Annotated in this window: 47 protein-coding genes and 1 pseudogene; 20 read left to right on the top strand and 28 right to left on the bottom strand. The window is 42.0% G+C overall.

Annotated elements, in window-relative coordinates; translation table 11 throughout:
- The first annotated feature begins 254 nt into the window (after positions 1-254).
- From GHD25_RS18130 to GHD25_RS18115, 4 genes are read left to right on the top strand one after another with little or no spacing between them, the layout of a single operon-like run.
- Positions 255-1208, top strand: a complete 954-nt coding sequence (locus GHD25_RS18130) for a metal ABC transporter solute-binding protein, Zn/Mn family (RefSeq protein ID WP_164219514.1) — start codon at positions 255-257, stop codon at positions 1206-1208.
- 1 nt (position 1209) lies between these two features.
- Positions 1210-1971 carry a metal ABC transporter ATP-binding protein gene (locus GHD25_RS18125; RefSeq protein ID WP_164219512.1) on the top strand — a complete coding sequence of 254 codons (762 nt, stop codon included), beginning with the start codon at positions 1210-1212 and terminating at the stop codon, positions 1969-1971.
- Entirely contained in the window at positions 1949-2863 is a 915-nt protein-coding gene (locus GHD25_RS18120) for a metal ABC transporter permease (protein ID WP_164219510.1), read from the top strand. The genes GHD25_RS18125 and GHD25_RS18120 overlap by 23 nt, the downstream gene beginning before the upstream one ends.
- Entirely contained in the window at positions 2864-3736 is an 873-nt protein-coding gene (locus tag GHD25_RS18115) for a metal ABC transporter permease (protein ID WP_164219508.1), read from the top strand. It abuts the gene before it with no gap.
- Positions 3737-3876: 140 nt separating this feature from the next.
- Here the strand turns inward: GHD25_RS18115 and GHD25_RS18110 are convergent, their stop codons facing one another.
- A complete protein-coding gene (locus GHD25_RS18110) occupies positions 3877-4320 on the bottom strand; it encodes a GNAT family N-acetyltransferase (RefSeq protein WP_164219507.1) in 444 nt (147 codons plus the stop codon).
- A 7-nt stretch (positions 4321-4327) separates the two neighbouring features.
- Positions 4328-4756, bottom strand: a complete 429-nt coding sequence (locus GHD25_RS18105; RefSeq protein WP_164219505.1) for a DUF1801 domain-containing protein — start codon at positions 4754-4756, stop codon at positions 4328-4330.
- A gap of 120 nt (positions 4757-4876) precedes the next feature.
- Here GHD25_RS18105 and GHD25_RS18100 point away from each other — a divergent pair, with 120 nt between their 5' ends.
- Both GHD25_RS18100 and GHD25_RS18095 read left to right on the top strand, forming a co-directional pair.
- Complete coding sequence (locus tag GHD25_RS18100) at positions 4877-5359, top strand: methylated-DNA--[protein]-cysteine S-methyltransferase (protein ID WP_164219503.1); 483 nt, start codon at positions 4877-4879, stop codon at positions 5357-5359.
- Positions 5337-6059 (top strand): GNAT family N-acetyltransferase, encoded by a 723-nt coding sequence (locus tag GHD25_RS18095; protein WP_164219501.1) that lies wholly within the window; start codon positions 5337-5339, stop codon positions 6057-6059. Before GHD25_RS18100 ends, GHD25_RS18095 begins: the two co-directional genes overlap by 23 nt.
- A gap of 56 nt (positions 6060-6115) precedes the next feature.
- On the opposite strand, the gene GHD25_RS20060 is transcribed toward GHD25_RS18095, so the two are convergent.
- Positions 6116-6283 carry a universal stress protein gene (locus GHD25_RS20060; protein ID WP_240452417.1) on the bottom strand — a complete coding sequence of 56 codons (168 nt, stop codon included), beginning with the start codon at positions 6281-6283 and terminating at the stop codon, positions 6116-6118.
- Positions 6256-6636: a hypothetical protein gene (locus tag GHD25_RS20055; protein WP_240452416.1), complete on the bottom strand. Its 381-nt coding sequence runs from the start codon at positions 6634-6636 to the stop codon at positions 6256-6258. The genes GHD25_RS20060 and GHD25_RS20055 overlap by 28 nt, the downstream gene beginning before the upstream one ends.
- Before the next feature lie 446 nt (positions 6637-7082).
- On the opposite strand from GHD25_RS20055, the gene GHD25_RS18085 reads away from it, so the two are divergent.
- Both GHD25_RS18085 and GHD25_RS18080 read left to right on the top strand, forming a co-directional pair.
- Positions 7083-8627 carry an ABC-F family ATP-binding cassette domain-containing protein gene (locus tag GHD25_RS18085; RefSeq protein WP_164219499.1) on the top strand — a complete coding sequence of 515 codons (1545 nt, stop codon included), beginning with the start codon at positions 7083-7085 and terminating at the stop codon, positions 8625-8627.
- A 252-nt stretch (positions 8628-8879) separates the two neighbouring features.
- Positions 8880-9617, top strand: a complete 738-nt coding sequence (locus GHD25_RS18080) for a DUF899 domain-containing protein (RefSeq protein ID WP_164219497.1) — start codon at positions 8880-8882, stop codon at positions 9615-9617.
- A gap of 195 nt (positions 9618-9812) precedes the next feature.
- Here GHD25_RS18080 and GHD25_RS18075 read toward each other — a convergent pair whose 3' ends face one another.
- Positions 9813-10901, bottom strand: a complete 1089-nt coding sequence (locus tag GHD25_RS18075) for a metallophosphoesterase (RefSeq protein WP_164219495.1) — start codon at positions 10899-10901, stop codon at positions 9813-9815.
- A gap of 16 nt (positions 10902-10917) precedes the next feature.
- The gene (locus GHD25_RS18070) at positions 10918-11772 is read right to left on the bottom strand and encodes a DUF72 domain-containing protein (RefSeq protein WP_164219493.1); all 855 of its coding nucleotides are present in this window, start codon (positions 11770-11772) and stop codon (positions 10918-10920) included.
- Between the two features lie 127 nt (positions 11773-11899).
- Between GHD25_RS18070 and GHD25_RS18065 the strand changes: the two genes are divergently transcribed.
- Positions 11900-12052, top strand: coding sequence for a hypothetical protein (locus GHD25_RS18065; protein WP_164219491.1), 153 nt, complete (start codon positions 11900-11902; stop codon positions 12050-12052).
- An 85-nt stretch (positions 12053-12137) separates the two neighbouring features.
- On the opposite strand, the gene GHD25_RS18060 is transcribed toward GHD25_RS18065, so the two are convergent.
- Entirely contained in the window at positions 12138-12377 is a 240-nt protein-coding gene (locus GHD25_RS18060) for an indolepyruvate ferredoxin oxidoreductase subunit alpha (protein ID WP_164219489.1), read from the bottom strand.
- Between the two features lie 98 nt (positions 12378-12475).
- Positions 12476-12805: a CHY zinc finger protein gene (locus GHD25_RS18055; protein WP_240452415.1), complete on the bottom strand. Its 330-nt coding sequence runs from the start codon at positions 12803-12805 to the stop codon at positions 12476-12478.
- Between the two features lie 101 nt (positions 12806-12906).
- On the opposite strand from GHD25_RS18055, the gene GHD25_RS18050 reads away from it, so the two are divergent.
- Complete coding sequence (locus tag GHD25_RS18050) at positions 12907-13104, top strand: DUF2188 domain-containing protein (protein WP_164219488.1); 198 nt, start codon at positions 12907-12909, stop codon at positions 13102-13104.
- Between the two features lie 269 nt (positions 13105-13373).
- On the opposite strand, the gene GHD25_RS18045 is transcribed toward GHD25_RS18050, so the two are convergent.
- Entirely contained in the window at positions 13374-15539 is a 2166-nt protein-coding gene (locus GHD25_RS18045; RefSeq protein ID WP_164219486.1) for a DNA topoisomerase III, read from the bottom strand.
- Positions 15540-15736: 197 nt separating this feature from the next.
- Here GHD25_RS18045 and GHD25_RS18040 point away from each other — a divergent pair, with 197 nt between their 5' ends.
- Positions 15737-16753, top strand: coding sequence for a DUF3231 family protein (locus GHD25_RS18040; protein WP_164219484.1), 1017 nt, complete (start codon positions 15737-15739; stop codon positions 16751-16753).
- A 351-nt stretch (positions 16754-17104) separates the two neighbouring features.
- Entirely contained in the window at positions 17105-17716 is a 612-nt protein-coding gene (gene ytaF / locus GHD25_RS18035) for a sporulation membrane protein YtaF (protein ID WP_164219482.1), read from the top strand.
- Between the two features lie 119 nt (positions 17717-17835).
- Here ytaF and GHD25_RS18030 read toward each other — a convergent pair whose 3' ends face one another.
- The 9 genes from GHD25_RS18030 to GHD25_RS17990 form a co-directional block, all read right to left on the bottom strand.
- Positions 17836-18627: an SDR family oxidoreductase gene (locus tag GHD25_RS18030; RefSeq protein ID WP_164219480.1), complete on the bottom strand. Its 792-nt coding sequence runs from the start codon at positions 18625-18627 to the stop codon at positions 17836-17838.
- 456 nt (positions 18628-19083) lie between these two features.
- Positions 19084-19980 carry an AEC family transporter gene (locus GHD25_RS18025; RefSeq protein ID WP_164219478.1) on the bottom strand — a complete coding sequence of 299 codons (897 nt, stop codon included), beginning with the start codon at positions 19978-19980 and terminating at the stop codon, positions 19084-19086.
- Positions 19981-20185: 205 nt separating this feature from the next.
- A complete protein-coding gene (locus tag GHD25_RS18020) occupies positions 20186-21139 on the bottom strand; it encodes a 5-oxoprolinase subunit C family protein (protein ID WP_164219476.1) in 954 nt (317 codons plus the stop codon).
- A complete protein-coding gene (locus GHD25_RS18015) occupies positions 21140-21904 on the bottom strand; it encodes a LamB/YcsF family protein (protein ID WP_164219474.1) in 765 nt (254 codons plus the stop codon).
- Position 21905: 1 nt separating this feature from the next.
- Positions 21906-22637: a 5-oxoprolinase subunit PxpB gene (gene pxpB, locus GHD25_RS18010; RefSeq protein WP_164219472.1), complete on the bottom strand. Its 732-nt coding sequence runs from the start codon at positions 22635-22637 to the stop codon at positions 21906-21908.
- 123 nt (positions 22638-22760) lie between these two features.
- The gene (gene lepB, locus GHD25_RS18005) at positions 22761-23321 is read right to left on the bottom strand and encodes a signal peptidase I (RefSeq protein WP_164219470.1); all 561 of its coding nucleotides are present in this window, start codon (positions 23319-23321) and stop codon (positions 22761-22763) included.
- Positions 23314-23856 carry a hypothetical protein gene (locus GHD25_RS18000; protein WP_164219468.1) on the bottom strand — a complete coding sequence of 181 codons (543 nt, stop codon included), beginning with the start codon at positions 23854-23856 and terminating at the stop codon, positions 23314-23316. The genes lepB and GHD25_RS18000 overlap by 8 nt, the downstream gene beginning before the upstream one ends.
- A gap of 74 nt (positions 23857-23930) precedes the next feature.
- Positions 23931-24704 (bottom strand): hypothetical protein, encoded by a 774-nt coding sequence (locus GHD25_RS17995; protein WP_164219466.1) that lies wholly within the window; start codon positions 24702-24704, stop codon positions 23931-23933.
- A 22-nt stretch (positions 24705-24726) separates the two neighbouring features.
- On the bottom strand, positions 24727-25143 hold the full coding sequence (locus GHD25_RS17990) for a hypothetical protein (protein WP_164219464.1): 417 nt from the start codon (positions 25141-25143) through the stop codon (positions 24727-24729).
- A 425-nt stretch (positions 25144-25568) separates the two neighbouring features.
- Here GHD25_RS17990 and GHD25_RS17985 point away from each other — a divergent pair, with 425 nt between their 5' ends.
- On the top strand, positions 25569-26411 hold the full coding sequence (locus GHD25_RS17985) for a CvfB family protein (RefSeq protein ID WP_346426801.1): 843 nt from the start codon (positions 25569-25571) through the stop codon (positions 26409-26411).
- 144 nt (positions 26412-26555) lie between these two features.
- On the opposite strand, the gene GHD25_RS17980 is transcribed toward GHD25_RS17985, so the two are convergent.
- Entirely contained in the window at positions 26556-26840 is a 285-nt protein-coding gene (locus tag GHD25_RS17980) for a hypothetical protein (RefSeq protein WP_164219460.1), read from the bottom strand.
- Positions 26841-27033: 193 nt separating this feature from the next.
- Here GHD25_RS17980 and GHD25_RS17975 point away from each other — a divergent pair, with 193 nt between their 5' ends.
- Positions 27034-28227 (top strand): dicarboxylate/amino acid:cation symporter, encoded by a 1194-nt coding sequence (locus tag GHD25_RS17975; RefSeq protein ID WP_164219458.1) that lies wholly within the window; start codon positions 27034-27036, stop codon positions 28225-28227.
- 119 nt (positions 28228-28346) lie between these two features.
- On the opposite strand, the gene GHD25_RS17970 is transcribed toward GHD25_RS17975, so the two are convergent.
- Positions 28347-28598 carry a hypothetical protein gene (locus GHD25_RS17970; RefSeq protein ID WP_164219456.1) on the bottom strand — a complete coding sequence of 84 codons (252 nt, stop codon included), beginning with the start codon at positions 28596-28598 and terminating at the stop codon, positions 28347-28349.
- A gap of 176 nt (positions 28599-28774) precedes the next feature.
- On the opposite strand from GHD25_RS17970, the gene GHD25_RS17965 reads away from it, so the two are divergent.
- Positions 28775-30166: a TldD/PmbA family protein gene (locus GHD25_RS17965; RefSeq protein WP_164219454.1), complete on the top strand. Its 1392-nt coding sequence runs from the start codon at positions 28775-28777 to the stop codon at positions 30164-30166.
- A 2-nt stretch (positions 30167-30168) separates the two neighbouring features.
- On the top strand, positions 30169-31521 hold the full coding sequence (locus GHD25_RS17960; RefSeq protein ID WP_164219452.1) for a TldD/PmbA family protein: 1353 nt from the start codon (positions 30169-30171) through the stop codon (positions 31519-31521).
- A gap of 154 nt (positions 31522-31675) precedes the next feature.
- Here GHD25_RS17960 and GHD25_RS17955 read toward each other — a convergent pair whose 3' ends face one another.
- On the bottom strand, positions 31676-31903 hold the full coding sequence (locus tag GHD25_RS17955) for a DUF2164 domain-containing protein (RefSeq protein ID WP_164219450.1): 228 nt from the start codon (positions 31901-31903) through the stop codon (positions 31676-31678).
- A gap of 155 nt (positions 31904-32058) precedes the next feature.
- On the opposite strand from GHD25_RS17955, the gene GHD25_RS17950 reads away from it, so the two are divergent.
- The 3 genes from GHD25_RS17950 to GHD25_RS17940 all read left to right on the top strand — a co-directional run bounded on the left by GHD25_RS17950 (position 32059) and on the right by GHD25_RS17940 (position 35245).
- On the top strand, positions 32059-33756 hold the full coding sequence (locus tag GHD25_RS17950; protein ID WP_164219448.1) for a M3 family oligoendopeptidase: 1698 nt from the start codon (positions 32059-32061) through the stop codon (positions 33754-33756).
- Positions 33757-33798: 42 nt separating this feature from the next.
- On the top strand, positions 33799-34308 hold the full coding sequence (locus GHD25_RS17945) for a GNAT family N-acetyltransferase (RefSeq protein WP_205601385.1): 510 nt from the start codon (positions 33799-33801) through the stop codon (positions 34306-34308).
- Between the two features lie 151 nt (positions 34309-34459).
- The gene (locus GHD25_RS17940; RefSeq protein WP_164219446.1) at positions 34460-35245 is read left to right on the top strand and encodes an HAD family hydrolase; all 786 of its coding nucleotides are present in this window, start codon (positions 34460-34462) and stop codon (positions 35243-35245) included.
- A 393-nt stretch (positions 35246-35638) separates the two neighbouring features.
- On the opposite strand, the gene GHD25_RS17935 is transcribed toward GHD25_RS17940, so the two are convergent.
- The 3 genes from GHD25_RS17935 to ggt form a co-directional block, all read right to left on the bottom strand.
- The gene (locus tag GHD25_RS17935; protein WP_164219516.1) at positions 35639-36166 is read right to left on the bottom strand and encodes a chromate transporter; all 528 of its coding nucleotides are present in this window, start codon (positions 36164-36166) and stop codon (positions 35639-35641) included.
- Entirely contained in the window at positions 36166-36732 is a 567-nt protein-coding gene (locus tag GHD25_RS17930) for a chromate transporter (RefSeq protein ID WP_164219443.1), read from the bottom strand. Before GHD25_RS17930 ends, GHD25_RS17935 begins: the two co-directional genes overlap by 1 nt.
- Before the next feature lie 104 nt (positions 36733-36836).
- A complete protein-coding gene (gene ggt / locus GHD25_RS17925) occupies positions 36837-38450 on the bottom strand; it encodes a gamma-glutamyltransferase (RefSeq protein ID WP_164219441.1) in 1614 nt (537 codons plus the stop codon).
- A gap of 180 nt (positions 38451-38630) precedes the next feature.
- On the opposite strand from ggt, the gene GHD25_RS17920 reads away from it, so the two are divergent.
- Positions 38631-39080, top strand: coding sequence for an Lrp/AsnC family transcriptional regulator (locus GHD25_RS17920; RefSeq protein WP_164219439.1), 450 nt, complete (start codon positions 38631-38633; stop codon positions 39078-39080).
- A 375-nt stretch (positions 39081-39455) separates the two neighbouring features.
- Here GHD25_RS17920 and GHD25_RS17915 read toward each other — a convergent pair whose 3' ends face one another.
- From GHD25_RS17915 to GHD25_RS17900, 4 genes and pseudogenes are all read right to left on the bottom strand, one after another.
- On the bottom strand, positions 39456-40400 hold the full coding sequence (locus GHD25_RS17915; RefSeq protein ID WP_164219437.1) for a threonine ammonia-lyase: 945 nt from the start codon (positions 40398-40400) through the stop codon (positions 39456-39458).
- Positions 40401-40495: 95 nt separating this feature from the next.
- Positions 40496-41986, bottom strand: a complete 1491-nt coding sequence (gene glpK, locus GHD25_RS17910) for a glycerol kinase GlpK (protein ID WP_164219435.1) — start codon at positions 41984-41986, stop codon at positions 40496-40498.
- A gap of 37 nt (positions 41987-42023) precedes the next feature.
- The gene (locus GHD25_RS17905; RefSeq protein ID WP_164219433.1) at positions 42024-42290 is read right to left on the bottom strand and encodes a YciI family protein; all 267 of its coding nucleotides are present in this window, start codon (positions 42288-42290) and stop codon (positions 42024-42026) included.
- 310 nt (positions 42291-42600) lie between these two features.
- Positions 42601-43272: pseudogene (locus GHD25_RS17900) on the bottom strand (ABC transporter substrate-binding protein); the annotation flags it as partial.
- Positions 43273-43332 lie beyond the last annotated feature (60 nt).

Here is a 43332-nt window from a genome sequence, read left to right as displayed (position 1 = left end):
GATAGAGTGCCTCTTCTTTTTTGGCTAGGATTTTGTAGAATTATCACCGAGAACTATTTTACACATACTTCCATTTCATTCACAAAAAATAATAGTAACATCCACGCAAAATTTTCATAAGTATATACACATAAAGTTTCCTTAGGGCAAAATATTGTTATATAGAAAAAATACTTGACAAAGGAAAACACAGGCATTAAATTAGTCTTAACAAATAAAGTTTGCCTAGGTAAACAAAGAAGGGTGAGGGTAAAATGAAAGGTTTAGGCAAAAACATGAAAAGGATTGTTATACTTAGTTTCATTCTGTTTCTTGCTGCATGTGGCACGGATGAAGAAACAGGAAGCGAATCAGCAAATGACGCGGACAAAATTAATATTGTAACCACCATTGCACAAATCGGAGAACCGCTCTCTGTCATCGGCGGTGATCGAGTGGAAGTAAACAGTCTCATGGGACCGTCGGTGGATCCCCATTTATACCAGGCAACACAGGGAGATATCTCCACGATCGATGAAGCGGATCTCATTTTTTACAACGGGCTTGATTTGGAGGCAAATATGGTGGATATTTTTAATGAAATTTCCGAATCCAAACCCGTTCTTGCACTTGGTGAAACCATTTCCCCTGATGCACTGTTAGAGGATGAGGAAGGTGCTATAGATCCTCATATATGGTTTGATTTTCATCTGTGGGAAGAAGCATTATTTAAAGCGGTGGAAGAACTGAAAGCGTATGCACCGGATGATGCGGAGTATTTTGAGGAAAACTGGAATGATTATTTATCCGAGCTGGAAGAGGTAAAGCAGCATGCCGAAAAACTGGCTGATATTCCAGCGGAACTGCGTGTGTTAGTAACCGCCCATGATGCCTTTGGCTATTTTGGAAACCTGCATGATATTGAGGTGATTGGCCTCCAAGGATTAAGCACAGAGGGGGAAGTCGGCATTTCAGATATTAATGAAACGATTGAGATCATTAAAGAAAATCAGGTGCCGGCCATCTTTGTGGAAACGAGTATTAATGACAGCACGATTCAGGCCGTATTGGAAGGTGCGCAGGATGAAGATGCAGAAGTGGAGCTTGGCGGAGAATTGTATTCTGATGCCATGGGAGAAGCAGGTACGGAAGAAGGGACGTATATCGGCATGTATAAGCATAACGTGGACATCATTTATGAAGCTTTAACAGGAGAAGAGGCTGATTAATATGGAAAACAAAGTTGTTCAAGTGAGAGATCTTGCTGCAGCTTATCGAAAAAATACAGTACTCCACGATGTCACCTTTGAAGTGGAAAAAGGAACGTTAACAGGGATTGTCGGTCCAAATGGGGCGGGTAAATCCACCCTGCTGAATACGATATTGGATCTTCACCCCCGCCTATCCGGTGATGTAAAGTTTTTCGGAAAGCCTTTTAAAAATGTTAAAAAGAAAATTGGCTATGTACCGCAACGCGGATCGGTGGATTGGGATTTTCCAACAACAGCTATAGATGTCGTAACAATGGGGTTGTATGGGCAAATCGGAAGGCTTAGACGACCCCGCCGGCATCATAGGGAAAAAGCATATGAAGCATTAAGGAAAATGGGAATGGAGTTTTATGCCGACCGGCAAATCAGTCAGCTCTCCGGGGGGCAGAGACAGCGGGTGTTTCTGGCGCGTGCGCTTGTGCAGGATGCTGACCTTTATATCATGGATGAACCCCTGGCCGGTGTAGATGCACAAACGGAGCAGGCGATCATGGCTATATTGAAGGAATTAAAAAAGCGCGGGAAAACCGTAATGGTCGTACATCATGATTTACAGACAGTGGAGGAATATTTCGATTCGGTTCTATTATTAAATAGAAAGGTCATGCATTACGGAAAGACAAAAGAAGTATTTAACAGGGAGAATATTGCCCAAACATACGGGGGCAATATGCGCTGGTTCGGAAAGGAGCATCGTGATGAGTTCACTGTTCATGAGTAGCAACCTGCAATGGGTACTAGTAAGTACATTGGTCTTAGGCATTGCCGCAGGGCTTATCGGCTGTTTATCCTACTGGAAAAAGCAGAGTCTGATGAGTGATGCGCTTGCTCATGCTGCGCTGCCGGGAGTCGTGCTTGCCTTTTTGCTAATTGGTGAAAAACGGCTGATGGTTTTAATATTTGGAGCGGCTGTTAGTGCGCTCATCGGAGCTTTATTTATCCAAACCATCCGTTCCTCCACAAGAATTACCGAAGATACGGCAATGGGAATTATTTTATCCGTGTTTTACGGCTTGGGTATCATGCTGCTGACGATCGCCAACAGGACAGCAGGAGGAAACCAGAGCGGCCTGGAAAATTTCATCTTCGGCCAGGCCGCCTCTATGGTTCGCAGTGATATGTTTACGATGCTCGGCCTCAGTACTGTTGTTATCTTCCTTATTTATCTGTTTTTTAAAGAATGGAAGCTGTACCTGTTTGATCCTTCTTTTGCGCAAGGCTCTGGACTTTCCATTAAAGGGATGAACGCCTTATATATGCTTTTACTGGTAACCGTAATTGTAATCGGCATTCAGGCTGTCGGTGTCATATTGATTGCTGCTTTATTGATCATACCGCCGGTTAGTGCCCGATACTGGACCAAAACTTTACACTGGATGCTGTTGTTGTCGGCGGGATTTGGAGGGATAGCAGGTGCAGGCGGCACTTTAATCAGCTCCATGGGAAGCAGCTGGCCAACCGGCCCTTTTATTGTCCTTGCCGCAGCTTCCATATTCGTTTTTTCCTTGCTTTTCGGAAAGGAAAAAGGAATTTTAATCAAATATGTACAGTTCAAATACTTTCAAAAACAAATGGGATATAAACCCCATCTTCCTTCAAAAGGAGTGAATTAAATGACTTATGCAGGTTGGATTATATTAACCGCCTCCCTGGTGGGACTCACCTGTGGACTGATTGGTGTTTTTTTAATCCTGAGGAAGATGGCCATGATGGCCGATGCGATCAGTCATACGGTATTACTCGGAATTGTGGTCGCTTTTCTTATTACGAGGGAATTGCATGGTTCTCATATGCTTATCGGCGCTGTTTTAGCCGGGATTCTTACAGCGTTTCTCATCCAATGGCTGCATTCACTCGGGGTGGAGCATCATGCTTCCATGGGCATTGTTTTTACGACGCTGTTTGCGATTGGGGTTATTCTGATTGCGACAAGTGTCGGAAATGCCCATTTGGATATCCAGCATGCCTTAATGGGTGAAATCACTTTTATCCCGTGGAATACAATCACACTGCCACTCATTGGGCAAATTCCGGAAGCTACGGCTTTACTTGGATTGGCTTTTGTGATTGTGCTGTTTTTCATCATTGCATTTTATAAAGAATGGAAAATAACCTCTTTCGATCCAAAACTCGCAGCAAGTTTAGGCATCCCCGTGGTCGCCATGCATTATTTATTTATGAGCCTTGTTTCTGTAACTACAGTTGCTTCCTTTGACGCTGTAGGTGCCATTATGGTGGTTGCCATGCTGATTACCCCGGCTGCCGCGGCTTACCTTTGGACAGATAAACTCTCCGGGATGCTTGTGCTAAGTGGATCCTTCGGTGTTATCGCTGCGGTGACCGGCTATTATATTGCAGCTTGGATCGATACGTCCATTTCCGGCTCGATGGCATTTGCGACAGGGCTGATATTTCTGGTGAGTTTTATATGTGCCCCGAAACATGGGATGGTCGGGAGGTTAATTCGGCCTGCAGAAGTTGTGTAAAGGGGATTTATGATAAGTCGGATACCTGAGAAGAGTTTAGGTATATGCAGAACTGAACCATTTGTTTTTTTAAAAAAACCGGTGAAAATAATTACTATCTTCATCGGTTTTTCATTTAAAATGGTTTTTAGGTCAACGACTCAATCATAAAAATATAATTTCATTCTTTCCACAAATCGATCCTCTTCCACCACTTCAAAACCATATCTCTCATATAAAGTCTTAGCCGCACTCCCTTTAAAAATAGCCAAGGATAAATGCTCATCGGTTTTACGATGTTCTTCAACAATAAGCTTTAAGATTTCTGAACCAATGCCACTCCCCTGCCATTCCGGCTTTAAATAAAAATGCCGAAGATGATGTCCTCCTTCACCTGGCACGATCGAAATGCAGCCTATGAACTGATCTTCAGATTTTATAATGTACGTAGTCCCGGGATCGATTTTTTCCATAAAACGCTGATAAAGCTGCTCCGGCTCAATAGCGTGCCGCTTAATATCTGCTTCCATTACTTCCATTCGCAGTGCAGCCAGCCTTTCTTTATCAGCAATGGAAGCTGGATGCAGGCTAAAGACTGCTTGCATTACTGAATCATCCTTCCTGCTGAGGGTACATTTCCCTTGTAAACCGGATTGATTTATGAATCATTTTCTTTAATACATCCACATCAATATCTCCAACCTTATTAATATATATACAAGCCTTACCTGTCGTGTGCTTGCCAAATTCCTTCAGGAGCTCCTCATGTTCCAAGTCCCCTGCAGCAATATACAGACTGATCTTTGCCTTTCTTGGTGAAAATCCCACCAACGGAGCGTCCCCCTCGTGGCCGGATTTATATTTATAATGATAGGAACCGAATCCAATGATGCTCGGCCCCCACATTTTTGCTTCGTATCCGGTTTCCTCTGTAAAAATATCGAGCAGTCTGAATGCATCTTCCCGTTTTCTTTTACTTTCCACCTGATTGATAAATTCAATTACACTGTCATCCGTTTCTTTTGTCTTTAATTCGTACATAATTATTCCTCCAGCAAATCCCTTTTCATCATTATAATCATAATTTAGCAAAGTTTACATCCATTAGCAGCAGAAATCTGATAAAATAATGATAACGATTTATAGGATAGGAGCATAACGATGAAAAAAACATTTTATACATTTGATTATGATTCACCGGTTGGAATTCTGGAAATTTCCGGTACACCCGAAGCAATTTATGAATTAAACTTCACAGAAAAGAAACAATTAGAAAACAAATTAGATGAAACTCATCCGGCAATGTTGCATGAATGCAGCTCACAATTGGATGAATACTTTCAAGGGAAACGCAGAAATTTTTCTATTCCATATAACCTGGAAGGAACAGATTTTCAGAAAAAAGTATGGAATGCACTGACGGAAATACCCTATGGAAAAACTGGCAGCTACCGGGATATCGCCATCGCTGTCAACAGCGAAAAAGCTGTCCGGGCTGTAGGCAGTGCCAATGGAAAAAATAAAATCAGCATCATTATCCCCTGTCACCGGATTATCGGGTCGAATGGCAAATTGACAGGCTATGGCGGCGGATTGTGGAGAAAGGAATGGCTGCTGAAACATGAGCAGGAAAAAGCTGTATAATATTATCAAAAATGAACAGGAATACTGGCTTGTTGATCAGATTAAAAGGGAGATAACGGCGAATAAGGATTACATGGAAGATTTCAATCAAATATTGAGTGAATGGAAAACGGAAAGAGCCGGTTATATTTCTGTACTGATGGATCCGATGCTTGAAGAAAATATGTTTAATCTCGGATTTCATAAAATTTCTACGATAGTAGAGTATACAAGAAGACTGGACGATGAAATCATGGATGAGCCGGATCTGGAGACACATTGTCTGGCTGATGGAACTATAAGCGATCAAAAATTTGCCCAGATTTATGAGAAGTGCCGGTCCGGTTCCGCAAATAAAAATAAGCAGCAGACACTGGATCAAGTAATGCGTTCTTTAAAGCAGGAGCTTGGGGCAAATTGGCGTTCCCACTGCTATATTTTTAAAATCAAACATGCTGTAATCGGATTGGCTATTCCCCATATCGAGATGGGAACCGAAGATGAAGGCCGTTTGTTTTACTTTGGTGTGCTGCCTGCATTCAGGGGACAGGGATTCGGGAAAATGATGCATCTGAAGACACTGGCTCTTTTGAAGGGTATGAAAGCTAATTATTATGTTGGCAGTACCGATGAAGCGAATCTGGCAATGATCCAAATTTTTAAGCAAAATGGGTGTCAGGTGCGTGATCAAAAAGGGATTTATCGGATGGAAAGTGTTTAAATTATACATGTCGTTTATGCAGGCAAGAAAGCAGGAAGCTTTCTTGCCTGCATAAACTATTTCATCACGAAAACTGCACACGGTGCATCATTCGTTACTTTTTGGCTGACACTTCCCATGAAAAATTTTTTGATGCCACTGAGCCCCCGATTTCCAATAACGATGAGATCCACCTTATTCTCATCGGCATATTTAATTAATTCCGCTGCCGGTTTTCCGGACAAAATTTCATAATTGATATCCAGTGTACCTGAAATTCTGCTTTTGGCACTGAATATAACTTCATCCGGCTTGTGATCCTCAACAACCGCTTGTTTATGGTTTGCCTGTCCCGGATGGGGTGTAATGGGTGTTGTCCCAGGACCGATATACGCTTGGAATGATACAAATTCGGATCCCCCTTTGCATCTGAAGCATCGGAATAAACGAAAGTTTCGGAAGAATCGTCATGAGCATAAGCAACGGTCAAATGTGCTGAATTATCTTTTGCCAGGGTTTCCGCTGCCAGCGGATTTTCTTTGTTGATATCTTTTGCCAATTCTTCAAGCGGAAATAACTCTAACATTTGATCCTTCATTTTTATAGAATACGATGACAGGTTTTTCTTCGTCCCCTGTGACCGATGCTCCAAAACCGATGTCGCGATATAATTTAAGCAACTTCCCGATAGATTTCTTCATACACTTGCATTGTTTTCTGAAAAATGGTAACTTAAGTATATAAAATTAATTGTTCGTTAAAGGAGTGAGGGGTATTTATGTTTTTATCTGCTGTGCGTCAACTTGTCGTTTCTTAAAGACGGGAGAAGTGTGCCCTTTTTTACGAAGTCAAACGCAAGCGACAGGCAGCAGATATTTACCTGAACCCTTATAATCATTTTCGATGCTTACCGTTTATGGTTAGCATACTTTATGGGCAGGGCGTATCGCTCTGCCCTTTTTGCATTTTAAGGAATGTGGACTGTTCTCTTCTTGTGCTTGCTTTGTATTTTAGCTTACATTCATGACAAAAGGAGAGAAAATGATGAGTATTATTGATGTAAAAAATTTAACCCACGGGTATGGTGATAAAACGGTCTTGCGGGATGTTTCCTTCCGGATGTTGAAAGACGAACATATAGGTCTTGTTGGACCTAATGGCGCGGGAAAATCAACGCTATTGAATATTTTGACGGGAAAATTGCTGCCTGACGCAGGAAAGATCACTTGGCATCCAAATGTAAAGGCGGGCAATCTTGAACAGCATATCAGTTTATATACCGGTGACAGCATACGCACCTTTTTACAGGGAGCATTCAGCCACTTGTTCGATGCAGAGAAAGAAATGCTTTCATTGACGGAAGAAATGAGTGTTTTGAAAAGCACCGAACTTGATGCAGCTTTGAAAAGATACAGCAAATTACAAACATGGCTGGAACAAAGCAATTTTTATGGCATTGACGCAATAATTGAGGAGGTCGCAGCGGGACTTGGACTGACACAGCTGGGAATGGAAACAGATGTTGGCAGATTAAGCGGAGGCCAGCGTACAAAGCTGTTACTGGCAAAACTTTTGCTGCAAAAACCTGATCTATTGCTGCTGGATGAACCGACAAACTATCTGGATACAGCACATATTGAATGGCTCTCGTCCTATTTAAAGGACTACCCGAACGCTTTTTTGCTGATTACGCATGATACAGAATTTATGAATGAGGTAGTGCAAGTCATTTTTCATCTGGAGCATCAATCATTAACCAGGTATACTGGGAATTACAATCAGTTTGAAGCGGCATACGAATTACGGAGAAGACAGATTTACCAGCAATTTGAGCGCCAGCAGGAAGAAATTAAAAAGCTGGAAATCTATGTTCAAAAGAACAAAGCAAGGGCATCTACAGCAAAACAAGCGAAAAGCCGGGAAAAGAAGCTGCAAAAAATCGAACGGATTGAAAAACCAACATCGAATCCACCGGCACGATTTTCATTTTATGTGTCACACCAGCCTGAAAGTGTGCTGCTGGAAGCAAAGAATTTATCTGTCGGATATGCGTCCGCCTTATTTTCCTCGATTCATTTAAAATTAAATAGAGGAGCGAAAGTAGCGTTGACCGGCCATAATGGGATAGGCAAAACAACCACACTAAAAACATTACTTGGTGAATTACCCGCACTTGAAGGCTCGGTCTCCATTGGAGAACGTGTTCAGCCTGCCTATTTCGAGCAGGAATTTCACACTCAGGCGGAGCATACAGCATTGGAAGAAATTTGGTCGGCATATCCAGACCTCATGCAAAAAGAAGTGCGTAAAAAGCTTGCCGGATGCGGCTTGAAAACGGAACATATTTTTCAGCCATTGAAATCATTGAGCGGCGGAGAACAAACAAAAGTGCGTTTGTGTAAACTCATGCTGACAGACAGCAATCTGCTTGTATTGGATGAACCGACCAATCATCTGGATGTCAATACGAAAGAGGCACTGCAAGAAGCTTTAATTGCGTATGAAGGAACAATTGTACTCGTATCACATGAGCCTGCTTTCTATGAGAGTTGGGTGACTGAGGTATGGAATATGGAGAAATGGAATTAATTCGGGATTGTTCTAATCCAATACTTGCTGGCAGAATACGATAAATCAATGGTAAAGCGGGGTGGGATTATTGCAAATTCCTGCACCCCGGTTTTTCAAAATCATATTTAATCAAAGTTTATAAAACATTCCGCGGTTAAAAATTTGTAGTTTTTAAGTATTCATTTATCTCCCAGCTTAGCAATCGATAAGAAACTTCCATAATCCGCACATGGTACGATAAAAATTAATATATGGAAGGGAGACAAACGAATGAATAATAACCAGAATGAAAGCTGCTGTTCAGCCAATACAAAATCGAATATAACGGTAAGTACCAATGAAATAACAGATCGGAAAATTGTGACAACCGAAGAATGGAATGAAGCCCATCAGGCTTTTCTTGAGGAAGAAAAAGCATTCACCCGCCTTCGCGATAAGTTGAATGCCAAACGGCGCCGCTTGCCAATGGTTGAAATTACAAAGAATTATATTTTTCAAGGAAAAAAAGGAAAAGTCAGCCTGCCTGATTTATTTGCCGGTTATAAACAGCTGATAGTCTATCATTTCATGTTTGATCCCAGCTGGGAGGAAGGCTGCGATGGATGCTCAATGATGGTTGATAATATGGGGCACCCCGCTCATTTGGAAGCACGCAATACCACACTTCTTTTAATATCAAGGGCTCCTATGGAGAAAATTGAACCTTTTAAAAAACGGATGGGCTGGAAAATTCCCTGGTATTCTTCCTGCTCAACTGATTTTAACCAGGATTTTGGTGCCACAACAGAAGCCGGGGAGACACATGGGTACAGTGTTTTTCTAATGGAAAACAATCGAATATACCATACCTATTCCACTTGGGCACGCGGGGTGGAATATTTGGGCAGTAATTGGAGTTACCTGGATATAACTCCTTTGGGCAGGCAGGAGATGTGGGAGGATGCACCACAGGGGACTATTCAGTCGAAAACCTATGAATGGTGGCGTCATCATGATCGCTATGAATAGTGAATGCCCAAAAATCAATCCGATTAAATAGAAATTGAATGGGACAGCAGATGTAAATCCGGCAGTTAAAAAATGATGTGAGTGATGTGCACACTCGCATCTTTTTTAACCAGCTTTCTATGTTTTATACAGATTATAATTTCATTAAGAATTTAGACTTCCGTATAAATTGCAGCGTCCCATCTAATAAGGTCATTATGCAAATACTTCCTTAGGTATCCAACCTATTTCTCCGTTGTCATTCTTAATCAGTGCAAAACCTTCACAAGCATCATCAACGACCCACACGATATCACCTTTTTCAACCGATAAAAATGTCGTACTCAAGTCATTCCTGCACCATGTCATATCATTCTCGGTAATCAAATATTCATTTTTAATCCATTGCTGCAGTCCTAAATTTCTATTTTCGCAAAGGGTGAAATATTTATTTTCTTTGATCCTGCGCATTTCATAATTAGGATACGTAACTGTGCCGACGCTATTGGTAGTATCTATGTAATCCTTTTGGACGGTTCTGGCTTCTGTTAACTCATCCGTATATATATGGTCATACTCTCCATTTTCCCAAATTAACGCATTTAACTGCCCTTCCCTTTTAATTTGATTCCCGCCATCCAATGCAATAATTTTTTTCTCCCTGTCAATCAGCGGATTATGGGAACTAATTTCATTTGTCCGGTAATTTACTGCCGGCCAATGCCCAACAATAACGGTTTTGCCGGACTGATGCCCTTTTTCATAGAATGCCTGCATTTGGAGTGCAGATGTCTCGCTTGTTTGCTTCCAGTCTTTCTTATTTTCTATGCCCGCATGAATAATGATGTGTTCATCTGTTTCAAAAGCAACTGGCAATGATTCCAGCCATTCTATTTTCTTCCGGTAGTTCGTACGATAATGCACAGCAATTTCTGCTGCAATGGAAAAATCATCTATGGATTTCACGTGGTTTTGCAGCATTTCATTCAATATGGAGTGTTTTTGCTTTTTCATATAAGCAAGAATCCCTTCATTACCCTCAAACACATGACGAAAAAGCACATCGCAATTTCCTTTTGTTACAAATACCTTGGCTGATTGTTCCGTTAGTTTTTGCACAAATTCTACTGTTTCTAAACTATTCTTTCCTTTTTCGCAAAGATCACCATTAATAAATAAATATTCCTCGTTTGTGTAATTGACTTTCTCCAACAGGCGCTGAAAAAGCGTTAAGCTTCCATGAATATCTGAAATGACTATGGTTCTCTTTGTCTTATCCAAATTTATGTATTCTGGATGAATCATTTCCAAGTCCCCTTTTTTAAAACAGCCCAAGCTGCTTTGGTGAAAGCCCCTCATAAGTAATGCCAAGCAAATCCTGGAGTTCCTTCGCATTCCCAGCAGCATGTCCGCCTGAGTTATTATTGAACACGATATACAGATCCTTCGTTTCTTTCTTCAGCTCAATAACCCTGTTTTGCCATTCTATTAATTCCTCTTTATTATACTGATACAAATACCGTACTTCCCGCCAGTTGGTTTCCGCACTGTTCGGTTTATTCCATCCGTGTACATTTCTTCCATGCATGCGAATCATCGTTTTTTCAGGATGAGTGACAACAGGCACTGTTGGAATTGTGCCGCTCCCTGCCTGTGGTTCGTCAACAATGGAGTGAATCCAGCCCTCTTCTTTCATAAATTTTAATGTGCTTTCACGATACTTGTCCGAAAACCATGATTGGTGCCTGAATTCAAGTGCAATAGGTATCTCTTCCATATTTTTTCTGCAATAGCGCAAATAATTTACATTTTCCTTTTTACAGGTGAACCAGGGCGGGAACTGAAAAAGGACACAGGCCAATTTACCGGCTTCTCTGTATGGTTCCAATGATTTTTTATAAGCTGTAAACATTTCCTTTACTGAATCAAAAGGCTGCTCCTCCCCGCGCTGATGTCCGGTCATTCCCTGGTATGCCTTCACGATAAAGCGGAAATTATCCGGTGTATCTGACACCCATTTTTTTACATTCTTTGCAGGCTGTATCGCATAAAAGGCTGTATCGACTTCCACCAGCGGGAAATGACTGCTGTATTCTGCTAATTTATCCTTTGGTTTCACATTGCCGGAGTAGATGGAATAGTGATCTCCCCAGCCGGTCAACCCGATATAAATCATTCTGTTCCCTCCTGTACATATATTACCACAGAAAAAAGAGAGTCAAATAGATTAACAAAGCGAACACTTAAATTTTCCGGTGATTTCCTGTATACTTATTGTATTATTTTACAAAGGAGCCAGCAAAATGACTAAAGTAAAAATGAATGTCCAAACCGCATACCACGGAGAATTGCTTCGTGCCGGGAAAATCTATGAAATTGATGAGTCGACTGCAAAGCGCTGGATTGCAAGTAAAATTGCAACAAAAGCAGAGGGAGAATATCCATTTAAAACATAATATTTATGGAATTTTATATCTCAGTTATAACTAAAATAAGACCACCTCACAAGGCAGTCTTATTGCTTCTATCTGTCATGATAGGTCATCTATTTGCAAAAAATTCTTCCGCTTTTTCGAGAAATACTTCCTGTTCAGCGGTCAGATCATATTCTTCTTCGATTGCATCCACCGGGCAGACAGCCTTGCATGCGGCGCAGTCGATACAAACATCCGGATCTATGTAAAACTGATCAGGACCTTCCTCTATACAATCAACTGGACACACGCTTACACATTCAGCGGATTTTTCGGTGCTGCATGGATCCAATATAACAAATGCCATATATATTAACCTCCCTTATATACTTAACAAAAATATATTGCTAGTTACTCTTCCATCATACAAGAGAGAGGCGGGTGAAGTAAACAGTTTGACTTCAGCTATTTTCGCTCGAAATATAAATGATAATGGAAAGTACAGCCCGGATTAAATGATTTTTGACAGCCGGGACAGGTATTTTTGCTGGATAAGTATTCGCTGATCGTTAACTCCTCAGTACAACTCCCGCACAGAATGGCTTTTTCAGCAAATAAATGTCTCGGCCAAACAGATCTTTTGCCGCAGCCATGCTCCTGATGACATTGATAGCACGGAAAATATTGCCCGCAGCAGTAAAATTTAATGGCAATCCGATCATTTTCCTGGTGATAATGCTTGCACCGGGTTTCCTTATCTATTGCACCTTTAACCATCCATCCATGTATTTCCACATGTGCTCCCTCCCTTCCCTATCTGTCTATTATACTGTTTGGGTTTTATTTTTAAAAAGGAAGGGAATGTAAATTCTAAAAGAGAAAAGGAGTTTTGCAGCATGAGAACATACACCGTGACACCAAACGTTGATGCCTCTGCATGGTTTGTTAAGCTGGAAGATGTGGCACCGGAGGAAGTGTACGATGCCAAAGATGATGCGATAGCCGAAGCAGAAAGAATGGCCCAGGAGAACAGTCCGGGTATCGTGGAGATTCTGGATAAAAATCATAATGTAATTGAAGAGAAAAGATACTAGAAAATGAAAATACCGAATGAGCAGTCATCTCATTCGGTATTTTCATTATTTCATTAAGTTTGGCGTATTTTCTTGCCTGCTGCAAAAGAGCTGTTAATTTTTTGTGAACTTCGGCGATTTCTTTATGAACTTTGGCGATTTGACTGTGAACTTTGGCAATTTTTTTGTGAACTTCGGCGAGCTTAGTTTGAACTTTGGCAATTACAAAATTTCACAGCTCACCTTCACCTCAAAAAAGGTCCTCTGTACTACAGAGAACCTTTCGTCACCTATTTCTTCAACTTAGCCAGCTGCTCAGCCAATGCATTATTCTTAAAATTATCATCCTGTTTTTTCAAATATTTATTTACGTCTTTCTTCGATACTTTGTGTTTTTTCTCCTGTTCTTTCCGTTTATTAAACGTGGTGAGCTTTTCCCGATGCCCGCATTGGCACATGAACATTTTTCCCTCGCCCTCTCCGCGCAGCTGCATGCGCTTATGACAGTTCGGGCAGCGTGCATTTGTGTTTTTGGCAATATTTTTCTTATGGCCGCAGGAGCGATCCTGGCAAACAAGCATCCTGCCGTGTTTGTTTTTAAGTTCGAGCATCAATTTCCCGCAATCCGGACATTTGGTGCCGGTCATATTGTCATGTTTAAATTTTTCGTCGCTTTCCTTAATCTCCTGAACAACTTCCTTCGTATAAGCTTTCATTTCAGATATAAATTTATTTTTATCCAGGCGCCCGTCTGCAATCAGCGCAAGCTTTTGCTCCCATTCAGCCGTTAATGCCGGCGACCGCAAGTCTTCCGGTACCAAATCAAGCAGCTGTCTGCCTTTGGAAGTAATAAAAATATGCTTGCCTTTCATTTCCATATACATCGTGTTAAAAAGCTTTTCAATAATATCCGCTCTCGTTGCCACGGTGCCAAGCCCGCCGGTCTGATTCATCATTTTTGTCAAATGCTTATCTTCTGTTTTCATGTAACGGACAGGATTTTCCATCGCCTGCAGCAATGCTCCCTCCGTAAAACGTTCCGGAGGTTTGGTTTCTCCTTCTTTCAAAGAGACACGAAGCTGGGTAAGCGTATCACCCTTGTTCAACACAGGCAATTGCTGGTCTTCCTCATCATCTTCCATCCTGTGGTCATACAGTTCTTTCCAGCCCTGCTTTTTCACCACTTTTCCCTTTGCTGTAAATTGCTCCCCATCTATTTCTGCTGTAATGGTAGTTTGTTCATATTCAAATGGATCTCCCAGCACAGCTAAAAATCGTTTCACAACAAGGTCATAGATTTTTCTTTCCTTATCCGATAAATCCGCCAGCATGACCCGCTGCTCTGTCGGGATGATCGCATGGTGATCTGATACCTTTTTATTGTCCACGACTGTTTTCGGGAGTTTCCATTCCTTCCCAAGCAGTTTATTCGAAAATCGGGAATACTGGTCCGCCCCGCAAGCTTTCACCCGTTCCTTCAAAGTAGGAACAATATCAGTGGATATGACCCGTGAGTCTGTTCTTGGATAGGTCAGTACTTTATGCTGCTCATACAGCCGCTGCATAATGGAGAGTGTTTCCTTACCAGAGAAATTAAAAATCCGGTTTGCATCCCTTTGCAGTTCTGTCAAATCATAGAGCTGCGGCGCATGTTTTTTCTTGTAGGACTTTTGAATATCCATTATTTTCGCTGGCTTGCCCTTGACTTTTAAAAGCAGTGCGTCCGCCTTTTCTTTATTAAACATCCGCCTGTTATTTTTGGCGTCATTCCAGCTTAACGTCAAACCTTTTTGTGTTTTTGCTTCCAGACCATAATATTTTTGCGGCTTGAATTCTTTTATTTCCTGTTCCCTTGCCGCTATCATAGCCAGTGTCGGTGTTTGTACCCTGCCGCTGGAAAGCTGGGCATTAAACTTTGTTGTGAGGGCGCGTGTCGCGTTCAGGCCGACATACCAGTCCGCTTCAGAACGGGCTACTGCCGATGCATAGAGATTTTCATACTGTTTGCCCGGTTTTAAAGACCTGAAACCTTCCCTGATGGCTTTATCCGTAACAGAGGAAATCCAAAGCCGTTTTACCGGTTTTTTCACCCGTGCCTTATCCAATATCCAGCGGGCAACAAGCTCCCCTTCCCTGCCGGCATCTGTAGCTATAACTACTTCCCCGACGTCTTTTCGGGTCAGCTGTGTTTTTACCGCTTGAAATTGTTTGCCTGTTTTTTTAATGACGACCAGCTTCAAATCCTTTGGAAGCATCGGCAGATCATCCATCTTCCATGTTTTGTATTTATCATCATACACTTCAGGGTCCGCCAGGGTCACCAAATGCCCCAGCGCCCAGGTAACAATATATTTATTTCCTTCCAAATAGCCGTTTCCCTTTTTACTGCATTGCAGCACCCTTGCAATATCACGGCCGACGGAGGGCTTCTCAGCCAGTACTACTGTTTTGCTCATCGAAAAATTCCTTTCTTTTTGCATCTGTCTCTACTTTATCACAGGTCGGCTGAAAATTTAATCTCCATGCACCCCTATTCAATTTTAACCCCGCACGGCAGTTTTTTATCAGACTTTATTTTGAACAACCTTCATTACATAATACCTTCAAATATGGACAAATTAATATACAGCAATTATACGGAGGAGGATTAAATATGACGGATAAAAAAATCCATCTGACTTCAAGTGAAATAACTGCACTCTGGACAACTTATATGAATGACAGTATGTCTAAATACATCCTGGATTTTATGCTTAAACATATACAGGACCCGGAGATAAAACCTGTACTGCAATATGCTTATGATATTTCATGCAATCATTTAGACGGGATATACGAAACTTTTAAAAAAGAAAAGTATGCCGTTCCGATTGCCTTTAATGAACAGGACGTAAATATGGACGCCCCCTGGCTCTTTACCGATGTATTTTGCTTATCCTACGTAAATCATATGGCAAAGGTAGGGATGGTTACTTATAGTGGCTTCTTGTCCATGTGTGCAAGAGAAGATATGCGAAGTTTCTTTACAACTGCTTTATCGGAAACAGCTTCCCTTTATAATCATTCTTCTGAAATTGCCCTTTTAAAAGGGGTAAACTACAGGCATCCTTATATGGAAGTTCCCAAGGAAACCGACTATGTGGAAAGTAAAAAATACCTGAGCGGATTAAATCCTTTTAGTGAAAAACGTCCACTAAATGCAGTGGAAATTTCCCATTTATACTTAAATATTATAACAAACAGTATTGGGATTAAATTAAGTCTGGCTTTTGCCCAAACCTCCGCAAATAAGGAAGTAAAGGATTTTATGCTGCGGGCAAAAGAAATTTCAAAGAAACATGTGAAGCTTTTTACAGATGCCCTCCTGCAGGATGAGATTGAAAGTCCGCATATACCTGATGTGTCAGTAAGCAATTCCACCACCCGGACATTTTCCGATAAAATAATGATGTTTCATATGTCACTCATTTCTGCAGCGGGAATAGGAAATTACGCAACAGCCGGAGCCGCCAGTCAGCGCAGCGATTTAATGGTAAACTATGAACGGTTATCCATCGAGGTTGCCCGTCTGGCAAAAACCGGAGCAGATATTATGATTAAACATCATTGGCTTGAACAGCCCCCCGGGATTAAAAATCGAGAAAACCTGACACGGCATGGGAAAGATTAATCGGGATTTTAAGATAAAAGTAATTTTTATGGAAAAAATATTTAATACCTTTGTGCAAAAGTCTTTTATGCCGAAAAAAATCATGGAATTCTTTAATTGTTGCTGTAAAGGACCTAGATGACAGTCTTTTATCCGGGTTTTCTGCTGGTTTAAACTTACTTATTGATAGAGAACCTTGAGATGGAATTTTGCCGGCCGGATGATTGGTATTACCCTCATGAAGGTATCCATAAGTCCGTGACAGAACGGTTCTCCTGCTGATACTGAATAGGCTGTCACCTAATGTCCAAGCACATTCAAATCACCATTTCCATACACTGAACCTAGGAAATAAATAAAGGAAATGGTGCTATGCTTTTATATACAGGATTATTTTTTTTGGTAATTGCTGTAAGTCTGGATGGGTTTGGCGTAGGGGTCACCTATGGAATGCGAAAAATCAGGGTGCCGTTGATCGGACTATTGATTATCATGCTTTGCTCCGGGATTACGGTTCTTTTAGCAATGACCATCGGAAGTTCCTTAAGGTCATTTATCTCCCCCTCTATGGCAGAGACACTGGGTGGCGCAATTTTAATTGCCTTAGGGATTATCTCTTTATACAATATTTTGCTGTCTGAACGGAAGAAACCATCCGAATCTAAAAAACAAAATATATTAACTGCCGTGCTGAATACACCTGATAAAGCAGACCTGGATCAATCGGGAATCATCTCAGCAAATGAAGCCCTTCTGCTCGGTACAGCTCTGGCCCTGGACGCATTTGGGGCAGGAATTGGTGCATCCATGCTTGGCTATTCACCGGTGATCACCGCTTTATTCATTGCCTGTATGAGCGGTTTCTTTGTGTATTGCGGAATTAAAATAGGAATGCTGCTATCACAAAGTAAACATTTGCAAAATATGTCTTATATCCCGCCAATTCTATTAATAGCACTTGGAATTTTCAATATCTTTGCTTGACCGAAACAGCAGCATTCGATTGATGCTCAGAGTGCTGCTTTGTTTTTTAACCAGCTATCCATTACTTCGAAAAAGTCTGCCTGTTTCAGTCAAGTTCTCCTGACTGTTCCAGGTGGTGCTTACAATGCTTTTACCTGTCCGCCATCCACAATAAGGGACTGGCCTGTTATATATGTATTTGCTCCGGAAGCCAAAAATACAACCGCTTTAGCGAATTCTTCAGGTCTGCCTAAACGGCCCATTGGAATGCTATTTTCTGCTTTCCGATTTACCTCTTCCACGGAAACCTTTTCTTTTTCCGCCCTTATTTCATTCAGTTCCTGAACACGACCGGTTTTGATGGTCCCGGGTCCCACTGTATTAACTAAAATATTGTGTTCACTCAGCTCTTGGGCAAGTGTTTTTGCCAGTCCCACAATACCCGGTCTCATCGTATTGGAAAGCACCAGGTTATCAATGCTTTGCTTAATCGATGAGGAGGCAAGATTTACAATATGTCCGCTTTTTTGTTCTTTCATATGAGGGACGACCGCCCTCGTTGTACGTACAAAGCTGAGCAGATTTAATTCGAATGCGTGGTACCAGTCCTCATCACTCATCGTCATAAAACTGCCTGCCGGAGGCCCGCCGGCATTGTTGATCAGCACATCCACCGTGCCATTCCACGCAACCGCCTTATTAATCAGTCCACTTATGTCCGCCTCTTTTTTCATATCGCAAACAGCATAGTCAACATTTTGATTGCCTGTCTCCATTTTTATTTCACTCACTGCTGCTTCTAGTGTCTCTTCATTTCGGCTGGAAAGAAGAACATGCGCTTTTTCTTTAGCAAATGCCATCGCAATCGCTTTTCCAAGTCCCTTGCTGGCAGCAGTGACGACAACAGACTTCCCTTCTAATTCTAAATCCATATGACTGCCCCTTTCCAAATGGTTTCTACCTGTATTTTATCCGATACAGCGAAGTATGCCAAAATTTAAACCTATTTTTAAATAAATCGGGAGAAAATTGGCTTGTTTGTGAAAATAGCACTGTTTATTTGTGAACTTCGGTGAAATAAATTTGAACTTCGGCGATTTCACTGTGAACTTTGGCTTTTCCGTTGTGAACTTTGGCTTTTCCGCCGTGAACTTCGGCATTCCCAGTTAAAATGAAACATAAAAAGGGTTCCCAACTGCCAAGAACCCTTCAGCGCCAATTTTGTCAGCTTCCAACATATTTTTAAAGCATGGAAATAATCCAGCCAATTACTACAATAGCACCGATAATCATTAATATGGTCCGAAGCATCATCCTCATCCTTTCATCGATAACATTGTAGTATCCATAGATACCCTGAAAAAACGGGATGAAAACATGGTCATGATTCAGGTGACGATGTTTAACAAGATCGTTAAGCTCACGATGCTCACTGCTGTGGAAATGAATGTAATGCTTGAAACAAGATCTGGTTCTGTATCAAATTCAATGGCATACATTGTAGTGGTTGCAGCGGTCGGCATAGCTGAAATAACGATTAAAATAACACCAATCAGCGGATCGACATCGAGCAGCCATACAAACAGGAATGCAAATAATGGTGCTGCCGCCATTTTTAAAGTTACCGCAGACGCAATGACCTGCCAATTGATTTTCATGGAAGTAATAGAGGCAAGCTGCATCCCCAGCACAATCATCATAACCGGAATACCGGCATCCCCCACCATAGATAAAGTAGAGAAAATGGCTTCCGGCACTTGTATGTCCAATGGCTGAAATATAATTGCTAAAACAGCCGCATAAGTCGTTGGCATTTTTAGTACATTGAACCAAGCCTGCTTCATGCCGTTCGTACTCCGGGAAGCATAATACACGCCGAAAAAGTTATTTTGCAGCGATTGTATAACCATAATGAACACCGCGATTGGCAAGGCAGCTTCCCCGATGCTGAATAATACAACAGGAAGTCCATAATTTCCCGAATTCATAAAACCGGTGGATAAAATGGATGCACTCTCTGTAGAAGGAGACCATTTAAGCAAACGGGCAAGAATTTTATTCAGAAAAACCATCAGGAAAAACAAAACGAACATATAGATAAGAACAACTGCATAGCTGCTGTCAAAATCTGCATCATATAAACCAACAAACACAAGGGCAGGCATCAGTATGTAAATCGATACAGCAGAAACGGATTTCACATCAAGCAGCCGTATTTTCTGCAAAATATAGCCGGCAGCAAATACGGCAATGATCGGTAATATTACATTCAGGAACAAATACATGGTGACATCTCCAATAAACAATCATACCTATTAGTCTATCATACTTTTTAAACCACCGGGGCGGGGCAGCTGCAGAGGGCAGTATTCAGAATAAACCAGACTGCGCAAAGATCTGCTGACCGGAGGTTTAAAGCTTACATCAAACTATTCCTGTTCATGCACGAATTACTCCGGGCGATACTGCACGATTCCATAGCAGGATCTCTTAAAACTTCCCGGCCGCCATGTTTAATCGCTGCAATAAGAATTCCCTTTTCACGTACTGCTGTTGTGCTTCTCTTACACTCACTGCAGCAAATCTTAATTCATTTCCAGCCCGCTGCTGAGCTACGTATGGGAGATCAACGGAAATAACTGAAGCAATCCTGGCATAACCGCCGGTAGTTTGCCTGTCCGCAAGCAAAACAATCGGCTTCCCGTTAGCAGGTACTTGAATAGTGCCGGGTAAAACAGCATCCGAGATAATGTCTGCCTCCCCGTCAAGGGGCGGCCCATCCAGACGGTATCCCATCCGGTCAGATTGCGGGGTGACCTTGTAAGGAGATGTCAAAAATTGCTGAATCGACTCCTCCGTAAATCCCTGTCTGTCCGGCCCAAGCACAACACGAATATGACGGCGGGACTGGTAATCCATTGCCTTTGTTATTTTAATGCTTCTGCCGGAAAGCTGTTTTAGCTTGCTGGAAGGAAAGCCTGTTTCCAGATAATCGCCTTTTTTTAGAAAACGGCCTTTGTAGCCGCCCATTTCCGTTTTGACATACGTTGATCTGCTCCCCATCACTTCCGGTGTTTTCAAACCTCCTGCCACAGCCAAATATGCATAGCCTCCGTTATTCGGTTTGCCAAAAGATAATCTCTGCCCCTTTTCAACGAAATAGGATTTCCAGCATGAAATGGCTTCTCCATCCAGTTTTGGTGAAAGATCCGCTCCGCAGATAGCAACCACCGTATTTTCAAGCATCATGATTTCCGGTCCTATAAGGGCAATTTCAAGCGCAGCCTCCCCCCTCTTGTTCCCGACAAGCAGATTGGCTGCCTGCAAAGCAAAATCATCCATTGCCCCAGCGACAACGACACCGTACTGCTGATATCCTTTTCTCCCCAAATCCTGTACCGAGGTGGCCAGACCGGGTTTGATTATTTTCATTGCTTCATTCATCTATTCCCCAACTCTTTTAATTGTAATTTCGTTTTTCACCAATTCCTTAAACAGCTTCTCGGCAAATAGGAGTGCCTGCTGTCCGTCTCCGTGAATACATATGGTGTCTGCCTGTATTGCTATATCTGTACCATCCGCAGCTTCCACTTTTCCGTCCTTAACCATACGAATGACACGATACAACATTTCTTCTTCATCATGAATCATAGCATTTTCTTTTGCTCTTGAGGTCAATGTTCCATCGGGCTGGTATGTCCGGTCTGAAAATACTTCCTGAGCTGTTTTCAATCCAGCCTGCTCTCCTTTTTTCACCAGCTCGCTTCCGGCAAGCCCAAACAGCACCAGATCTTTATCACTGGCATATACCGCTTCTGCTATGGCCTGCGCCAGCTCTGCATCTTTTGAGGCCATATTATATAAGGCACCATGTGGTTTTACATGATTCAATTTTTTATGATGCGTGCGGGCAAAAGTTTGGATCGCTCCAATTTGATATAAAATGAGATTATATACTTCTTCCGGATCTATTTCCATAGGACGCCGGCCGAAACCGATCAGATCCTGCAGCCCCGGGTGTGCTCCGATTCCGATATTTTTTTCCGAAGCAGCTTTCACCGTATGTGCGATCACATTATGATCCCCGGCATGGTAGCCGCAGGCAATGTTGGCAGAGGAGATAAAGTCCATGATCAAATCATCCTGCCCGATTTTATACGCGCCAAAACTTTCTCCCAAATCACTGTTCAAATCCACTTGATGCTTCACATCATTCCATCCCTTCCGCCATTGTTTTTGTACGGGGCATATAATTCCCCGCTTTTATTTGCTGTTCTATATCTGCAAATTCTTTCTCTTTAATCGGTACAAACCGGATATAATTGCCTGCCTCCAGCAAAATAGGAGATTTCTTATTTTCATCATATAACTTCACGGGTGTTTTCCCGATGATTTGCCACCCTCCCGGTGAATTCACCGGATAAATCCCTGTCTGTTTTCCGGCGATTCCTACAGATCCTGCAGAAATCTCCGCCCGCGGGTTGGATTTTCTTTCGATGGCAATTTTTTCAGACATTCCGCCTAAATACGTGAAACCGGGAATAAATCCCATCATATAAATCAGGTAATCTTTTGAAGTGTGCAGGTCTATCACTTCCCGCTCAATAAGCTTGTTTTTTTCTGCCACCAGGGAAAGATCCGGCCCGTATTCTCCCCCATAGAGTACAGGTATCTCCGTTATTTTGGCAGGAGGAAGCTCCATTTCTTTCAACACTGAAAGTAACTGCTTCATCCGAATTTTCAAGTCATCATAAAAAAGAATAAGTGGGTCATATATAATGGATACGGCAGTATAGGTCGGTATCCATTCTATTACCCCGGGAATTTTTTTCTCCTCCAGCAGAAGGCAAAAACAGCGTATTGTTTCATTTATTTCTTTGGAAATATCCTCCCCAAACTGGATACGAAGCCCGGAATCCCCATAAGGTTCTATTCGAACCACAGCAATCACCAGCCTTTTACATAATTATAGTAGATTGATTGGAGACTGTCAGCAACAGAGTTTCCCGGACAGCAAAACTGCCGGCTCTGTATAATACAAAGCCGGCAGCAAATCGTAATACTATTATTCTATTTTTCCGGGTGGAAATACCGAAAACACGGCTTTTCCTTTAATCCGGCTCTCTGTGATCACGCCGACATCACTGTTTCTGCTGTCAAGGCTTGCGCCCGGATTTCTGTTGTCACCGATGACAAAATAGCTGCCCTCAGCCACAGTTACTTCAGCCATCTCATTCGCGCTGCCCTCCGTGTAGTTTTCCTCTATGGGAGACCTATCAATAAAAACCGTCCCCTCCCTGATTTCAACCGCTTCGTTTGGCATGCCAATCACCCGTTTAATCACATCGTACCCGCTGATATCCCGATAAATTATCACATCGTACCTGTCCACCTCATAATATAAACTGCTTGTGAATAAAATATCTCTATCTTCCAGCGTGGGATTCATGGAGTTTCCGGAAACCACTGTAAATTGAACTATGTACCTGAAAAATATAATAATGCATAAAAGGAAAATAATGAAAATAACCCAGCTCATCAAGCCGGATTTGCTGGATTTTGTAGTATTCGTACTGTTTTCAGCGTGGTATGTGCCTGCTTTTTTCTTAGGTGTACTACTATTCATCCGTTTGCCCCTTGTGTTCTTCTGTCCCGCTTTTATCTGCTTCTATTTCAGCAATTTGCCCTTCTTCCTCTTTACTCATTTGATCTTTTTTGGTTACCTCTTCATTTGCCCCTTCTTTATCCTCCAGCACCTGATCCATTTTCGTCTTCGCTTCATTTAGTATTTTATCTAATTCCTGCATTTTGGCTTCTTTTATTTCCGATTCATCCACTTCAATTTTTCCCATTAAATCATCGGCATATTGTCTGATTTCTTTCACCCGGCTGTCCTTTTCTGCTTCCACAAACTTCTTCATTTCCTGCTCTGTTTCTTCAATCGCAAGTCTGAGTTCCTCTTTTAGTCTTGCTGTCTGTTTTTCCTGTTCCGCTGAAATTGCATCATCTATTTCTTCTAGCGATGCTTCTGTTTTCCGGTCAAACCATTCCGTCAGCATGCCGCCAATATTCTGATCGGCAAAAGCAATTGTCATGCTGCTGCCTGCAGCCGTTATTACAATAAGCACTCCTATTATTACTTTTCGCCATGTTGGCTTCACGTTAATCAGCTCCTAAAATTGGTTCCCCCCACATTGGAGGGAACCCGCTGTTTCCAGCTGTCCTGACTCGTTAATTAGTCATTGATTCCGCCTGCAGCATCATCCAAAGCCTGGATTGCATCATCTTCAAGGTCTTGTGCAGCAGCAATGATGATGTTTTTCTGTTCTTCCACAAGTCCTTCTAAAAGCGTCTCTACTTCCCCGCGTAAGTCTTCAATGTGAAAATCAACTTGATTTCTTAAATTACGGGTTGTAATTTCTTCCTGACTATCAATTTCTGCTGCCAATTCTTCCTGTGCATTTTGGATTGCTTCCTCCAACTCATCTACTGCTGTATCACGAGCAGTATTTAAGTCATCCGTCATTTGTGCAACCGCAGCATCCCCAGCATCTCCTGTGAACGCGGTCAGATCATTTGCTGCGTAATCAAGACCTTCCTGCTGCAGTGTTTGAATTTGAAAATATCCGTCCAGAAAAACATCATAATATTGGGCTCCAATATTTCCCAGTATCTCCTGCTGCTTATCCTCCAGTGCTTCGATATGATTCATCTTGGCTGCTAGAATCTCTTCTGCGGATTCTCCGGTCTCCAATTCTCGCGTTAAATCAATATCCACTCCTGACTGCTCCTTCAACGCTTCATACTCTTCGTTTAACCCGGGCAATTGGTCTTCAATATATTCCGAAGTATCTCCTTCCATTGTTTCCACCGATTGACCGAACATACCATCATACCATGCCTTTAAATTTTCACCCGCATCCGTATTCGCAAAAGCAAAACTTGAGCTTGATACAACGCCTGCCACTACTATCCCTGCCGCAATTTTTCCCTTTAATCCAAACTTCATATTCATCGACTCCCTCGCATTTTTATTTTTCTGATATTATTTTTTCCAGGTAACTCTCTGCATCTATTTCTATTTCATTCCGCACTTCTTCCGTTTTTTTCTCCTCGTATTCCTTAAAGTCTCTTTGCTTCAACACTTTCACCGTATCTTCCAGCTGCAAAAGATAATCCTGCCGATGCTGTTCCACATTTTTCTTTGCTCCGGACAGCTTGTCCAGGTAAAATTCCATTAATTGTTCTTTAGTTGTATCAGCGGATTCCTGCATTTTAACAGCCCAGGTTTGTTCAGCCTCTTCCTGTTTTTCCATCAGTAACTGATTGACAAATCCCAAATAGTCACTTACCGGAAAGTTGCTTTTATGAGCTTGTACATAAATTGTTGCAGGCAGCATAAGGATTAATATTAATATTACGATTATAGAAGTCCATATTTTTTTCACTACCACCTATCCTTTCGTCTTAAGAATTTGCACCTAGTAAAATTTCGTTCCTGACTCTCATTACCCAGATTATCAAAAAATTTCAAACAGTGAATCGGGATAAATACTCAATTTTATGTTTAGTAGGAAAGTGGTGTTTTTGACATTATTTGATAATAATCGACAAATTACAACGGGTACATTATCCCTGTTTATTCTTTTATTGTAAAAAATGCTTGTGAATTCTCCTTATTTTGTCTGGTACTTTAGAGTTACAACATGACCAGCTTAACCTGTGCAGTTGAAAAATCGTTGAAGCAGTTTAAACAATTACCTTCGCATGAGATTTATTTGACAAGGGCTATTGGGTATGCGATTATAATCACGATTTGGGAGAGAAAATAAAGATAAATTGATCAACATAAAGAGGTGTTACTTTGAATCAAATGCTTGGTACCATCCAAACAATGAGGATAGACAGTAAAAGTGAAAACGGTTATGTCCTGGTGCATGCAGGAAATAAAGCTTTCCTCCATCATGATGAAACAGATGAAGAACTGGGACTCGGTGAAATGATGAAAGTTTTTTTATACGCTGATAAGCGGGGAAAATGGATCGCTACGCTGAAGCTCCCTCCGATCCATAGGAATACTTATGGCTGGGCGGAGGTCATGGAAGTGGTTCCGAATCTTGGTGTCTTTGTAGATATAGGGACCGTCAAGGAAATGCTAATATCCCGGGATAATCTTCCTTTATTTGAAAGTGTATGGCCGGCAAAAAGGGATCAGCTTTATGTAACATTGGGAGAGGACCGAAAAGGACGTCTATTGGCCATCCCCGCAGGTGAAGATGAACTTATCAACGAAATGGAGGCTGCACCGGAAATTTTATATCAGCGGCAGATTTCAGGGAGAGTTTATCATACAAGCAGAGAAGGTTCAGCTATTTTCACAGAGGGAAATCACCGCGGGTTTATTCATCATACGGAAAGAAAGCGGGAACCGCGCTTGGGTGAGCTTGTCAGTGGAAGAGTCATCGAAGTGAAGGATGATGGTTCGGTAAATGTTTCCCTCCGCCCATTGAAACAGCATAGCATGGAAGAAGATGCTGAAGCCATATTAAAGCACCTGCATGAAAATAACGGGGTGATTCCTTTCAGCGATAAAAGTGACCCAGAAGATATCCGGGCGACATTTAAAATCAGTAAAGCTGCTTTCAAACGTGCTCTGGGCAGATTGATGAAGGAAGGGAAAATTGAACAGAAGAATGGGGATACGTATTTAAAATAAGGAAGTAAATCCTGCAATCACTATATTTTCCCTGATCGGTTAAATGCTGAAAAAACCATCCTGATTATTCAGCTTAAAGACTTCAGGATTCTCCAACCATCCGGCTTACTGTATAAAAAAAAGAGCGTGCTGAACGCTCTTTTTTTATGCTTTGGCATTTGTGTATGTGTCAACAAGGGAAGTAACAATAAAACCAATTGCTGCAGCGAACATTGCTGCAATTCCCCAGCCGCCGAGTCCTGCTCCCATGATTTCTACTTTTCCCACGATTGGTGCAGCACAGGCGAGTAAAATACCAGCTATTCCTAATACGGCAATGGGATAATAGCCTGTAAACTTCTCTTTGCCGGTTGCTTTTAATACGCCAATTCCAACAGCAATGCTGATTACCGCCAAAATGATGCCAATGATTAATACTGACTGTATCATGCCTTCACCTCATACAAAAATATATACTTATAGTCTACAACTGAACATCAGGAAAGTCAATTTGAACGTTCGCTTTTCTTTTATTATCCTTTTGAAAATAGTTGTAATTCTCCAACTCCTTTATAAATAAACTAATTATAAGTAGAGAAAGGAGGACCGTGCTTATTTTATTCCAAATATAAGGAGGATATGTATGAAGAAAAGTTTGCTTTGGCAAATCCTGATTGCATTTATCCTGGCAATTATTGCAGGCTTGCTGTTTGGAGAAAATACTAGAGTGGTGCAGCCCCTTGGTGATTTATTCTTACGTCTTATTCAGTTTATTATTGTTCCTTTAATTTTAGCGACCATTATTGTTGGAGTTACAAGTGCCGGGAATGTCAAAAAATTAGGCCGGCTTGGCGGAAAAATGATCACTTATTATTTACTGACAAGCTTTATTGCCATTTCCATTGGACTGCTTGCCGGATTTGTGTTCTCTCCGGGCACTGGCTTGGATATTACCCCGGATGCCGCAGCAGAAGAACCGGCTGAAACAGCCGGCATCGTTGATACACTTTTGAATATTGTTCCGACAAATCCTGTAGAGGCATTATCGACCGCAAACATATTGCAAATCATCTTTTTTGCTGTATTTCTAGGAATTGGGATTACCCTGGCCGGTGAAAGAGCTAACCCGGTGCAGCGTTTTTTCGATGGACTCTCGGAAATTATGTATAAAATTACAAATATCATTATGCTGCTCGTTCCAATAGGTGTATTCGGATTGCTCGCACCAATCGTGGGACAATATGGACTTGATGTGCTTTTGCCGCTTATTAAGCTGATTGCCGCAGTGTTTATCGGCTGTATTTTTCATGCTGCCATTACGTATTCCACTGCAGTAAAATCACTCGGGAAAATGAATCCGTTTACATTTTTTAAAGGGATTTTACCTGCAGCAACTGTTGCTTTTAGTACAGCAAGCAGTTCGGGAACACTTCCCGTAACCATGAAAAACACGGAGGAAAACCTGGGTGTATCCAAACAAACAAGCAGTTTCACCCTCCCGCTGGGAGCAACAATTAATATGGACGGAACCGCCCTTTACCAGGGTGTTGCTGTCATGTTTATTGCTCAATATTACGGAGTTGAATTGACATTCACCCAAATCATTACTGTTGCCCTTGTTGCCACCCTGGCTTCCATCGGTACAGCAGGCGTGCCAGGTGCAGGTCTCATTATGCTCACAATGGTGCTTACTGCCGTAAATCTGCCATTGGCCGGTATTGCCCTAATCGCGAGCGTTGACCGAATTCTTGATATGATGCGAACCGCAATAAACATCACCGGCGACGCATCAGCCGCCGTTGTCATCGAATCAAGCGAAAGAAAACACGGGACATAGGGACAGGTACCTTGTCCCATCCTTTTTAGTTTGGCGGGGCGGGGACAGAGGGACAGGTAAACTGTCCCAGATGATGGGACACGGTGCAAGTATGGGAAGGTACCTCGTCTTATTCATTTTCAGTTTGAAACCATACCCCCATGTCCATCTTGATCGATTTGGAGGTTTTCCGTTCGGATTGATATGCTGCTCGATCGGTTTGGAGGAGTCTCGATCGATTTGATATGCTGCTCGATCGGTTTGGAGGAACCTCGATCGATTTGGGCTTCTTCTCGATCGATTTGGGCTTCTTCTCGATCGATTTGACGTGCTGCTCGATCGATTTGAAGGAGTCCCGATTGATTCGGACTTCCTCTAGATCGATATAACATGCTGCCCGGTGGATTCAGATACGTATATTGTAAAAATTTTGGAATAAAAAGTATTACGGTGATCCAGCAATCTGTTATACTGAAATACAGGGATATTTTGCTTATTTGAAGTTAAAAAACCTCCGAATGAGCAGACTTTTCTTTTAATTTCAAATTTAAAAAACAGGGGGTAAATGATGTTAAATAAGTCACTTGTCGAAGATGTTTTGTCTGCCGCCTTAGTTACCGGCGGTGATTTTTCCGAAGTATTTGTGGAAGACAAGTATACGAACAACATGACATATCAGAGCAGCCGGCTGGAAAAAAGCATTTCGGGTCGGGATTTTGGTGTTGGTATTCGTATATTTAAAGGATTGCAAAGTGTTTATGCCTACACCAATGACTTTTCAAAAGATGGATTGCTGCAAGCAGCAAATACAGCCGCCAAAGCAATCGAGGGAAACCAAACGCAAAGAAATATTTTGCTGCCGGCGGAAAAAAGAATGGTGGACACAAACCATCCTGTTAAATTTGCGCCAACGAAAGTGAAAAAGGCCCGTAAACTAAATGTGCTCCGGAAAGCCAATGAGATCATCACAAACTATGACCCGGCTATTTCACAAGCCATCATCCGATTGCTGGATGAAGAGCAAAACGTATTAATCGCAAATTCAGAAGGAACTTTTGTCGAGGATAAAAGAACAAGAACCCGACTGGTTAATGTGGCCATAGCCAGCAATGGATCGGATATGCAAACCGGTTTTTACGGACCGGGAGCACTGCAGGGTTTTGAATATATTGAAGGACTGGATCTCGATCATTACGCGAAGGAATCTGCCCGAATTGCAGTGACAATGCTTCATGCAGACCCTGCGCCAAGCGGGAAATTCCCGGTAATCATTGACAATGAATTTGGCGGAGTAATTTTTCATGAAGCCTGTGGCCATGGTCTGGAAGCAGCAGCCGTAGCCAAGAATAATTCTGTATTCGCCAATAAGGAAGGGGAAAAAGTAGCCTCAGACCTCGTTACCTACATAGATGACGGCACACTGAAAAATGAATGGGGCTCCATTAATATTGATGATGAAGGGGAGAAGGCAAGAAGAAATGTCCTGATCGAAAATGGAATATTAAAAGGTTATTTAATTGATAAACTGAACGGCAGAAGAATGAATGCAGCATCCACCGGTTCGGGCAGAAGAGAATCATATAAATATGCACCAACCTCCCGGATGACCAACACATATATAGAACCTGGGGAATCCACACCGGAAGAAATTATTGCCAATACCGAAAGTGGGATTTATGCAAAATATATGGGCGGCGGCTCTGTAAACCCTGCAACGGCTGATTATAACTTTGCAGCGCTGGAAGCCTATCTGGTGAAAGACGGCAAAATTGATAAACCATTGCGGGGAGCCACGCTGATTGGAAATGGCGCGGAAACCATTCAAAAAGTAGACATGGTCGGAAATAACCTTGGCCATGGTGCCGGAATGTGCGGGGCTTCAAGCGGAAGTGTTCCCGTCAATGTCGGCCAGCCGATGCTGCGTGTATCTGAAATCACCGTCGGCGGAAGGGAGGCATAATGATGGAGATAAATGTTTTTCGCGATAAAATTTTCACAGAAGCTAAAGACATGGGTATTACTGAGCTGGAGCTCTATTATGAAAAAGAGAATCAGTTTTCCTGTGAAATTTTTAAAGGGGAAATGGATGGTTACAAATCATCGACAGTAAATGGCGTCTCTGTCCGCGGTCTTGTAGAAGACAGAATGGGCTATGCATATACAGAAAAACTGGATGATGAATCAATAAGCTTTCTGTTAAATAATTTAAAAGAAAATGCTGCATTAATGGAAAATGAACCCGAGGAAATATACCCGGGCGATGAACGCTATGAAGACATTGATTTTTATTCCGCCTCCCTTGCAGAGGTAACGCCAGAGGAAAAACTGGACTTTTTGAAGGAAGTCGAGAAAAAAATATACGATTATGACAGCCGCGTTATTCAGACAGACATGGCCACTTTACAGGATACAACTATTGAAAAAGCTATATATAATAATAAAGGACTTTCCTTGAAAGACAGAAATAACCTGCTTATCGTCGTTTTTTCCGTAGTGGTAAAAGAAGGAGAAGAAATTAAATCCGATTTTCATGTGGAAATTACACAGGACTTCCATTCACTCGACACCGATGATTTTGCAAAACAAGCGGTGGAAAATGTGCTAAGTCATTTAGGGGGAAAAACCTATGAAACAAAAGGTTATCCGGTGATATTTAAAAACATAGCAGCTGCCTCGCTGCTGGATGTATTCACTTCCTCCTTCTCGGCAGAATCGGTACAGCAGGGACAGTCTTTGCTCAGAGGAAAACTTGGAGAAACAATTGCTTCCGAACTTGTTACGCTGACAGACGACCCGTTTATGAAAGAAAGCATAGAAAGCCGGACCTTTGATTCAGAAGGCGTGGCTACAAGAAAAACAGCGGTTGTCAATAAAGGCAGGCTGGAGACATTTTTTCATAACTTGAAAACAGCTAAAAAGGATGGCGTGACATCTACAGGTCATGGATATAAACCATCCCATAAGGACACCATTGGCATCAGTCCGTCCAATCTGTTTATCGAACCGGGAGAAGCTTCTTACGAGCAATTATACGAGAGCCTGGATGAAGGAATCATTATCACAAACCTTGCCGGCCTGCATTCAGGCGCAAGTGCAATCTCGGGTGACTTCTCACTTGCAGCGAATGGCTATTATGTAAAAGACGGAAAAATCATTAGCCCGGCCAAGCTGATGACTGTTGCCGGCAATTTTTTTGATCTGCTGCATGATATAGAACAGATAGGCAATGACCTTAAATTTACACCAATGGGCATGCAGGGAAATATTGGCTCCCCGTCACTAAAAGTTAAGCGCTTATCTATTGCTGTGGACTAACAGCCAGGGAAATAAGTCCTCTATTCCGGTAATCAAGACGGCGAGGTAAACAAACTCGCCGTCTTTTGTTTTGCAAAAGTGGACCGCGCGAAAGATATACGGGTTATTTGACCCGGCCAGAGAAAAGGATTGCATGATGTAAATCTTTATTCTTTTATTTTTCCAATCCAAATAAATCCTCCAATTTATCTGTAATAAATGCATGGCTGTCTGTAATACCGAGGTTATAAAATACCGGCGCAATTTCATCGATGATAAAGTCCAAAACCATTATGGCAGCTAAATCGCCAATTTCCTCTTCCCGTTCTTTATGGAAAAATGCCTGAATCCGTCTCATCATATCCTCTTTTTGTTCTTTTGGTAAATCAAATCTTTGGTTCATGAGATCCTCCTCCCTTTGAAAACAAGTATAGCATGTCAGCATAAACTCAAAGAATGAAGACACATGAAATTAACTATAAATAAATTTTACCTTGCATCATAACTTCAGCTATGCGTAAATGAAGATAGCGAATAAAAGAATCAAGGAGGGGTTTCATGCTGACTTTTGAAAATTACACCTATGAGAGACCGGATATGGAAAAAGTCAAGGCTGAATTTCAAGAGCTTCTGCACAAATTTTCCCATGCCAATTCAACAGAAGAGGCAACCAGGGAAGTTGAATCCATAAATAAGCTGCGGAACCGTTTGTCCACCATGTCTATGCTTGTGTTTATCCGCAGTTCTGTAAACACAAATGACGAATTTTATAAAAGGGAACAGGATTTTTTTGATGATGCCGAACCGGAAATTCAGGAGATCAGCACTGCGTTTTACAAAGAATTAGTAAAAACGCCATACAGAAAAGAGCTGGAGAATAAATGGGGATCGCAATTATTTAATATTGCGGATTTTGAAATTAAAGCTTTTTCCCCGGAAATTATCCCATTATTGCAAAAAGAAAACAAGCTGTCTTCCCAATACGCAAGGCTTGTTGCTTCCGCTGAGGTGAAGTTTCAGGGCAGCACTTATACTTTGGCACAGTTGTATCCATATACGGAGAATAGTAGTCGGAGCATCCGTAAAGAAGCAATCAATGCATACACCGGGTTTTTCAAAGATAATCAAACAGAATTTGATACCATTTATGATAACCTTGTAAAAGTGCGTCATGAAATAGCTGTCACACTCGGATACAAAAATTTTGTTGAACTCGGGTATTTGCGCATGCTGCGGATTGATTATAATGCAGAAATGGCAGAGGCATACCGCAAACAGATTCGTGACTTCATTGTTCCACTTGTAACAAAACTTTATAAAAAGCAGGAAGAACGCATTGAGGTGGCAGCGTTAAAATTTCATGATGAATCATTTTTATTTGCCAGTGGTAATGCAACGCCAAAAGGAACACCGGAATGGATTATTGATAACGGAAAGAAAATGTACGAAGAACTATCAGAAGAAACCAGGGAGTTTTTCCAGTTTATGCTTGACCGCCATCTGATGGATCTGGAGGCAAAGAAAGGGAAAGAGGCAGGCGGATATTGTGCGTATATTGACGATTATCAATCTCCTTATATTTTTGCCAATTTTAACGGGACATCGGCAGATATTGATGTGCTTACGCATGAAACCGGGCATGCATTCCAGGCATATTCCAGCAGGAAATACAATATCCCGGAGTACACGGATCCGACGCATGAAGCTGCCGAAATTCATTCCATGAGCATGGAATTTTTTACTTGGCCATGGATGGAATTATTTTTTAAAGAGGATACTTTGAAATATAAATATGCACATTTAACAGAAGCATTGAAATTTCTTCCTTACGGCGCGGCAGTGGATGAATTTCAGCATCTCGTTTATGAAAATCCTGCGTGGACACCGGAGGAACGGAATCAGGCTTGGAAGGAGCTTGAAGAAACTTATCTCCCCCACCGGGATTATGATGGTAATTCCTATTTGCAATCTGGCCGTTTCTGGCAGCGTCAGGGGCACATTTATGAGGATCCTTTTTATTATATTGATTATACATTGGCGCAAATTTGTGCCTTTCAATTTTGGAAACGGGCTCAGGAAGATCAGGAGACTGCCTGGAAGGATTACCTCCATTTATGTATGCTCGGGGGATCAAAATCCTTCCTTGAATTGGTGGATGCAGCCGGTCTGAATTCGCCTTTTGATGACGGCACAGTGAAATCAGCAGTTCATGCTATTGAAAAATGGCTGGATGATGTGGATGATACGAGGCTTTAATTTACTATGGTATAAAAGAATATGGTCTGGACGGTTATGATGATGGAAATGACATTGGAAAAATTACACGAAACAGATTTTGAAAGTTTATTTGAGTTTGAGCTTGAAAACAGAACTTATTTTGAGGAAATGGTATGGAGCCGCGGGGATGATTACTATCACTTTGAGACATTCAAACAGAAGAACAAAGCGCTGTTGAAAGAACAATACCAAGGGTTATCCCATTTCTATTTAATTAAGAATAAAGAAGGCTTTATTATTGGCAGAATAAACTTGTCAGATATTGATAAAACGCTGGGTTCAGCTCAAATTGGGTATAGAGTGGGAAGGCCATATACTGGTGGCGGGGTTGCCAAAAAAGCATTACATCTATTATTAAAAACAGTGAACAAGCACGGGATTAAACAGATTTTAGCAAAGACATCGACTAATAACATAGCCTCACAAAAAACTCTGGAGGCAAATGGGTTTAAACGTGTTTCAACCAGTGACGAAGAATTCGATATGAATGGACAGCGTTTAAGATTTAATTTTTATGAGTGGACAATTTAATCAAACCAGGCGTTTATAACGGTGATTTACATTTAACACATCAACAAACCTCCGCTGGATGGCCGGAGGTTTGTTGATATGGAACAGGAAGCTGGAACAAAACGGCATATATGATAAAATCACTATATAACATAGTAAAAAGGAGATCACCATGAATTTCAAGGTACTTTTTCTCGACATAGACGGAACCATTTTAAAACCGGATCATACCTATACTGCATCCACGAAAGAAGCTATTTCCCAAGTAAAGAAGCAGGATATTGAGGTTTTTCTGGCGACAGGACGCCCCCTTCATGAAGTGGAAGACCTGGCAGCCGAACTTCACATAGAATCTTTTATTGGCTATAACGGTGCCTACGCCGTTTATGAGAATGAAACAATGATAAATGAACCGATGGACCCTTCCGTGATGAAGGAATTTCTAAATATTGCCGGAGAGAACGGACATGAACTGGTTTGTTACACGAATCAAAGGAATTATTTTACTTCGTTGTCAGACCCGGATGTAAAAAAATTTATCCGGGCGTTTAACCTGGTTAAAAATGATACATTAACCGATGATGTCATTGATTCCATTCTTGGCGCTACTATAATGAATTTGAAAGAATCCGAAGAAGCGTTATATGAATTTAAATCGGATATTCACCTTTCCCCTGTGAATGTTTACGGAATGGACAACAATTTCGATATCATTCGAAAAAATGTGAATAAGGGGATCGCTGTCGAAAGTATTCTCACTCAGATGGGGATTCAAAAAAACCAGGCAATCGCATTTGGTGATGGAATGAACGACAAAGAAATGCTGGGCGCGGTCGGAGAAAGTTTTGCCATGGAAAACGCGCATCCTTCTCTTTTTCGTTATGCAAAGCATAAGACAACATCGGTGGATGAATCTGGTATTTTTACCGGGCTCCAAAGGCTTGGATTGGTGAAATAGGAAAAGAGCACAGCTGTAATATGGCTGTATGAAATCATTGCATATGAAAACTTCCTGGAAATGGACTTCATAATTGGTATGACTGGCTCATGAAAGCTCTCGGATCCATCATCGGGCAAAATCTACTGCATGACTGACTCGAGAACAAGCCTCGGGGACGTCATCGACCGTAAATCACTGCATGACTGCCTCGAGAACAAGCCTCGGGGACGTCATCAACCGCAAATCACTGCATGACTGGCTCGATAAGAAGCCTCGGAGACGTCATCAACTGCAAATCAATTGATGACTGCGTCGATCCCTTCATATATCAGCCCAGTCCAAAAAAACCTGTACTACCTCAATGGTAATACAGGCTTTTTACTATCTATAAATCATACATGCTCCCAAACTTCACAGAAAAAATCCTCCATAAACTAAAGCGCCGGCAATAATATAGGCTGGGTGTACCTTGACTCTCTCAATCAGCACATAACTGACTGCGGTTAATAACACTGTCTGCCAGATGCCGATCCCTTCATAGGATTCGAAAAAGAAGCGCCATGCCATTAATCCAAGCAGAATGGCAATAATCGGCCGCACATATAATGTTAATCTTTTTACCTTCGGGGAGTCTTTATATTTTAATAGTATACTTAATAATCCTATCATTAATATAAGAGATGGCGCGACAGTGGCAAAGACACCAACTGCCGAACCTAAAACACCGCCGACTTCATAGCCAATATAGCCTGCCATCTTCGTCGCAATCGGTCCGGGCAGCGCATTGCCGAGTGCCAGAACCTCACTGAATTCCTGAACGGTCATCCATTCAAACCGGATCACCACTTCATTCTCAATCAGCGGGATCGATGCCGGACCTCCCCCATAACCAAGGATACCCGGAATGAAAAACGCCTGAAATATTTCCCAGTATTTCATCATGTATGCTCACCTTCTTTTTCAGGTGACTTTTTATCTTTTTTTATAAAAGCAAAAATAATGAATGCAGCAATTAAAATACCGGGGTGAACCCCTAATAACTGCAGAAGAACAAAAATAATGGCACAAAGAATAATTGTAGTAATCCAGCCCATGCCTTTTCCGGCTTTTTCAAAAAATTGCCAGGTTAAGACTGCCATCATCATTCCTACTACAGGCAAAACAGCAGCTGTCATACCCTGTACCCAATCAAACTCCCTGAAATTGGATAACGTTGTAAGCAAAATAATCATTAAAATGATGGTGGGCAATATGGTAGACAATATGGCGTTCAGCATCCCCATTATTCCAGATACCCGGTAACCGATATACCCCGCCATTTTTGTAGCAATCGGACCCGGGAGTGCATTGCCGAGGGCCAGTATATCTCCAAATTCATCGTCATCCATCCATTTGTATTTATCAACTACTTCTTTATGAACGAGCGGTATGGAACTCGGTCCGCCACCATAACCGAGCATGCCCACCCGAAAAAAAGCAAGAAAAATATACCAGTGTTTTTTCATGTGTCACAAACCTTTTTTTGAATTAGTAAAGTGGATCGAAAAGAGAGATCGCTCCAATTACTGAAGCGATCAAATTATTTCGGCTTTATGCATACCCTTTGCATCTACCAGGCAGCTACCGTTCCATCCGTTCTTGATTCCGTTCCTCCTACAAGCACGCCGCTTTCCGGATCTCTCCAGATAATCTGCCCGCGGCCGAATTCATTTGGTTCCAAGGCAATTTGAATGTCATGCCCTTTCACAGATAGACCTTGTGCTAAATGATGAGGAAAACGGTTTTCCACATCCACTTTTTTATCTTTTTTCCATTGCCACCTTGGTGCATCTAAAGCAGCCTGAGGATTCAATCCAAAATCGACTGTATTCATAACGACCTGTACATGGCCCTGAGGCTGCATGAATCCGCCCATAACTCCAAATGGTCCCACAGGTTGGTCCCCTTTGGTCATAAAGCCTGGGATGATCGTATGATACGTCCTTTTTCCTCCAGCCAAAGCATTTACATGTTTTGGATCCATGGAGAAATTATGCCCGCGGTTTTGGAGAGCTATTCCTGTTCCCGGTACGACTAAGCCTGAGCCAAATCCCATATAGTTGCTTTGGATAAACGATACCATATTGCCCTCATTGTCCGCTGCTGCCAGATAAACCGTTCCGCCGGCTGCCGGTTCGCCTGCTTCCGGAGTCAGTGCCGTATCCGTAATTAGTTTTCTCCTCTTTTCACCGTATGCATCACTGAGTATGTCATTCGCGGTAAAAAGCATATGGTTTTCCTCGGTTACATGTTTTTCCGCATCAGCAAAAGCCAATTTCATAGCTTCAATTTGTTTATGATACGTATTAATAGATTCTTTATCCGGAAAGTCAAAGCCTTTCAAAATATTGAGGGCCTCAAGCGCAGCAATTCCCTGTCCGTTTGGAGGGATTTCCCACACATCATACCCGCGATAATTAACATGAATTGGGTCGACCCAGTCCGCTTCATATGCGACCAAATCCTCTTTTCGCAAAAATCCGCCATGCTCTCTGGAAAATGCATCAATTTTATCAGCCAAATCGCCTTCATAAAAAGATTTCGCATTTGTTTCGGCGATTTCCCTTAATGTTTCCGCATGATCGCGGGAAGCCCACACTTCACCTGGCTGGGGTGCTCTGCCTTCAGGTGCAAAAGTGTTAAACCAGTTTTCGAATTGGGAATCCGTCAATTTTTCTTTAAAATTATTGTATGCCTTATTCCAAAACTTACCAAGTGTCGGTGAAACAGGGTATCCTTCTTCCGCATACGTGATTGCCGGCTGTAAAACTTCTGTTAATGGCAGCTTCCCGAATTTTTCCGAAAGCGCTGCCCAAGCTCCCGGTGCACCCGGGACAGTAACCGGAACCCAGCCATATGTTGGAATTTCTTCGTATCCTTTTTCTTTTACAGCATCGATGGAAATGTTTTTTGGCGACCTTCCGCTGGCATTTAATCCATGCAGCTTTCCTTTTGTCCAAACAAGCGCAAATGCGTCTCCGCCAATACCATTGGAAGTCGGTTCCACTACAGTAAGGCATGCAGCAGTAGCAATAGCAGCATCAATCGCATTTCCGCCTTTTTTTAAAATTTCCAACCCCGCCTGGGAAGCCAGCGGCTGTGAGGTTGCTACCATCCCATTTTTTGCATATGTAGCATGTCTTGTATTAGAATAAGGGTAGGATTGATCATTTAGAAAGTTCATCGGACACACTCCTTACATATATTTCAGAATTATTTCATATGGTACAAAAAAACCGGCATTTTGTCAACACAGGAATAAAGTGATAAAATAAACATACTTACATTTTATCGTCATTCGCAATATAATACTTACTTAATGAATTGTTCGGAAAATCATAAACTACGAATAGGAGATAATAATATGAAATTTGACGAGATTGATAAAAAACTGCTAGAAGAATTAGCTGAAGATGGAAGACTATCATATGTGGAACTTGCAGAGAAGGTTGGATTATCGCGCGTTGCCGTCAAAGACAGAATTCAAAGTTTAAAAGAAAAAGGGATCATCGAGAAATTTAGTGTTGTAATTAATTCGGAGAAAATCGGCAAAAAAGTATCCGCATTTTTTGAAGTTGATGTGGAACCGATGATGCTGCAGGAAGTGGCACAGAATCTTGCTGACAATCCGCATGTGGCCAGCATTTATCAAATGACAGGGCCAAGTACGCTGCATACCCATGTTCTTGTAGAAGATTTCACCAAGCTGGAAGCCTTTATTAACGATGAACTTTATTCAGTGGAAGGGATTACAAGGGTAGAGAGTTCTGTTATTTTGAAGCGGTTTAAAAGCCGGACTGGCTATAAGCTGTAAGGCTGCTTACCCAAGGCGGTTTTCTTGTAAGCCCTTTCACAGGAGTTGTGTCTGTTTGAAAACCTCGTAAGCCGGGTTAGTGAATTATTTTATTTAAACAAAACCAAATAACCCCTCAAGGGCTTTAGCAGTTCCTGAGGGATTGCTTTCTCACGCCGCCTCGCCATCCTAACGGAGTAGTCTATTACGGCCTGAAAATATTCTTTTATTGAAGGTCTTTATTATGATATACATGTATAATCGTCTATCTTATTGTACTATGACACGGGAGGTGTACAGTACATATCATAGTGTCAAATATTAAATATTTTCATCGCTTCCCCATATCAAAGCTGTCAATGACGGAAATCTGCTTAACTTGGGTTAAGCCGGAAGTTATACCAATTCTCCCAGCTTCCGCACATCCACATTCCCGCCGGACAAAACACACACTACATTTTTATCCTTTACTCCCAGCTTACCAAACATAGCGGCAGCAACTGCAACGGCACTGGATGGCTCAATCAGCTGTTTCATTCTCTCCAGCACGAAAAACAATGCCTGCCGGATCTCATCCTCACTGACAGTTACGATATCATCCACATATTTTTGTACGATGGGAAAAGTCATGGTGCCCGGTTCACTCGTTCGTAAGCCATCGGCAATAGTTTTCGTTTCCGGAATACCCACAATCTCTCCTTTTTGCAAAGATAATAATGTGTCATTCGCACTTTCCGGTTCCACACCAATGACTTTTACAGATGGCTTTGTTTCCTTGATCGCTGTCAGAATTCCGGAAATGAGACCCCCGCCGCCAATTGGCACTACAACAACATCGACATCATCCAACTGCTGCAGAATTTCCAGACCGACTGTTCCCTGTCCGGCTATAATCCGAGGATCATCATATGGCGGAATATAAATACCGTTATTCTCCTTTGCCAGTTCTTCGGCACGCGGCAGCCTTTCCGCAGAAGTGGTACCGCATTTCTCGATTTTTCCGTTATATGCCTGAATGGCATTCACCTTGCTTACCGTTGCATCCTCAGGAATCACAATCGTTGCAGCGATTCCCAGCTTATCAGCGATATAGGAAACAGCCTGGCCATGGTTGCCGGAGGAAGCTGCTGTAACAAAAGCCGCGCCTTTCTTTACCACATGCTTTACTATATTTGTCGCACCCCTGATTTTAAAAGCCCCGGTTCGCTGCATATGTTCTCCTTTAAAAAACATCCGATTGCCAGTCAGCTTTGAGAGCTGTGCTGAAGAAAGTATTGGTGTTTCATTGATTGTATCGGCAATGGTTTCCCTTGCCTCACGTATTTCATCTATCGTTACCATAGTAGTATATATTCCCCCGTTTACTATCTTGCCTTGGTTATTATTTTCCCCTAAAAAACCTGTTTTCCTGCCTTTTTCTACCAGCCGCGCAATACCTATTTAAACTTCCGGGTCGCCTCCACTGCTTTTTTCCAGCCCGTGTAAAGTTCTTCCCTTTTATTTTCATGCATATCGGCTTCAAAGGTGCGTTCATTTTTCCATTGCTTGGCAATTTCTTCTCTATCCTTCCAGAATCCGACTGCTAAACCGGCTAAATACGCTGAGCCAAGTGCGGTTGTTTCATTGATGGCTGAACGCTCTACAGGTACGCCAACGATATCACTTTGAAATTGCATGAGAAAGTCATTTTTTGCAGTTCCTCCATCCACACGCAATGTTTTTAAGTCGATCCCGGAATCAGCAATCATCGCATCCAGTACATCTTTCGTCTGGTAAGCAAGCGATTCCAGAGTAGCCCTGATAAAATGGTCTTTTGTTGTTCCGCGTGTCAATCCAAATACGGCCCCTCTTGCATCACTGTCCCAATAAGGAGCACCGAGCCCGACAAATGCAGGCACCATATAAACGCCGTCTGTAGAATCCACGTTTGTGGCAAAATATTCGCTTTCAGGCGCGTTATCGATTAATTTCATCCCATCTCTCAGCCATTGCACAGCTGAACCGGCTATAAAAATACTTCCCTCCAGGGCATATTCCACTTTTCCATCAATACCCCAGGCAAGCGTCGTCAATAATCCATGCTTTGAAACCACTCCTTCTTCCCCTGTATTCATCAGCATGAAGCAGCCGGTTCCGTAAGTATTTTTTGCCATCCCTTTTTCAAAACAGGCCTGGCCGAACAAGGCTGCCTGCTGGTCACCGGCAATGCCGGCAATGGGTATTTCTTCACCAAAAAAATGGTACCCAACCGTTTTTCCGTAAATCTCCGACGACGGACGGACTTCCGGAAGCATGGATGGAGGCACGTTTAAAATATCCAGCAGTTCTTCATCCCATACAAGGTCATAAATATTAAACATTAATGTACGGGAGGCATTCGAGTAATCCGTAATATGTCTTTTTCCGCCGGTGAGTTTATAAACAAGCCATGTATCAATGGTTCCAAAGGAAAGCTCCCCTTGTTCTGCCTTTTCCCGCGCCCCCTCCACATTGTCAAGCATCCATTTTACTTTCGTTCCTGAGAAATAGGGATCCAGCAGCAGGCCGGTCTTTTCTTTGAAAATATCATTATAGCCAGCTTCGATCAGCTCTTTGCAAATAGGATCCGTTTGCCGGGACTGCCATACAATTGCTTTATAAAGTGGTTTCCCTGTGTTTTTATCCCATACCACAGTGGTTTCCCGCTGGTTCGTAATCCCGATTCCCGCTACCTGGTTCGGAGCAATATCCGCCTTTCTAAGCACATCGGCAATACAGCTTAATACCGATGTCCAAATTTCATTCGCATCATGTTCCACCCAGCCCGGTTTTGGGAAAAACTGTTCAAACTCCCGCTGTGCCGTTTCCACAATCTCCCCGTCATGATTAAATAGAATGGCCCTGGAACTGCTCGTCCCCTGGTCGATGGATAAAATATATTTGCTCATCAAATTCCTCCCCGCGATTTTCCTTTACATTATAGGCTTATTCTTCCAAAGTCATTTCCCATTCGTGAATTTCAAATGTTCTGGCGCCATGTATAATATAGGGATCCTTTTTTACCGTTTCCTCCACGCCGGCCAGGTCCTTTCCCTTATAAATAATTAAACCGCCTGCTCCATCAGCAAACCTGCCTTTTGCAAAAATCTTTCCCTCTTCTGATTTCTGCCTTAAAAAATCCAGGTGATCCGGCCGCCATTTTTTGCTTTTTTCCTCATCAAGCATTGGCAGTAATACGGCAAAGTACTTCATTTACTTGTCCCTCTTTTCAGTTATATTGGTTTTATTATATCATTCCCATGGATCTTGTTCATTTAAATACATTTCTTATTCATTAATCTGCGAAATAGTAGATGAACACAGACGATTATGTTGAGATGTGGTTCCGAAGAAAACTGTTCTTATAAGGGGCACTATAGTGGAGTGTTATGAGGCCATTACCATCTTCCATTTAAGTTATAGTAAAAATGTTCTTATCATATCCGGGTTTAAACCTTCTGGATGCAATACCGCACTACTAAAAAAGACCCGCCAAATTGACGGGTCTTTTCAGCTTATTATATTAATCTGCTGCAGGTGCTTCTTCTTCTGTTACAGCGATATCCCAGCGGTACATTCCTGTTCCGTCACCGATATAGTAATTGTGAACACGGTTGTTAACAGGTACAACTTCAGCACTGTATAAAGTTGGGAATACCGGCACTTCTTCTACCATAAACTCCTGCCATTCATTATAAACTTCACGGCGGTAATCTAAATCAAACGCATCTTCTGAAACGCCCTCCGCCATTAATTCATCATTTTTATCACTGGAATAACGGGAGAAGTTGAAGATCGCATCTCTTCCGTACAATCCTCTTGGATCAACATCAATACCTACCCCCCAGGCACCCTGGTAAATATCGATGTTAGGGTCATCATCACCATTTTGGCCAACCCCGTCATAGAAAGCGTTAAATTCCATTAGCCTTCCATCATAAAGTTCAACATTCAAACCAACCTGAGCCCAGGACTGAATGTAATAGTTAGCTACTGGCTCTGCTACCTCACTGCCGGACATGGAAGCAAAGGTAATAACCAACTCTTCCCCATCAGGGTCTTCACGCATTCCATCTCCATCTACATCTTCATATCCTGCTTCATCCAGCAAACGGTTTGCCTCATCCTGATCATAAGGCCTTCCAGGATTTGATTCATCATGGAAGTCCGGATGAGAAGGCGGGATCGTTAGAGTAAAATGTTTGTGGGAGAACATATACCCCATTCCTGGTGTTGGAATCGTAAGATTTCAACA

The organism is Virgibacillus aidingensis (assembly GCF_010994035.1).
Lineage (GTDB): Bacteria > Bacillota > Bacilli > Bacillales > Amphibacillaceae > Virgibacillus_N.
The sequence above is the reverse complement of the archived record's forward strand: the minus strand, read 5'-3'. Positions and strand labels throughout refer to the sequence as shown.

Bases quoted from the DNA above. Each gene is read 5' to 3' on its own strand.
- GHD25_RS18130 (WP_164219514.1), top strand. From the start codon at position 255: ATGAAAGGTTTAGGCAAAAACATGAAAAGGATTGTTATACTTAGTTTC.
- GHD25_RS18125 (WP_164219512.1), top strand. From the start codon at position 1,210: ATGGAAAACAAAGTTGTTCAAGTGAGAGATCTTGCTGCAGCTTATCGA.
- GHD25_RS18120 (WP_164219510.1), top strand. From the start codon at position 1,949: ATGAGTTCACTGTTCATGAGTAGCAACCTGCAATGGGTACTAGTAAGT.
- GHD25_RS18115 (WP_164219508.1), top strand. From the start codon at position 2,864: ATGACTTATGCAGGTTGGATTATATTAACCGCCTCCCTGGTGGGACTC.
- GHD25_RS18110 (WP_164219507.1), bottom strand. From the start codon at position 4,320: ATGCAAGCAGTCTTTAGCCTGCATCCAGCTTCCATTGCTGATAAAGAA.
- GHD25_RS18105 (WP_164219505.1), bottom strand. From the start codon at position 4,756: ATGTACGAATTAAAGACAAAAGAAACGGATGACAGTGTAATTGAATTT.
- GHD25_RS18100 (WP_164219503.1), top strand. From the start codon at position 4,877: ATGAAAAAAACATTTTATACATTTGATTATGATTCACCGGTTGGAATT.
- GHD25_RS18095 (WP_164219501.1), top strand. From the start codon at position 5,337: ATGAGCAGGAAAAAGCTGTATAATATTATCAAAAATGAACAGGAATAC.
- GHD25_RS20055 (WP_240452416.1), bottom strand. From the start codon at position 6,636: ATGAAGGATCAAATGTTAGAGTTATTTCCGCTTGAAGAATTGGCAAAA.
- GHD25_RS18085 (WP_164219499.1), top strand. From the start codon at position 7,083: ATGAGTATTATTGATGTAAAAAATTTAACCCACGGGTATGGTGATAAA.
- GHD25_RS18080 (WP_164219497.1), top strand. From the start codon at position 8,880: ATGAATAATAACCAGAATGAAAGCTGCTGTTCAGCCAATACAAAATCG.
- GHD25_RS18075 (WP_164219495.1), bottom strand. From the start codon at position 10,901: ATGATTCATCCAGAATACATAAATTTGGATAAGACAAAGAGAACCATA.
- GHD25_RS18070 (WP_164219493.1), bottom strand. From the start codon at position 11,772: ATGATTTATATCGGGTTGACCGGCTGGGGAGATCACTATTCCATCTAC.
- GHD25_RS18065 (WP_164219491.1), top strand. From the start codon at position 11,900: ATGACTAAAGTAAAAATGAATGTCCAAACCGCATACCACGGAGAATTG.
- GHD25_RS18060 (WP_164219489.1), bottom strand. From the start codon at position 12,377: ATGGCATTTGTTATATTGGATCCATGCAGCACCGAAAAATCCGCTGAA.
- GHD25_RS18050 (WP_164219488.1), top strand. From the start codon at position 12,907: ATGAGAACATACACCGTGACACCAAACGTTGATGCCTCTGCATGGTTT.
- GHD25_RS18045 (WP_164219486.1), bottom strand. From the start codon at position 15,539: ATGAGCAAAACAGTAGTACTGGCTGAGAAGCCCTCCGTCGGCCGTGAT.
- GHD25_RS18040 (WP_164219484.1), top strand. From the start codon at position 15,737: ATGACGGATAAAAAAATCCATCTGACTTCAAGTGAAATAACTGCACTC.
- ytaF (WP_164219482.1), top strand. From the start codon at position 17,105: ATGCTTTTATATACAGGATTATTTTTTTTGGTAATTGCTGTAAGTCTG.
- GHD25_RS18030 (WP_164219480.1), bottom strand. From the start codon at position 18,627: ATGGATTTAGAATTAGAAGGGAAGTCTGTTGTCGTCACTGCTGCCAGC.
- GHD25_RS18025 (WP_164219478.1), bottom strand. From the start codon at position 19,980: ATGTATTTGTTCCTGAATGTAATATTACCGATCATTGCCGTATTTGCT.
- GHD25_RS18020 (WP_164219476.1), bottom strand. From the start codon at position 21,139: ATGAATGAAGCAATGAAAATAATCAAACCCGGTCTGGCCACCTCGGTA.
- lepB (WP_164219470.1), bottom strand. From the start codon at position 23,321: ATGAATAGTAGTACACCTAAGAAAAAAGCAGGCACATACCACGCTGAA.
- GHD25_RS17995 (WP_164219466.1), bottom strand. From the start codon at position 24,704: ATGAAGTTTGGATTAAAGGGAAAAATTGCGGCAGGGATAGTAGTGGCA.
- GHD25_RS17985 (WP_346426801.1), top strand. From the start codon at position 25,569: ATGCTTGGTACCATCCAAACAATGAGGATAGACAGTAAAAGTGAAAAC.
- GHD25_RS17980 (WP_164219460.1), bottom strand. From the start codon at position 26,840: ATGATACAGTCAGTATTAATCATTGGCATCATTTTGGCGGTAATCAGC.
- GHD25_RS17975 (WP_164219458.1), top strand. From the start codon at position 27,034: ATGAAGAAAAGTTTGCTTTGGCAAATCCTGATTGCATTTATCCTGGCA.
- GHD25_RS17970 (WP_164219456.1), bottom strand. From the start codon at position 28,598: ATGTTATATCGATCTAGAGGAAGTCCGAATCAATCGGGACTCCTTCAA.
- GHD25_RS17965 (WP_164219454.1), top strand. From the start codon at position 28,775: ATGTTAAATAAGTCACTTGTCGAAGATGTTTTGTCTGCCGCCTTAGTT.
- GHD25_RS17960 (WP_164219452.1), top strand. From the start codon at position 30,169: ATGGAGATAAATGTTTTTCGCGATAAAATTTTCACAGAAGCTAAAGAC.
- GHD25_RS17955 (WP_164219450.1), bottom strand. From the start codon at position 31,903: ATGAACCAAAGATTTGATTTACCAAAAGAACAAAAAGAGGATATGATG.
- GHD25_RS17950 (WP_164219448.1), top strand. From the start codon at position 32,059: ATGCTGACTTTTGAAAATTACACCTATGAGAGACCGGATATGGAAAAA.
- GHD25_RS17945 (WP_205601385.1), top strand. From the start codon at position 33,799: ATGGAAATGACATTGGAAAAATTACACGAAACAGATTTTGAAAGTTTA.
- GHD25_RS17940 (WP_164219446.1), top strand. From the start codon at position 34,460: ATGAATTTCAAGGTACTTTTTCTCGACATAGACGGAACCATTTTAAAA.
- GHD25_RS17935 (WP_164219516.1), bottom strand. From the start codon at position 36,166: ATGAAATACTGGGAAATATTTCAGGCGTTTTTCATTCCGGGTATCCTT.
- GHD25_RS17930 (WP_164219443.1), bottom strand. From the start codon at position 36,732: ATGAAAAAACACTGGTATATTTTTCTTGCTTTTTTTCGGGTGGGCATG.
- ggt (WP_164219441.1), bottom strand. From the start codon at position 38,450: ATGAACTTTCTAAATGATCAATCCTACCCTTATTCTAATACAAGACAT.
- GHD25_RS17920 (WP_164219439.1), top strand. From the start codon at position 38,631: ATGAAATTTGACGAGATTGATAAAAAACTGCTAGAAGAATTAGCTGAA.
- GHD25_RS17915 (WP_164219437.1), bottom strand. From the start codon at position 40,400: ATGGTAACGATAGATGAAATACGTGAGGCAAGGGAAACCATTGCCGAT.
- glpK (WP_164219435.1), bottom strand. From the start codon at position 41,986: ATGAGCAAATATATTTTATCCATCGACCAGGGGACGAGCAGTTCCAGG.
- GHD25_RS17905 (WP_164219433.1), bottom strand. From the start codon at position 42,290: ATGAAGTACTTTGCCGTATTACTGCCAATGCTTGATGAGGAAAAAAGC.